Origin of the sequence: Campylobacter showae (assembly GCF_004803815.1) — a bacterium.
Classification (GTDB): domain Bacteria; phylum Campylobacterota; class Campylobacteria; order Campylobacterales; family Campylobacteraceae; genus Campylobacter_A; species Campylobacter_A showae.
The window spans coordinates 2,012,767-2,067,454 of the sequence record NZ_CP012544.1 but is presented as its reverse complement, the minus strand read 5'-3'; the positions used below and the strand labels follow the sequence as shown (position 1 = coordinate 2,067,454).

The 54,688-nt window shown below is 44.9% G+C and carries 67 protein-coding genes and 1 CRISPR repeat array (2 of these 68 running past the window's edge); of the genes, 47 read left to right on the top strand and 20 right to left on the bottom strand.

All coding sequences use genetic code 11. The features are described 5' to 3' along the window. The 5 genes from CSHOW_RS10155 to fliK all read right to left on the bottom strand — a co-directional run. Nucleotides 1-727, bottom strand: the 5' portion of a protein-coding gene (locus CSHOW_RS10155) for a carbon-nitrogen hydrolase family protein (protein ID WP_004321653.1). Its footprint begins 44 nt before the window's first position; the window shows 727 of its 771 coding nt (coding positions 1-727); the start codon lies at nt 725-727; the stop codon falls past the left edge of the window. Next, nucleotides 714-1,736: a ribonucleotide-diphosphate reductase subunit beta gene (locus tag CSHOW_RS10150; protein WP_002950951.1), complete on the bottom strand. Its 1,023-nt coding sequence runs from the start codon at nt 1,734-1,736 to the stop codon at nt 714-716. The genes CSHOW_RS10155 and CSHOW_RS10150 overlap by 14 nt, the downstream gene beginning before the upstream one ends. 148 nt (nt 1,737-1,884) lie before the next feature. Beyond that, nucleotides 1,885-3,516 carry a flagellar hook-basal body complex protein gene (locus CSHOW_RS10145; protein ID WP_004321649.1) on the bottom strand — a complete coding sequence of 544 codons (1,632 nt, stop codon included), beginning with the start codon at nt 3,514-3,516 and terminating at the stop codon, nt 1,885-1,887. A gap of 4 nt (nt 3,517-3,520) precedes the next feature. After that, nucleotides 3,521-4,225 carry a flagellar basal body rod modification protein gene (locus CSHOW_RS10140; protein ID WP_004321647.1) on the bottom strand — a complete coding sequence of 235 codons (705 nt, stop codon included), beginning with the start codon at nt 4,223-4,225 and terminating at the stop codon, nt 3,521-3,523. A 47-nt stretch (nt 4,226-4,272) separates the two neighbouring features. Beyond that, entirely contained in the window at nt 4,273-5,721 is a 1,449-nt protein-coding gene (fliK, locus tag CSHOW_RS10135; protein WP_004321645.1) for a flagellar hook-length control protein FliK, read from the bottom strand. 118 nt (nt 5,722-5,839) lie between these two features. Between fliK and typA the strand changes: the two genes are divergently transcribed. From typA to CSHOW_RS10110, 5 genes are all read left to right on the top strand, one after another. Further along, the gene (gene typA / locus CSHOW_RS10130) at nt 5,840-7,648 is read left to right on the top strand and encodes a translational GTPase TypA (protein WP_004321644.1); all 1,809 of its coding nucleotides are present in this window, start codon (nt 5,840-5,842) and stop codon (nt 7,646-7,648) included. 234 nt (nt 7,649-7,882) lie between these two features. After that, nucleotides 7,883-8,143, top strand: coding sequence for a heavy-metal-associated domain-containing protein (locus tag CSHOW_RS10125; RefSeq protein WP_004321642.1), 261 nt, complete (start codon nt 7,883-7,885; stop codon nt 8,141-8,143). Next, nucleotides 8,140-8,406, top strand: a complete 267-nt coding sequence (locus CSHOW_RS10120) for a heavy-metal-associated domain-containing protein (protein WP_004321640.1) — start codon at nt 8,140-8,142, stop codon at nt 8,404-8,406. The genes CSHOW_RS10125 and CSHOW_RS10120 overlap by 4 nt, the downstream gene beginning before the upstream one ends. A gap of 350 nt (nt 8,407-8,756) precedes the next feature. Then, nucleotides 8,757-11,267, top strand: coding sequence for a TonB-dependent receptor plug domain-containing protein (locus CSHOW_RS10115; protein ID WP_004321638.1), 2,511 nt, complete (start codon nt 8,757-8,759; stop codon nt 11,265-11,267). A gap of 931 nt (nt 11,268-12,198) precedes the next feature. Continuing rightward, the gene (locus CSHOW_RS10110) at nt 12,199-12,753 is read left to right on the top strand and encodes a LemA family protein (RefSeq protein ID WP_004321630.1); all 555 of its coding nucleotides are present in this window, start codon (nt 12,199-12,201) and stop codon (nt 12,751-12,753) included. On the opposite strand, the gene CSHOW_RS10105 is transcribed toward CSHOW_RS10110, so the two are convergent. Then, nucleotides 12,750-12,929 carry a hypothetical protein gene (locus tag CSHOW_RS10105; protein WP_004321629.1) on the bottom strand — a complete coding sequence of 60 codons (180 nt, stop codon included), beginning with the start codon at nt 12,927-12,929 and terminating at the stop codon, nt 12,750-12,752. The genes CSHOW_RS10110 and CSHOW_RS10105 overlap by 4 nt on opposite strands. A 70-nt stretch (nt 12,930-12,999) precedes the next feature. Between CSHOW_RS10105 and CSHOW_RS10100 the strand changes: the two genes are divergently transcribed. Further along, a complete protein-coding gene (locus CSHOW_RS10100) occupies nt 13,000-13,866 on the top strand; it encodes a DUF3137 domain-containing protein (RefSeq protein WP_004321628.1) in 867 nt (288 codons plus the stop codon). 104 nt (nt 13,867-13,970) lie between these two features. Continuing rightward, nucleotides 13,971-14,762: a hypothetical protein gene (locus CSHOW_RS10095; RefSeq protein ID WP_004321626.1), complete on the top strand. Its 792-nt coding sequence runs from the start codon at nt 13,971-13,973 to the stop codon at nt 14,760-14,762. A 214-nt stretch (nt 14,763-14,976) separates the two neighbouring features. Here CSHOW_RS10095 and CSHOW_RS10090 read toward each other — a convergent pair whose 3' ends face one another. The 8 genes from CSHOW_RS10090 to CSHOW_RS10055 all read right to left on the bottom strand — a co-directional run bounded on the left by CSHOW_RS10090 (nt 14,977) and on the right by CSHOW_RS10055 (nt 20,765). After that, a complete protein-coding gene (locus CSHOW_RS10090; RefSeq protein WP_004321624.1) occupies nt 14,977-15,645 on the bottom strand; it encodes a tetratricopeptide repeat protein in 669 nt (222 codons plus the stop codon). Between the two features lies 1 nt (nt 15,646). Next, complete coding sequence (locus CSHOW_RS10085; RefSeq protein ID WP_004321623.1) at nt 15,647-15,916, bottom strand: hypothetical protein; 270 nt, start codon at nt 15,914-15,916, stop codon at nt 15,647-15,649. A 184-nt stretch (nt 15,917-16,100) separates the two neighbouring features. Next, nucleotides 16,101-16,316: a hypothetical protein gene (locus CSHOW_RS10080; protein ID WP_039895498.1), complete on the bottom strand. Its 216-nt coding sequence runs from the start codon at nt 16,314-16,316 to the stop codon at nt 16,101-16,103. After that, a complete protein-coding gene (locus CSHOW_RS10075) occupies nt 16,289-17,230 on the bottom strand; it encodes a DUF4299 family protein (RefSeq protein WP_004321619.1) in 942 nt (313 codons plus the stop codon). The genes CSHOW_RS10080 and CSHOW_RS10075 overlap by 28 nt, the downstream gene beginning before the upstream one ends. Nucleotides 17,231-17,377: 147 nt before the next feature. After that, the gene (locus CSHOW_RS10070; protein WP_004321617.1) at nt 17,378-18,658 is read right to left on the bottom strand and encodes a hypothetical protein; all 1,281 of its coding nucleotides are present in this window, start codon (nt 18,656-18,658) and stop codon (nt 17,378-17,380) included. Nucleotides 18,659-18,666: 8 nt separating this feature from the next. Then, nucleotides 18,667-18,930 carry an HP0495 family protein gene (locus CSHOW_RS10065; RefSeq protein WP_039895496.1) on the bottom strand — a complete coding sequence of 88 codons (264 nt, stop codon included), beginning with the start codon at nt 18,928-18,930 and terminating at the stop codon, nt 18,667-18,669. Then, entirely contained in the window at nt 18,905-19,378 is a 474-nt protein-coding gene (gene moaC, locus CSHOW_RS10060; protein WP_039895493.1) for a cyclic pyranopterin monophosphate synthase MoaC, read from the bottom strand. Before moaC ends, CSHOW_RS10065 begins: the two co-directional genes overlap by 26 nt. Before the next feature lie 214 nt (nt 19,379-19,592). Then, complete coding sequence (locus CSHOW_RS10055; protein ID WP_039895492.1) at nt 19,593-20,765, bottom strand: MalY/PatB family protein; 1,173 nt, start codon at nt 20,763-20,765, stop codon at nt 19,593-19,595. A 145-nt stretch (nt 20,766-20,910) separates the two neighbouring features. Between CSHOW_RS10055 and CSHOW_RS10050 the strand changes: the two genes are divergently transcribed. From CSHOW_RS10050 to cas1, 8 genes are all read left to right on the top strand, one after another. After that, nucleotides 20,911-21,594 carry a CRISPR-associated endoribonuclease Cas6 gene (locus CSHOW_RS10050; RefSeq protein ID WP_002950101.1) on the top strand — a complete coding sequence of 228 codons (684 nt, stop codon included), beginning with the start codon at nt 20,911-20,913 and terminating at the stop codon, nt 21,592-21,594. Between the two features lie 407 nt (nt 21,595-22,001). Beyond that, the gene (locus tag CSHOW_RS10045) at nt 22,002-23,768 is read left to right on the top strand and encodes a TM1802 family CRISPR-associated protein (RefSeq protein WP_002950099.1); all 1,767 of its coding nucleotides are present in this window, start codon (nt 22,002-22,004) and stop codon (nt 23,766-23,768) included. Nucleotides 23,769-23,782: 14 nt separating this feature from the next. Beyond that, nucleotides 23,783-24,724 (top strand): type I-B CRISPR-associated protein Cas7/Csh2, encoded by a 942-nt coding sequence (gene cas7b / locus CSHOW_RS10040; protein ID WP_002950098.1) that lies wholly within the window; start codon nt 23,783-23,785, stop codon nt 24,722-24,724. A gap of 1 nt (nt 24,725) precedes the next feature. Next, on the top strand, nt 24,726-25,436 hold the full coding sequence (cas5, locus tag CSHOW_RS10035; protein WP_002950097.1) for a CRISPR-associated protein Cas5: 711 nt from the start codon (nt 24,726-24,728) through the stop codon (nt 25,434-25,436). Further along, complete coding sequence (locus CSHOW_RS10030; RefSeq protein WP_002950094.1) at nt 25,414-27,612, top strand: CRISPR-associated helicase/endonuclease Cas3; 2,199 nt, start codon at nt 25,414-25,416, stop codon at nt 27,610-27,612. Before cas5 ends, CSHOW_RS10030 begins: the two co-directional genes overlap by 23 nt. After that, a complete protein-coding gene (locus CSHOW_RS10025; protein WP_002950092.1) occupies nt 27,612-28,112 on the top strand; it encodes a Dna2/Cas4 domain-containing protein in 501 nt (166 codons plus the stop codon). The genes CSHOW_RS10030 and CSHOW_RS10025 overlap by 1 nt, the downstream gene beginning before the upstream one ends. Nucleotides 28,113-28,123: 11 nt before the next feature. Then, a complete protein-coding gene (cas2, locus tag CSHOW_RS10020) occupies nt 28,124-28,402 on the top strand; it encodes a CRISPR-associated endonuclease Cas2 (RefSeq protein ID WP_039895522.1) in 279 nt (92 codons plus the stop codon). Between the two features lie 69 nt (nt 28,403-28,471). After that, on the top strand, nt 28,472-29,470 hold the full coding sequence (gene cas1 / locus CSHOW_RS10015) for a CRISPR-associated endonuclease Cas1 (protein WP_002950089.1): 999 nt from the start codon (nt 28,472-28,474) through the stop codon (nt 29,468-29,470). A 367-nt stretch (nt 29,471-29,837) separates the two neighbouring features. Continuing rightward, nucleotides 29,838-30,721: a CRISPR direct-repeat array (repeat unit 30 nt; unit sequence GTTAAAATTTACTCCGTTGGAGTTTGAAAC). A gap of 99 nt (nt 30,722-30,820) precedes the next feature. Here the strand turns inward: cas1 and CSHOW_RS10010 are convergent. From CSHOW_RS10010 to dnaG, 3 genes are all read right to left on the bottom strand, one after another. Further along, entirely contained in the window at nt 30,821-31,393 is a 573-nt protein-coding gene (locus CSHOW_RS10010) for a hypothetical protein (protein WP_002947147.1), read from the bottom strand. Between the two features lie 297 nt (nt 31,394-31,690). Next, nucleotides 31,691-32,677 (bottom strand): argininosuccinate synthase domain-containing protein, encoded by a 987-nt coding sequence (locus CSHOW_RS10005; protein WP_002947143.1) that lies wholly within the window; start codon nt 32,675-32,677, stop codon nt 31,691-31,693. Further along, nucleotides 32,674-34,329 carry a DNA primase gene (gene dnaG, locus CSHOW_RS10000; RefSeq protein ID WP_002947140.1) on the bottom strand — a complete coding sequence of 552 codons (1,656 nt, stop codon included), beginning with the start codon at nt 34,327-34,329 and terminating at the stop codon, nt 32,674-32,676. Before dnaG ends, CSHOW_RS10005 begins: the two co-directional genes overlap by 4 nt. A gap of 63 nt (nt 34,330-34,392) precedes the next feature. Between dnaG and CSHOW_RS09995 the strand changes: the two genes are divergently transcribed. The 4 genes from CSHOW_RS09995 to aroC are packed head-to-tail and all read left to right on the top strand — an operon-like array spanning nt 34,393 to nt 37,697. Then, a complete protein-coding gene (locus tag CSHOW_RS09995) occupies nt 34,393-35,418 on the top strand; it encodes a tetratricopeptide repeat protein (protein ID WP_039895117.1) in 1,026 nt (341 codons plus the stop codon). Further along, entirely contained in the window at nt 35,396-35,833 is a 438-nt protein-coding gene (gene rnhA / locus CSHOW_RS09990; protein WP_002947135.1) for a ribonuclease HI, read from the top strand. The genes CSHOW_RS09995 and rnhA overlap by 23 nt, the downstream gene beginning before the upstream one ends. Continuing rightward, nucleotides 35,833-36,501, top strand: coding sequence for a ribonuclease III (gene rnc, locus CSHOW_RS09985; RefSeq protein ID WP_002947133.1), 669 nt, complete (start codon nt 35,833-35,835; stop codon nt 36,499-36,501). Before rnhA ends, rnc begins: the two co-directional genes overlap by 1 nt. Continuing rightward, nucleotides 36,498-37,697, top strand: a complete 1,200-nt coding sequence (aroC, locus tag CSHOW_RS09980; protein WP_002947131.1) for a chorismate synthase — start codon at nt 36,498-36,500, stop codon at nt 37,695-37,697. The genes rnc and aroC overlap by 4 nt, the downstream gene beginning before the upstream one ends. A gap of 812 nt (nt 37,698-38,509) precedes the next feature. Here the strand turns inward: aroC and CSHOW_RS09975 are convergent. The 3 genes from CSHOW_RS09975 to CSHOW_RS09965 form a co-directional block, all read right to left on the bottom strand. After that, complete coding sequence (locus CSHOW_RS09975; RefSeq protein ID WP_002947127.1) at nt 38,510-39,085, bottom strand: ribonuclease HII; 576 nt, start codon at nt 39,083-39,085, stop codon at nt 38,510-38,512. Between the two features lie 91 nt (nt 39,086-39,176). Further along, nucleotides 39,177-40,058 (bottom strand): hypothetical protein, encoded by an 882-nt coding sequence (locus CSHOW_RS09970; protein ID WP_002947125.1) that lies wholly within the window; start codon nt 40,056-40,058, stop codon nt 39,177-39,179. Between the two features lie 10 nt (nt 40,059-40,068). After that, nucleotides 40,069-41,163 (bottom strand): ATP-binding protein, encoded by a 1,095-nt coding sequence (locus tag CSHOW_RS09965; protein WP_002947123.1) that lies wholly within the window; start codon nt 41,161-41,163, stop codon nt 40,069-40,071. Between the two features lie 405 nt (nt 41,164-41,568). Between CSHOW_RS09965 and rpsJ the strand changes: the two genes are divergently transcribed. The 28 genes from rpsJ to CSHOW_RS09825 all read left to right on the top strand — a co-directional run. After that, the gene (gene rpsJ / locus CSHOW_RS09960; protein ID WP_002947121.1) at nt 41,569-41,880 is read left to right on the top strand and encodes a 30S ribosomal protein S10; all 312 of its coding nucleotides are present in this window, start codon (nt 41,569-41,571) and stop codon (nt 41,878-41,880) included. Nucleotides 41,881-41,894: 14 nt separating this feature from the next. Then, nucleotides 41,895-42,473, top strand: coding sequence for a 50S ribosomal protein L3 (gene rplC / locus CSHOW_RS09955; RefSeq protein ID WP_002947120.1), 579 nt, complete (start codon nt 41,895-41,897; stop codon nt 42,471-42,473). After that, a complete protein-coding gene (gene rplD, locus CSHOW_RS09950) occupies nt 42,470-43,084 on the top strand; it encodes a 50S ribosomal protein L4 (protein ID WP_002947119.1) in 615 nt (204 codons plus the stop codon). Before rplC ends, rplD begins: the two co-directional genes overlap by 4 nt. 1 nt (nt 43,085) lies before the next feature. Then, nucleotides 43,086-43,367 carry a 50S ribosomal protein L23 gene (locus tag CSHOW_RS09945; RefSeq protein WP_002947118.1) on the top strand — a complete coding sequence of 94 codons (282 nt, stop codon included), beginning with the start codon at nt 43,086-43,088 and terminating at the stop codon, nt 43,365-43,367. 1 nt (nt 43,368) lies between these two features. Further along, entirely contained in the window at nt 43,369-44,199 is an 831-nt protein-coding gene (rplB, locus tag CSHOW_RS09940) for a 50S ribosomal protein L2 (protein ID WP_002947117.1), read from the top strand. A 2-nt stretch (nt 44,200-44,201) separates the two neighbouring features. Further along, a complete protein-coding gene (gene rpsS / locus CSHOW_RS09935; RefSeq protein ID WP_002947116.1) occupies nt 44,202-44,483 on the top strand; it encodes a 30S ribosomal protein S19 in 282 nt (93 codons plus the stop codon). A 9-nt stretch (nt 44,484-44,492) separates the two neighbouring features. Beyond that, on the top strand, nt 44,493-44,825 hold the full coding sequence (rplV, locus tag CSHOW_RS09930) for a 50S ribosomal protein L22 (RefSeq protein WP_002947114.1): 333 nt from the start codon (nt 44,493-44,495) through the stop codon (nt 44,823-44,825). Between the two features lies 1 nt (nt 44,826). Beyond that, the gene (rpsC, locus tag CSHOW_RS09925; RefSeq protein WP_009494829.1) at nt 44,827-45,528 is read left to right on the top strand and encodes a 30S ribosomal protein S3; all 702 of its coding nucleotides are present in this window, start codon (nt 44,827-44,829) and stop codon (nt 45,526-45,528) included. Nucleotides 45,529-45,530: 2 nt separating this feature from the next. Next, nucleotides 45,531-45,956 carry a 50S ribosomal protein L16 gene (rplP, locus tag CSHOW_RS09920; protein ID WP_002947109.1) on the top strand — a complete coding sequence of 142 codons (426 nt, stop codon included), beginning with the start codon at nt 45,531-45,533 and terminating at the stop codon, nt 45,954-45,956. Next, entirely contained in the window at nt 45,943-46,128 is a 186-nt protein-coding gene (gene rpmC / locus CSHOW_RS09915; protein WP_002953667.1) for a 50S ribosomal protein L29, read from the top strand. The genes rplP and rpmC overlap by 14 nt, the downstream gene beginning before the upstream one ends. Before the next feature lie 10 nt (nt 46,129-46,138). Next, a complete protein-coding gene (gene rpsQ / locus CSHOW_RS09910; RefSeq protein ID WP_002947107.1) occupies nt 46,139-46,390 on the top strand; it encodes a 30S ribosomal protein S17 in 252 nt (83 codons plus the stop codon). Further along, a complete protein-coding gene (gene rplN, locus CSHOW_RS09905) occupies nt 46,390-46,758 on the top strand; it encodes a 50S ribosomal protein L14 (protein WP_002947105.1) in 369 nt (122 codons plus the stop codon). The genes rpsQ and rplN overlap by 1 nt, the downstream gene beginning before the upstream one ends. Further along, nucleotides 46,758-46,994, top strand: a complete 237-nt coding sequence (gene rplX / locus CSHOW_RS09900) for a 50S ribosomal protein L24 (RefSeq protein ID WP_002943173.1) — start codon at nt 46,758-46,760, stop codon at nt 46,992-46,994. The genes rplN and rplX overlap by 1 nt, the downstream gene beginning before the upstream one ends. Nucleotides 46,995-46,996: 2 nt before the next feature. Next, nucleotides 46,997-47,542, top strand: coding sequence for a 50S ribosomal protein L5 (rplE, locus tag CSHOW_RS09895; RefSeq protein ID WP_002947103.1), 546 nt, complete (start codon nt 46,997-46,999; stop codon nt 47,540-47,542). 1 nt (nt 47,543) lies between these two features. Then, a complete protein-coding gene (locus CSHOW_RS09890) occupies nt 47,544-47,729 on the top strand; it encodes a type Z 30S ribosomal protein S14 (RefSeq protein ID WP_002941532.1) in 186 nt (61 codons plus the stop codon). Between the two features lie 9 nt (nt 47,730-47,738). After that, nucleotides 47,739-48,134, top strand: coding sequence for a 30S ribosomal protein S8 (gene rpsH, locus CSHOW_RS09885; RefSeq protein ID WP_002947100.1), 396 nt, complete (start codon nt 47,739-47,741; stop codon nt 48,132-48,134). 382 nt (nt 48,135-48,516) lie between these two features. Continuing rightward, nucleotides 48,517-49,053: a 50S ribosomal protein L6 gene (rplF, locus tag CSHOW_RS09880; protein ID WP_002947097.1), complete on the top strand. Its 537-nt coding sequence runs from the start codon at nt 48,517-48,519 to the stop codon at nt 49,051-49,053. A gap of 10 nt (nt 49,054-49,063) precedes the next feature. Beyond that, nucleotides 49,064-49,420, top strand: coding sequence for a 50S ribosomal protein L18 (gene rplR, locus CSHOW_RS09875; RefSeq protein WP_002943585.1), 357 nt, complete (start codon nt 49,064-49,066; stop codon nt 49,418-49,420). A gap of 11 nt (nt 49,421-49,431) precedes the next feature. After that, the gene (gene rpsE, locus CSHOW_RS09870) at nt 49,432-49,875 is read left to right on the top strand and encodes a 30S ribosomal protein S5 (protein ID WP_002943402.1); all 444 of its coding nucleotides are present in this window, start codon (nt 49,432-49,434) and stop codon (nt 49,873-49,875) included. Between the two features lie 9 nt (nt 49,876-49,884). After that, complete coding sequence (rplO, locus tag CSHOW_RS09865; protein ID WP_002947096.1) at nt 49,885-50,286, top strand: 50S ribosomal protein L15; 402 nt, start codon at nt 49,885-49,887, stop codon at nt 50,284-50,286. Next, nucleotides 50,286-51,548: a preprotein translocase subunit SecY gene (secY, locus tag CSHOW_RS09860; RefSeq protein ID WP_039895111.1), complete on the top strand. Its 1,263-nt coding sequence runs from the start codon at nt 50,286-50,288 to the stop codon at nt 51,546-51,548. The genes rplO and secY overlap by 1 nt, the downstream gene beginning before the upstream one ends. Further along, a complete protein-coding gene (gene map, locus CSHOW_RS09855; RefSeq protein ID WP_002947092.1) occupies nt 51,548-52,306 on the top strand; it encodes a type I methionyl aminopeptidase in 759 nt (252 codons plus the stop codon). The genes secY and map overlap by 1 nt, the downstream gene beginning before the upstream one ends. A gap of 125 nt (nt 52,307-52,431) precedes the next feature. Then, entirely contained in the window at nt 52,432-52,650 is a 219-nt protein-coding gene (gene infA / locus CSHOW_RS09850) for a translation initiation factor IF-1 (RefSeq protein ID WP_002943098.1), read from the top strand. Nucleotides 52,651-52,806: 156 nt separating this feature from the next. Continuing rightward, nucleotides 52,807-52,920 (top strand): 50S ribosomal protein L36, encoded by a 114-nt coding sequence (gene rpmJ, locus CSHOW_RS09845; protein WP_002947091.1) that lies wholly within the window; start codon nt 52,807-52,809, stop codon nt 52,918-52,920. 3 nt (nt 52,921-52,923) lie between these two features. Then, nucleotides 52,924-53,292 (top strand): 30S ribosomal protein S13, encoded by a 369-nt coding sequence (rpsM, locus tag CSHOW_RS09840; protein ID WP_002943382.1) that lies wholly within the window; start codon nt 52,924-52,926, stop codon nt 53,290-53,292. A 9-nt stretch (nt 53,293-53,301) separates the two neighbouring features. Next, nucleotides 53,302-53,694, top strand: a complete 393-nt coding sequence (gene rpsK / locus CSHOW_RS09835) for a 30S ribosomal protein S11 (RefSeq protein ID WP_002947090.1) — start codon at nt 53,302-53,304, stop codon at nt 53,692-53,694. A gap of 22 nt (nt 53,695-53,716) precedes the next feature. Continuing rightward, the gene (rpsD, locus tag CSHOW_RS09830) at nt 53,717-54,343 is read left to right on the top strand and encodes a 30S ribosomal protein S4 (RefSeq protein WP_002943554.1); all 627 of its coding nucleotides are present in this window, start codon (nt 53,717-53,719) and stop codon (nt 54,341-54,343) included. A 14-nt stretch (nt 54,344-54,357) separates the two neighbouring features. Further along, on the top strand, nt 54,358-54,688 hold the 5' portion of the coding sequence (locus CSHOW_RS09825) for a DNA-directed RNA polymerase subunit alpha (protein ID WP_039895110.1). It continues 683 nt past the right edge of the window; only the first 331 of its 1,014 coding nucleotides appear in the window; its start codon is at nt 54,358-54,360; its stop codon lies off the right edge, out of view.

Genomic DNA, 54,688 nt, shown 5'->3' with positions numbered 1-54,688 from the left:
AGTCAAATTTAGCCTCTTTCGCAAATTCGCCGCTCGGCAAAAATACGCCCGAAAACTCTAAATCAAGCGAGCTTGCGGCCACGACGTAGCAGCTGTTAGCAAGCGCTAAGGCCTTGCAAAGCGTAAGATATGCGTCCTCGCGCGCCTTGCCCCACATTGCGGGCGCGAGGATGATATCGCAGCCCTTTAGCTGCTGCCAAAGATGGGCAAATCTAAGCTCAAAGCAAATGAGAACGCCGATTTTTAACCCTTTAAAATCAAAAGGCTTTATCGCCGACTCGTCGCCTGAGGCGAAAATTTCATGCTCTAAATTTGGGCAAAAAAGTTTTGATTTATTTTGCGTGTAAAAGACGTTTTGGCTGTTTAGCAGGATAAATTCGTTGTAAATTTCGTTTTTTTGCGCCTGCGTGATTGAAATTTGTGCTAGACCTTTAGCGCGGTTTAGGCTCGTTAGATGAGTGAGACCGAGGAATTTATCGGGACTTAGCGCTTCTTGTAGCGCTTCAAAAAGTATGGCGTCGAAACTGCCGATCGAACCGCCCAGCATAGCGCGGTTTGCGCCGCTAAAAAATCCATCGAAATCATACCCGCTCACACATAGCTCGCTGGCTAAGATGACCGAGTTTCTGGGTGCGGCGGCGATTTTTTCTAGTAGTTCGTCCTGTCTTTGCTGGCAGGTTGGTGCAGTTAGGACGATAGGGCATAAATTTGGACTAAAAGTCGTCAAAACTGATGCTTCCTTTGCTATAGTTGGTCACTTTTGCCTCAAAGAAATTTGACTTTTGGTCGTTAAATTTAGCAAAATCATCGACCCATTTGATCGGATGAGGGACGTTGTAGCGGCGTTTTAGGCCGATCGCGACTAGGCGCTGATCGATGAGGTAGCGGATGTATTGCTCGATGATGTCGTCGGTAAAGCCCATGATCTGGTTTTGCGTGATGTATTTGCCCCATTTGATCTCAAGCTCGCCCGCACGCTCGAACATATCGTAAATTTTTGCCTCGGTTTCAGGCGTGAAAAGATCCGGGCGCTCGGTGCGAACGCTGTTTATCATATTTTGGAAAAGTAGCAAATGCGTGATCTCGTCGCGCTGGATAAAGCGAATCATCTGCGCGCTGCCTAGCATCTTGCCAGCACGTGCCAGAGCATAAATCGCCGTAAAGCCGCTGTAAAAGTAAATGCCCTCTAAAATTTGATTTGCCACCATGGCTAGTAGTAGCTTTTCGTCTGTGACTTCGCCTGCAAGCTCCTCGTAGACGCTTGAGATGTAGTCGTTTTTCTCACGCAGCACTTCGTCGTGCTTCTCCATCTCGTAGATCAGGTCGGTGTTGTCGCAGATGGCCTCGACCATGACGGCGTAGGACTTGGAGTGGTTGGCCTCCTCGTAGGCTTGGCGCGCTAGGCAGGCGTTGATCTCGGGCGCGGTGATGTATGGGTTGATGTTGTCGGCTAGGTTGTTAGTTTGGAAGCTATCCATCGAGATGAGCTGGCTCCAAACCAGATCGTACATGCGTTTTTCGGCCTGCGTGAGGTTGTAGGCGTAGTCGCGTACGTCGTCGGTTGTGTCGACCTCTTTTGGAAACCACGTGTTAGCCTCCATCAGGTCCCAGAGCTTGAGCGCCCACTGGTATTTTGCTTTGGTGAAATTTAAGATGCCGTGCGGATTGCCGTTAAATACGCGGCGATCGGTCAAATTTTCATTTGAGCTTGGATTGTAGATTCTTTTTCGGTTCATAATTTTTTTCTTTATTCTGTAAATTTTTGGGGCTGATTTTAGCTAAAAAATTATTTATATATCTTGAAGTAGACTATTTTATCGCGTTAAATTTGGCTTTACGGTTACAGCTAAATTTAAAAACCCGCATCAAATTTGCGGGTTAAATTTAGCGCTTTAGCTCGATTGCGCGCTGGAGCATTTCGTTGCTAGTCGTTATGCTCTTGGCGTTAGCGTCGTAGGCTTTTTGCGTGACGATGACCTCGGTTAGAGCCTGGGCTAGATCGACGTTTGACTGCTCGAGCATGCTGCTAGCTAGTTTGGCGCCGTAGATGCTTTTGCCGCCTGCATCTTTATAGAAAAATGCCGCGCCAGAATTCGCGCTTTGCGAATAGATATTATCGCCCATTTTTGCAAGGCCTTGCTCGTTTTGGAAGTGATAGAGAGCGACTTTGCCGACGGAGCGGACTTGACCGTTTGTAAACTGCGCCAAAATATTTCCCGAATCGTTGGTGTAATAATCCTTTAAAATACCCTCTCGTACGCCGTCTTGCGCGATCGAGATACTTTTGGCTTGAGACGTGCTAGTGACGCCTGAGTAAATTTGACCCGCAGCCACAGGAGTGCCGAAGTCTAGCTCGACTTGCGAGCCGTTATTATCTAGAGCGCTTAAAGTAGAGTTAACAAGTCTACCTTCGTGATCGAAATTTAGCTCGCCGTTAGTATTTGAGACTACTGCGCCGCTTGCGTCTTTTACGGTCGCCGCCGCATCCCAAACCGTACCGTTAGCGCTCTGAGGTACGCGTTTTGTTAGCGTTAGCTCGAGTTTATTTTTCGTGCCGTCTGCATTTAAAAGCTCGGTTACGAATTTTTCTTGATTTGCCGCTTCTTTAGTAGTGTTTATTTTTGCAGTCAAATTTGGAGCGGTCGTTAGGTCAAAATCCCTTTCAAATTTTTGACTTATACTCCAGTTGCCGTTTTCGTCGATTGGAGCGCTAAATTCAGCCGTTTTACCGTTTGCGTCGGTTACCGTTACGGTAACCATATCGCCTTTTCTAGGGCGGGTTATCGTATCGTCAGCCGTGACTCGCCCGCGTAAATTTATGGTTCTAGAGGGGTTATCTATGCTGCTATTATATGTAGCGTTATCGACTGGCAAAGTGGTTGGCTCGGTTTTAAAAGATGAGTCGAGATTTCCTTTAAAAGTCACCTTTGAAGTCGGTTTGGTTGGTAGATACAAAAACTCAGGCAGGCGGATCTTGCCCTGAGAGCCGATGTCGCCGACATCAAGGTCTGTAGTATCGGCGCCCAGAGTGTAGGCCTGCGTGACTGCGGCTCGTCCGTTTACTCTACCGAAAGCCTCTATCGCGCCCTGGCTTGGAGTCACCTGCGTTAGCGTATTTTGCGTGCCTAGGACGTAGTTGCCTTGATTTGTTACGAGATATCTTTCTTTATCTACACCAAAGCTTCCGGCGCGCGTATAGTATGTGCCAGAGCCGTTCGTTACTCCGAAAAACCCCTTGCCGCCGATCGCCATATCTAGGACGTTATCGGTTTTCATAAATGGGCCCTGCTTGTAAAAGCTAAGCGCCGTCGTCATGCCTGTCGCACCCAGGCCTACTTGGTCCTGCGTCGGATTATTGCCCGCGGCAAAGGATGTTTGATAAAAAATGCTCTTAAATTCGGGTATCGAAGCGGTAAAGCCGACGTTGTTTATGTTGGCGATGTTGTTCGCCCAAACATCCATGCTAAACCCCTGTGTTCTGACTCCGCTAACGCCGTTATATAGGCTTCTTACCATGGATTTATCCTTTTGACGGCTCGGTAAATTCTTTGACTTTGTCGATGCTGACGTATTGTCCGCCGACCTTTACCTGTGCGACGCCGTCGATAAATTTGACGCCCTCTACGAGATAGTTGCCTACGCCGCCGCTTTTGGCTTTGCCTGCTTGATCGACGTAGTTTATCTCTACCGAGTAGGTGCCTGCTTTTGCGTCGTTGCCTGCGCTATCCTTGCCGTCCCACTCAAAGGTATTTGCTCCCGCTTTTGCTTCGCCAAACTCCAGTGTTCTTACAAGTTTGCCGGTATTGTCTCTTATGTTTATCGTGCCGCCTTTTGCCGCGCTTTCTAAAAATCCTGCAAATTTGACGCCTGCGCCTTCTTCTTTTACTATGCCGCTGTCGCCGATTTTAGCCATCTTGCCGAGCACTCCGACGGCGTACATATTTGTGCTATTTTTTAGCTGGTCGGCTAGCTTTTGCATCATTTTATTCGTATTTTCTTGCATCTCAAGCGAGGCTAGCTGGCTAGTTTGGGTTAGCATTTTTTCCGTGTCCATAGGACTTGTCGGGTCTTGATACTGAAGCTCGGTCAAAAGAAGTTTCATAAAAGCGTCCTTGTCTAGCTGGGCGTTTGGATTGGTGCCTGCGGCCTTTTGTAGGGCGTCCGCTGATTTTTTAGCGGCTTGGTTGTTTACCGTAAAGTTATTGGTTTCTAGTCCGTTTGACATCTTTTATCCTTTAAATTTTTATATCTCAAGCAAATTTGATTCCAAATTTACACGTAGCGCGGAACTACGAGCTCTAAACTAGGCGCGGACGCTTCGCTTTGCTCGGCGTCGTCGGAGCCAAATTTGGAGCCTTTGTAGCTCTTTTGTCCTTGCTCTTTTTTGGGCTGATTTTGATCGCTAAAGTTCATCTCAAGCTCGGTAAAGCCCATATTTACGAGGCTGTTTTTAAACTCGGCCTGATTTTGTAAAAAGAGGTTCATCGTCTGCGTGTTTGAGTTAAAATTTATGTGCAGATTGTTGCCGCGATTTACCATCGTGATCTCGACTTCGCCCAAATTTAGCGGATTTAGCGTGATGTTAAAGCGCATAAACGGCGATTTATATGCTGCGACTTGCTCTTTCAAATTTGAGCTAAAGTTGTCAAACGTCTCGCGCACGGCCTGGAAATTTCTGCTTTGCGCTTTAGCGTTTGATATAACGTCTTTTACCATCGCGTTTAGCTCGCTGTTTTCGCTGTTATCGCTTTGGGTCTCGGTCAAAACTTGTTCCTCGGCGCTCTCGCGCTCCGGAAATAGTAAATTTTGTAAATTTATCTTTTTAGAGTCTTGGTCGAGCACAGATTTTTCGCTTTTTGCGGCGGTTAAATTTAGATCGCCTTCGGCTTTGAGGTTTGGTTTCTCGTCTTTTAAATTTGTCTCTTTTTCGCCATCGTTTTTTACCGCTTCTTTTATGATTTTGGAGTTTTGAGCCAAATTTTGTGCGTCTTGCGCTTTTGCATTGGCGTCTTTGGGCTGGGCTTTGTTTTGCTCTTCTTGTACGGCGGCGAGTAGTTTATTTAGCGTATCTTTGGGCTCCGGCTCGCTTGCGCTTATCGTCTCTTCGACCTTGTTTTTTAGTTCGCTAAATGCAAAATTTTTCTTAGGAGTTACGGGTTCAAAGAAATCTTTTTTCGCCAAATTTGGAAATTTCTCGCCCAGTTCGTCAGCCTGGGCTTGCGTCACTTCGATATTTTCTAGACCCAAATTTAGCTTATTTGCGATCTCTATTAGCTCGTTTAGATTTTTGGCTCCCCTTAGCTCGTTTAGCGTCGTTTCGCTTGAGAGCGCTTTGGCTAAGCGGTTTTCGAAATTTGGAAATTTGCTGATTTTCTCGCCGCCGCTAAGCATCTCCAAAATTTGCAAAAGCTGCATAAAAGTCGCGTTTTCAAATAAATTTTCCGCCGCTTCCTCGCCTAAAATTTCTTTTACGTCTGTGCTTTGGATGGGCGCTTTGGTTTGCTGATTTTGAGCTGTTTGAGCGGATAAATTTACGGCTTTTGCTATCTCTTTTAGATCTTTTTCGCTTAAATTTTCGCCCTTTTTAGCGGCCGCGTCTAGCACCATAGAGAGAAATGCGCCGTCTTCTCTACCGCCTTTTTGCGAGCTTTTGCTCTGCTTTTTCACGCCGCCTTTGATGCTCGCGTCAAAGGACAAAATATCGTTTTGAGTAGTCTGCATAAAAACCCTTTGAAATTAACTTCTATAAACCATGCAAGAAACGTTCCAAAGTAGCTTTATTATTTTTATAAGGAAAATTTGGCTAAAATCAGCCCTATTTTAATAACGGAGAAAAACTTTGGAAAAGATACGAAACATCGCCGTCATCGCTCACGTCGATCACGGCAAAACTACGATGGTTGACGAGCTTTTGAAACAATCGGGTACCTTTAACGAGCACCAAGCCGTCGGCGAACGCGTGATGGACAGCAACGACATCGAGCGCGAGCGCGGCATCACGATCCTATCAAAAAACACAGCAATCCGCTACAAAGACACTAAGATCAACATCATCGACACCCCGGGCCACGCCGATTTTGGCGGTGAGGTGGAGCGCGTACTAAAGATGGTCGATGGCGTTTTGCTACTCGTAGACGCACAAGAAGGCGTAATGCCGCAGACTAAATTCGTCGTGAAAAAGGCGCTCTCGCTCGGTCTTCGTCCGATCGTCGTCGTAAATAAAATCGACAAACCCGCAGCCGATCCCGATCGCGTGATAAACGAGATTTTCGACCTTTTCGTAGCGCTTGAGGCAAACGACGAGCAGCTAGAGTTCCCGGTCGTTTATGCAGCAGCTAGAAACGGCTACGCGAAGCTAAATTTGGCCGACGAAAACGTAAATATGCAGCCGCTTTTCGAGACGATCCTGTCTCACGTTCCAGCTCCTAGCGGCGATATAAACAATCCTTTGCAGCTTCAGGTTTTCACGCTTGATTACGACAATTACGTCGGTAAAATCGGTATCGCACGTATATTCAATGGTAAAATTTCCAAAAACCAAAACGTGATGCTCGCTAAAGCCGACGGCACGAAAACTACGGGCAGAATTTCAAAACTCATCGGCTTTTTGGGTCTTGAGCGCCGCGACATTGACGAGGCGCAGGTGGGCGATATCGTAGCGATAGCGGGCTTTGAGGCGCTGGACGTCGGCGATAGCGTCGTAGATCCAAACTCCCCTATGCCGCTTGATCCGCTAAAAATCGAGGAGCCTACGCTTAGCGTCGTATTTAGCGTAAACGACAGTCCGCTAGCAGGCACCGAGGGTAAGCACGTAACCTCAAACAAGATCGACGAGCGCTTATCGGGCGAGATGAAAACCAATATCGCGATGCGCTACGAAAACATCGGCGAGGGTAAATTTAAGGTTAGCGGCCGCGGCGAGCTACAGATAACGATTTTGGCTGAAAATATGCGCCGCGAGGGCTTTGAGTTTTGTCTCGGACGTCCTGAGGTTATCGTTAAGGAGATCGAGGGCGTGCGCTGCGAGCCGTTTGAGCTACTAGTATGCGACGTGCCGGACGAGTTTAGCGGTACCGTGATCGAAAAACTAGGACGTAGAAAGGCCGAGATGGTCTCGATGAACCCGACCGGCGACGGACAGACCAGGATCGAGTTTGAGATCCCTGCGCGCGGACTCATCGGCTTTAGAAGCCAGTTTTTGACCGATACGAAGGGCGAGGGCATCATGAACCACAGCTTCCTTGAGTTCCGTCCGCTCATCGGTAGCGTCGAGCACCGCAGCAACGGCGCTTTAGTGTCGATGGAAAACGGCGTAACGCTAGCATATAGCCTCTGGAACCTACAAGATCGCGGCATACTTTTTGTCGATCCACAGACCAAGACCTACGTGGGTATGATCATCGGCGAGCACAGTCGTCCAAACGACCTAGACGTAAACCCGATCAAGGGCAAAAACCTAACCAACGTACGCGCTAGCGGCTCCGACGACGCTATCAAGCTCGTACCGCCTAGAAAGCTAAGCCTAGAACGCGCTTTGGAGTGGATCGAGGAGGATGAGCTAGTCGAAGTCACGCCGACAAACATACGCGTACGTAAACGCTATCTAGATCCTACTATGCGCCGTAGAATGGCAAAAACCAAAGAATAAATTTTATAAATTTAGCCTGCAAATTTACGCTTTTTGTGGGCTAAATTCCCCTCTTAATTTCCCCGCAATATTTTTACTCCCGCTTTAAATCTGCTCAAATTCGATGTCAAATTTTAGTTTTAAATATAAGAAAAAAGTAAATTATATTACATTTTAATATAAATAGAAAATAATAAATATATAAGAAATATAGTGATACAATTTCATATCAAATATTATTTTCAAGGAGCGATGATGAAGAAAATTTTACTTTTAGCGGCGATTTGCGGCAGCGTTTTTGCGCAGCAAACCTACGAACTAAACGTACCGAATATGAACTGCGGCGGTTGCGCCAAGAAAATCGAAGATGCCGCAAAAGGCGTCAAGGGCGTCACCGCAGTGAGCTTTGACCTAAAAAGCAAAGACGTAAATATCACAGCAGATAGCGGCGTAAACGTGATGGACATCGTGCACGCGATCCAAGCCAAAAAATACAAAGTCGGTATCAAAGAATGAAAAAGCTAGCTCTAGCGCTGGTGCTTTGCACGGCGGCATTTGCGGACAAGACTTTGGTTTACGAGATCCCCAATATGGCCTGCGTGAGCTGCTACGAGGTCATCACGCAGACGTTAAATAAGCTTAAGGGCGTAAAGAAATTTGATGTAAATTTGGAAGCTAAAACGGCCGACATCGTCGTCGAGGACGACTTTGCCGAAAATACGGTCGTAGAAGCGCTCAAAAAACAAGGCTATCAGGCGGTTTTAAAGTCTGAAAAATAACGCCCGCGCTGGATAAATTTAGCTCTTAGCGCGGTTTTTAGATTTTTAGCAAAAGCGGCTTTAGAGCTTAGCAAACCTGCTTGGCGTAGCTTTTTTAAGCGGCGAATAAATTTCGGCGGCGTTTTTATTTAAATTTGCGGTTTAAACGCGTGTTTAAAAAACAAAGCCAAATCGCTGCGGAGGTGAATCGCAAATAGCCACCTTTTTACAAACTTTGCGGCGTAAATTTAGCCGAATTTAGCAACCGTTCAAAGCTAAAACGTAAGGCGAGTAAAATTTATCGCCGCCTAAAATACGCGGTTTTGACGCAAACGCCCAAAACCGACAAATAAATTTAACTAAGGATAATTATGAAAAAAACGGCTAGCCTTTTGGTAGCGGCCGCGGCGTTAAATTTGCCGCTTTCGCATTGGGCAGCGAGTCGCGACGCTAATCAAGACTCTTTAAATTTAACCGCTTTAAAGGCGTTAAATTTAAGTACGCTAAACGCTGCGGAGGTCGTGCTAGATAAAGTCGAGGTCAGCGCCGACGCCAACGCTACGAAAGAGCCCGGAAAACTAACGCGCGCGGATATGGATCTGATAACGTCTAAAAATCACGGCATAACCGATCTTTTAAAAGGCAATCCAAACGCCGCCTTTAGCGCAAAAAACGCCAAAAGCGTGCGTGCGGGCGAGCTGGCTCCGCAAGATATCAGCATAAACGGCGCGAGCTACTATCAAAACAACTTTACCCTAGACGGCGCAAGCATAAATAACGACCTAGACCCTAAAAAACGCACGTGGAATAACCACAACAACATCTGGAGCGACAGCACGATAGGCTCGCAGGCTATGAGCGTAGATACGGATCTGTTAGGTAGCGTCGAGGTGCTAGATAGCGCGGTCTCGGCTAGGTACGGCGGCTTTCAAGGAGGTGCCGTAAACGCTAAAACCAGAGACCCTAAAAGCGGCTTTCACGGCGTGCTTAGCTACTCTTATACGGGCGGGGATTGGAGCAAAATTTATAAAGACGCCTCCGCCGAGCAAAGATACGACGACGGCGATCTAGCCGATATGAGCGACTTTAAAAAGCGCAGGTATAGAGTCGGCGCCGAGGGGTATTTGACGCAGAATTTCGGCCTTTTGCTAAACTACTCGAGGCACCGCTCCGTCATAGAAAACCACTACAACAAAAAGCAGATAAATCAAAATTTATACTCGTTTCCAAACGACAGGCAGACTAATGATAATCTTTTCGTAAAAGGCGTTTGGGGCGTGAGCGATAAATTTACGCTAAAGCCGAGCTTTTTGTACTCTAGGCTAGATAACTACACCTCCGCCAAGCGCTACCTAGACTCTCAGCTCACGCTAAAATACGGCGGTTACGTCGCGACTCTCGAGGCGCAGGCCGATCTTGAGGGGGTATTTTTAGAGCAGACGCTTAGCTACTCCGCCTCGCAAAACAGCCGCGACTATGAGCATGATACCGAGTATTATACCTACAAATCCTCAAACGTCAAAAACTGGAGTACGAGCGGGAGTGCGGGCATCGGCGGGTATAACGACTTTACCCAAAAGCAGAATACTCTCTCGTATAAATTTGATGCGAGCATGAAAGAATTTGACGCTTTTAGCGCGGTGCATCTGATAAAATCGGGCTTTGAGCTAACTAGGCAAATCGGCGGTTACGAGATACCCAAAACCTACGTTCACAACAGCATCCCAAAGTCGCTAACGGGCGCGTGCGAGCCGGGGGATAAAACTTGCGTCATAGACGATAGCTTCGCATCCCAGGGCGCGGTCGGTCAATATCTATCGAAAAAAATCTACTACTACGCCGTAAAAACCAAGGCTACGCAAACCAATCTCGCCCTTTATCTCGAAGACGAGATGAGGTTTGGCGCGTTTAAATTTCGCCCCGGACTTCGCATCGAGCGAAACGGCGATAATAACGACGTAAATTTGGCCCCGAGGTTGCTAGCCGAGTATGAATTCGCGGATAAAAATTTTGTAGGACTCGGGTTAAACCGCTACTACGGACGAAATTTTTTCGCGTACAAGATGTATAACGGCATCTATAAAATGAGTAAAACTTGCACTAGAGGTTCATACGGCGCACCCTACGTGTGCGGCGATTACGATAGCGACCGTTACCCGATCAGAGGGCTAAAGACGCCTTACGACGACGAATTTAGCGCGTATTATCGCGGCGACGTCGGCAACGCGAGGCTAAATCTCAAATACGTAAGACGCCAAGGCCGCGACGAAGTAGCGATGAAATACGTAAGAGAGCCGCTAGCAGGCTACGGAAACGGATATTCTATATTTACCAACGAGGGGCAAAGCAAGCGCGACATCGTAACCTTAAGCGCGGCAAACATCGCTCCGATCGAAATTTGGGGCGTAAAAAACGATTTTGAAGGCTCGCTAAGCTTTACTAAGCAAAGCAGGAGCTTTATGGATTACGAAGACGACGAGATGAATGACGACGTCTCGTATAACGGTAAAATCATCAAAAAAAGCGAACTACCTGTCGTTGATTACCATGTGCCTTTTACCGCCAAATTTCGCCACTCGGCTAAATTTAGCGGCTTTAGCGTTTCAAATTTCATAAACTATACGAGCAAAACGGACGCGCTACTAGGCGGCTGGAATAGGGCGCGCGGGATGTACGTCTACGAGCGCCAAAAGCTACCCGCATACGCGACGTGGGATATGCGTATAGGTTACGAAAGGCGGCTGGCCGGCGATTTTCGAGCGTTTATAAATCTTGACATAAATAATCTTTTAAACAAAAAATTTATCGCCTCAAACGAAGGTAGCTACTACGAGTACGGCCTTGGCCGCAACTTTTGGCTGGAAGCGGGTATGAAGTGGTGATTTGCTAGGATTTATCCCGCAATTTATCGCACAAGACGCGGTAAAAGCGGGTTTGCGGCAAACTTTGCGAGCTTTAAAAGGCTAAAGCGCTTTGGTTTAGTTTTTATGCGCGCCTTAAATTTGCGCCTTTTGGCTAGTTTTGGTTTTTGCCTTACGGCGCAAAGTCGCAAATTTGCCGTTTGTGCGCGGCGCAAATCCGCGCTTTTGCTCTCTAGGCTTACTAGTAAGCGTAAATTTGCCTACTTGCAGCCGGCAAAATAGCTAAATTTTGCATAGAGTGCGAGCGGTAATTTCCTTGCCTAAACGCAAAACGCGCGGGGTGGATTTGGCGGCTCGGCGATTTGCCGTTTAAAGTCAGTTTTGCTCTTGCGGCTTAAAACTCTGAAGCTGCGAGAAAATATGTTTCGCGCTTTTTTGGCGTGCTTAAAAACGCTATTTTTTATCGCTGCTTAAACGGCGCTAAATTTGCGATGATTTAGCCGTTAGGTCGCGTAAAATCGCCCTCAAAAGATACGAATTTATCGCGGCAAAAGGCCGTGCCGCCCGTACAGGCGAAATTTATAGGCTAGATTTTATTCGCCGATTGCCGCCGCACGGCAAGGGCTTGCGCCGAGCCGTTTTGCCTACGCATATCTTTTATTTTTGTTTAAAAATGGGCTTAACCGCCCGTAACGTAAAGCTAAAAGCGTATTTTGCGTTTTTAAGCCTAAATTTAAGCGTAAAATCGGCCGCGCGTCTTTATTTTGCGGTAACTAGCCCTTGTGTCCGAGATTTGCTCGCAAAGCGGCTTTTGCAAAGACAAGCGAAATTTAGCATTTTGGTAGCAAATCCCGAGCGACCTAGCATCTAGCGCGTTAAAAACGAGTATAATTTTCCGGCTTCAGCGGTTTTTTGATATAATCAAAATAAAAGTTAAATCAAAGGAGCAAAAATGTACATCGTCCTAGGTATCATCGCCGTTCTCGCACTCATCGTCATCTCGGTCTACAACTCGCTAGTGGGCAAGCGCAACCAAGTCTCAAACATCAGATCGGGCGTCGATACGCAGCTAAAAAGGCGCTTTGACCTCATCCCAAACCTCGTCGCCACCGTCAAGCAATACATCACGCACGAGCGCGAGCTGCTAGAAAACATCTCCGCGCTTAGAAGCGGTATCCAAAAGGCAGCAGGCGACGAGCAGAGATTTGCACTCAACGGCGAGCTGTCAAACCTCATCTCAAAGCTCAACGTCGTCGTCGAGAACTACCCCGAGCTCAAAGCCAACGAAAACGTCATGCACCTGCAAAAGACGCTAAACGAGATCGAGGAACAGATCTCCGCCGCGCGACGCGCCTACAACGCCGCAGTGACCGACTATAACAACGCCGTGGAGATGTTTCCTTCAAATCTCGTCGCTAGCTGGGCGAGGTTTAATAAGGCGGCGTTTTTCGAGGTGCCGAAAGGTCAAGACGATCCGCACGACGTGCACGAGCTTTTTAATCGCTAAATTTGAACTCGCTTCATCAAATTTGACGTTAAATTTGAACGCTTAACCGCACTCTTGAAAATGCAGGCGGGCTTTGTCGGTTCGTCAAATTTGAAGGTAAAAGCGGCAAATTTGATCCAAATTTGAGCGTCGCCGCCCACAGAAAAGAGCTTAAATTTAAGCGGTTTAAAACGCAAATTTAAAGACGAAAGCCCGTAAAATAGCCAAATTTATAAAAACGGCGTTAGATTAAAAACAGGAGCATAAATGGACGATCTGGTCTTGCTAGAGCTTGAGCGACAAAAGGTTTTGCGCTCGCTTTTTAGGCTAAAGCTCACCTGCGTCTTTGTCGCCGCCGCGGCGGCTTGGCTGCTATATCTAGCCGCGCAAAACGCCGCCCTTAGCGCGGTCGCGTTTGTGGTCTGCGGGACTGCGATGTACTATTTTTTCGAGAGTATTTTTACCGATAGCTTTACGTTTAAATTTAAGCGAAAGGTCGTGAGGAGCATCGTGGAGGACTGCGGTCTCACGTATTATCCGGGCGACTACGTAGAGAGCGATTATCTTTATATGATTTATGATTTCGACATCGACAAATACTCGGGCAACGACCTGATTTTCGGACAGATAGAGGGCATGCGGGTTAAATTTAGCGACGTAGAGGCGATAAGTATCAAAGAGGATCTACACGGAAACAAGACGCATAGAGTACTTTTTGCGGGGATTTTATTTGTCGCGGATTTTCCTAAACGGCTAAAGGGTGTTACGCAAATTTGTAGCGGGACGGATGATTTTAAGGACTACGGCGGCAAGCGCGCGAGGATGGACGACGCGGAGTTTGAGCGGCTATTTCGCGTCTATACGACCGATCAGATCGAGGCTAGATATGCGCTCACGCCTAGCCTGATGGAAAATCTAAAGCTACTAAAAACGAGATTTCATCGCCCGATAAACATCGTGCTAATAGGCGATAAAATCTGCATGGCGATCCGTACGGGGCGCGATAACTTCGAGCCTGATCTGCGCCGTCCGCTCGTTGGCAAAGGGGCGAATAGATTTTACAAAGACGAGATCGGCGGCTTTTTGCGTATCGTCGAGGAGCTGCGGCTAAACCGTAAAATTTGGCTGGACTAGGGAGCGCGGCGTCAAATTTGACGGGCGGCATAACCCGTACCTCAAAAATGCAAACGAGCGGGTTAATCTGAAACAGGGCGGCAAAAACGCAAAAAGGAGAGTTGGTGAAGGGCGTAGCGATAAACGAAACGACGATAATCGGCGATGACGGCAAATACTATAAATTTAGCTTCGAGGACGTGCGCTCGGGGCGACCTAGCGGCGGCGAGCGAGCGGCGTTTCGACCTGACGGGGCGTTTGCGAGAGATGTGTTTGTGATCGCAGACGAGGGCGAAAAGCGCGCGACGAAAGACGTCAGAAGCGAGGAGACGAAGGCTGCACTAAAAGAGAGCGCGGCGTTTGACCGAGCTAGGACGCTAGGCATAGCATCCGGTATCGTGCCGGCCGTGATCAAGATCTACGCGTATTTTATCGCGAGTTACGCGGGACTAGCACTACAGATCGCGGACAATCTCGCCGTCATATCAGCCGCACTGCTAACCTACGCGGCGCTAGGCGGAGTCGCCGGGCTCGCTCAAAGCGAGGATCTGCACGTAAACTACGGCAAGGCGATGATCGTGATGTTCGTCGCTCACGTCACGGCGACGCTGGCGTCCTATATGGCGGACGCGGCTCATCCGCTCGCTAAGCTTGTCGCCATCATCGCGCTACTGCTGCTTGGCTACGTCGCGTTCGTGTGGGGGAAGGTCTTTTTCGAGCTAGCAAGACTAACTAGAAACGGGCTTTTTCGCGTCTACGTTTGCACGTTTTTTGCGGGAGAGCTGTTGTGGGCGAGCGGCGTTTTGGCGGTATTTGGCTTCTTTTTACTCGTGGCTTCGTTTTTCATCTATATCGCGGCTTGGGTGAAAACAGACAAGGTCGGCGAAGCAAAGGACGCGGGGCTTTTTATTTATTAAATTTGACTTGGGCTTGGGTTTTAAATTTGCCCAAATTTGAGTTATTTCGCAAGGCGAAAGCTAAACGGGTAAACCGGCCGATATCTGGCGGTTTACCGAAAACTAAATTTTAAACCGAGCGGGTTTGGGAGGTGGCCCAAGCTGTCGCCGCCCGAGTCGCCGCTACCAGACGGATAAAGTCGGTATCGTCAAAACTCAGGTAGCCATGCACTGGCTACTGCAACCTCTCTAGCGCTCTTTTGGCGTATTCGTTACCTTGCGCCGCTCCGCGTTTGTAGAACTCTATGGCTTTATCCATATCCCTTGCGACGCCGTAGCTGTTCTCGTAGCATATAGCTAGATCGGTTAGAGCCTGAGGATCGTCATCGGCAACGCCTTTTTGGATGTAGACGAGCGCTTTTTTATAGTCTTTTTTAAAGTGTATTCCGTTTAGATACATATTTCCTATTTGGATGTAGACGAGCGCTTTTTTATAGTCTTTTTTAAAGTGTATTCCGTTTAGATACATATTTCCTAGCGTTGCGTCCGCGCCCGTGTCGCCTAGTTTGCTTGCCTTTTCAAGGGTCTGCGCGGCTAGTTTATAGTCCGTCATGCGGTAATAGATCCGCGCCATATTCGAGTGAGCGAGCGAATCATTTAGTCCCATGGCTTTTTTGTACCACTTTACGCCTTCGCCGATGTTAGACATCCTCACCTCGTATAGGTAGCCTACGAGCGTGACGGCTCTAGCATCGCCGCTATCGGCCTTTGGCTTGATAAATGCCAACGCTTCTTTGTATTTTCCGCTATCATCTAGCACTATAAATTTATCGTAATCCTCGTTAGAGAGCCCAAACGCCGCAGTGATCGCAAACGCGCATAGTGTTATTACCGTCTTTTTCATCTTAGTTCTCCAGTACTAGCAGGTCTTTAAATTTATGCTTGACGCTCCTTATCGCGTCGCCGTCCTCGGTGTAGTCCGTGATATAGCCGTCTTTGTCGGTAGTAAAGTAAACAAAGCCGTAGGTGCTGTAGTTCACACCCGTTACGCTGCAGCCCCAGAAGTTGCACGATCTTTCTACCGATAGCACTTCGCGCGGTTCGTGCTGCATATAAAATTTGTTCGAAAGCACACCTATCTCGATATGCGACCAGCCGCCGGAGTATTTTTCCATATCTAGGATATGGCGGCCTTTTAGCTGAGTTAGCTCTTTGTTTTCTAGAAATATATTAGAGGGGCCGACGCCGTACGTAGTGCATCCGCCTAGCAGGAAAGCGCATAAAAGCGGCAGGAAAATTTTCGCATTTTTGATCTCTTTTGATTTTTGCGCCCGATTTTATCCAAAGGTACGGCGCAAGTCAATATTTTGGGTTTGCGGTTAAATTTACAGCCTTGCGGAGTTTTAAATTTGACGCCAAATTTGATCTATCTTGCGTCAAATTTGGCTTCGTTTCGGAGCAAAAAGGCGGGCAAATTTCGGCCATAAATTTAACTATGCCGTTAAATTTACCGCACGGCGGCAACGATTTATTGCCAAGCAAGCCGCTTAGTCCGCTAGCCCATCTTGGCCGCATTTTGCGATTAGCTCGTCAAATTCTGCCTTGCTAAACGCGCTTACTACGATATTTTTAGCATCGATAAATTTGTATTTATCTCTCGGCAAATTTTGGATGAAACTTTCATATTTCAGCGTCGCTAGGATCTCGTATTTTTCGTCGTCGTTGCCATCTCCGCCAAATATCGCGACCGACCACCGCGCGACTTTCTCATCGCCCAGCATTTGCAAATTTTTATACTCCACGCTAGGTTCATACGGCAGCACGGTAACGACGTCTTGCGACAGGACGTACTGCCCGATGATCTCGCCGCTATCGTTCCTGCGGTAAAACATCTGATTTGCAAAATATGCATCCAAATTTTGGATATCGGTTACGAATTTGCCAAATTCGCCCGCGGGATCCTCCGCGCCTAGTATGCGAGCTATGATCTTTTTATCAAAGGACACTTCGTTTCTTATGCCGTAAATAGTGCTGATTTGCGCCTCTTTTTGCAAATTTTGCTCTATCGCCTCTAGCCCCGCGCGTATATCGGGCTCATAGTTAAAGCTTTCGATATTTTGCGCGCTAAATTTCTCCCCGTCCTCGCTCACGATTTCGCCGTCCATTTTTATGGCTAGGTTTTTTAGGTACTCTAGAGCGATTTTCCAGTCCGTGCGGGTGCTGGGCGTGCCGATGCGGACGTTGTAGGCGCCGTCCTCGTATCCGATCTCAAAGCCGCGTCCGCTAAGCCCGTTCGTGCCGGCAACTAGGCAGTCAAACTCGTCAAGCTTTGCGCCGTAAAAGCCCTCGGCGTCAAACTCCTCGTCGTCCTCGTCGGCGTTAAACTGCGATAAATTCGGCACCAACCGCAGCGCCTCCTCCACGCTCATCACGGGCGCAAGACCGACTAGAAACTTCTTTTTATTTTTAACGAAAAACGTGATGCTCATTTTTGATCCTTTGGAGTTAAATTTGACTTTCGCGGCGTTTTGGCGGAGTCAAATTTGAGCGCAAATTTATCGCGTTAAATTTGCCGCCGTTTGTAGCAGGTAAGTAAAATCCGGGCGCAAATTTAACTAAATGCGCCCGAGCTTAGCTCACTCGTCTTTTTTCTCATCCTCTTTTTTGCCGATCTTTTCTTTGGCGGTTTTTATGAGATTTTCGGCGGCTTTGTAGAGCTTTTCGCCTAGTTCTTTTGTTTTTGCTTTGAGATTTTCGCCGATCTCGCCAGCACTTATCTCGGTTAGCTTCTCCTCGGTTCGTTTTTCAAAGTCGCTGATCTCTTTTTTGAGCGCTTCTATGCGTTCTTTGGCGTTAAAATTTTCTTTAAGTTTATCGCCGGCTTGACCGACTTCGCGCTTTAGCTCCTCAAATTTGGCTCCCGCAAGGCTAGCGAATTTATCGATATTTTCGTTAAATTTTAACTCCTCTAGCTGAAGCTCGATCTGGCGCGAAACGTCGTTTTGCAGGCGCTTAAATTTGGCGAAGTAGCTATCTATGGACTCGTCTAGGATTTCGTTTATCACGGCAGCAGATGGCTCCTCTGAGCGCGCCATATCGCGCAGCATCGCTACGAACCTCTCCTCGAGCCTTATGAATTCTTTGGCTTCGCCTAGCAGCGTCTGGCCGTCCGGGACAAATTTGATCTCCTCGATAAACTTCTCCGTCCTTTTGCTAAGCGCCTCTTTCACGCCCCCGATCGTGCCGCTGATTAGCTCCTTGGCAAAGGCCTGATCGACGTCGGCTATCTCGCTCGCCGCCTCGCAGACTGTCCTTGCGATTTCCAGGATGCGCTCTTTGCTCTCTTCGCCCTCGTTTATCGCGCTAAGTACGACGTTTTTGGCGATTTGCTCCACCGTATCTTTCACGTCGTCGCCCTTTTCGATCGCGGTTAGAAACGCCGCCTCGGTGGTTTCTTTTAGGATGCCCAGCATTTGTAGCTCGCAGAGCATTTTTTCGTCTATCGCGGTTAAAATTTCCTCTTTATCCGCCAGGTCGCTATTTTTTATGAAATTTTCCATATTTTCAAGCAGCGCGCGAACGTCGTTTTTGATCTCGTCTTTTTGCGCGTAAATTTGCCGCTCGATCTGCTCTTTTTCGTAGATTAGGCGGTGGATATACTGCTCTTTTGCCTCGCTGAGCGCGTCACCGGCGCTTTGGATGAGGTTGGCGACGTTTTGACGGTTTAGCAGATCCTCGCCTTTTAGCGCTTCGCAAATTTGCTCAAATTCTTTAGCTAGAGCCGCGTTTGCGTCGCCGTTTTTTGCGCCTTTGACACTTTTTCTAAACTCGCTTAGCGCAAATTCTCTGATCAAAACGGAAATTTGCGGGTCGTTTTTGTTCTCTTTTATGGTTTGGATGAAGACTAAATTTTGCATGAAAGTCCTTATAGTACGTATTTGCAAACGCGTCTTAGCGCGGAAAATATCTCTAATCGCTCCTCGTTAGAATTAACCAAAACGCTTAGATTGTAGCTTTTGTATTTGCTCTCTTTGCTCGATTTTGACGGCGTTATCTTGTGTTGCCTCTCGCCTACGACGCCCTGCGCGATAGCTTCGGCGTTTTCACTATCAAGCACGATGATTTTGTATTCCCAAAAATTTGGGTATGAGATTTCAGGTTCTTTATTTAGATCGCACATAGTCGCCACTTTTGCCTCCGCTCTTGCTTTCTAGCGTGATATCTGTTATCTGCATGGTTTTATCTATCGCTTTTATCATATCGTAAATCGTTAGTAGCCCGACGCTAACGCCTGTTAGCGCCTCCATCTCTACGCCCGTTTTGCCGTCTATCTTGACGCTAACGGTTAGCTTGTAGGCACAGATTTCGGTTAGCTCCTCGATGTCGCAGTTTATGCTGCTAATTAGCAGCGGGTGGCACATCGGGATGAGTTCGCTCGTCTTTTTCGCACCCATTATCGCGCCTATGACGGCGGTTTGCAAAACCGGGCCCTTTTTGCCGGTGTTGTTTTTGATCGCGTCAAAGGCTTCGCGCGACATTTTTATGATGCCGCTTGCTACGGCTATGCGCGTAGTTGCGCCCTTGTCGCTTACGTCGACCATTTTTGGGCGGTTGTTTTCGTCTATGTGAGTTAGCATTTTCGTCCTTTCGCCTGAAACGCTAAATTTGCTTAAATTTGAGTTAGGCAGGGTAAATTTATGAGAAGGATTATAACTAAAAAAGCTTAATGAATAAGACAAAAACGCCTCGGCAGGGGGAGCCGAGGCGCCGTTACAAAAAGGAGGTTTTCTTGTCGGACGCGCAAATCATACCAAAAAGGTCTAAATTTTATCCCAATTTTTCGTAAATATATTATTCCCTGCTTTTTACGTAGGCTAGAGCGCCTGATTTTAGGCGTTTTAGCCCCTCCAGCACGCGCGATCTTTGCGTGGCGATGTTAAGGCGCAGGAAGCACTTCTCGGCACCTCTATACGCGTTGCCGTCGTTTAGCCAAAGCCCCGCTTTTTGGCGTAAAAACTTATGAAAATCGCTCGCGTCGTCGCAAATTTCGCGGCAGTCAAGCCAGAGCAGATACGTGGCGTCCTGCTCTACAAGCCTAATCTGCGGCAGTTCGTTTTGCAAAAACTCGCTTACGATTTTGCGGTTTTGCTCTATGTATTCGCGCATCTGCTCGAGCCACGCTTCTCCCCGCTCAAACGCCGCGATCGCCGCGATACAAGAAAACGCATTGCCCTCGCCGACCTCGTCGTCGTTGATGGCTTTTGCCATTTTGGCGCGCAGTTTTGGGTTTGGCACCACGGCGGCGGAGCTTTGCAGGCCTGCGATGTTAAAGGCTTTAGTCGGCGAAACGCAGGTGATCGAGATGTTTTTGCAAGTTTCGCTCGCGCGGATAAAGGGCACGTAGCTTTTGCCGGGGCTCGTGATGTCGCAGTGTATCTCGTCAGATATCACCAAAACGCCGTGTTTAGCGCATAGTTCGCCGATTTTGGCTAGCTTCTGGGCGCTCCAAATTTTGCCGACGGGATTGTGCGGGTTGCAAAGGATAAACATCGTCGTTAGCGGATCAGCGAGCTTTTCTTCGAGGTCCTTAAAATCAATATCATAGCCGCGCCCGTCGTAGGCTAGCTCGTTTGTGAGCGCGACCCTGCCGTTGTTTTCGATACTGCGGTAAAAGACGTGATAGACGGGGCTTTGGATCACGATTTTATCGCCCACGCTCGTAAATTTGCGCACCGCAGAGCTAATGATCGGTATCACGCCCGTGCAAAAAATCAGCCAATTTGGGTCAAATTTGACGTCGTGTCGTCTGCTCCACCATGAGCAAATGGCCTCGCTCCACTCCCGCGGCACGTATGAGTAGCCAAAAACTCCGTTGTCTAGACGCTTTTGCAGCGCTTCTAAAATTTCTGGCGCGACCTTAAAATCCATATCCGCCACCCACATCGGTAGCTCGTCGCCGATTGTTTTCCATTTTGACGAATACGTCCCGCCTCGCTCTACAGGCGCGTCAAAATCGTATTTCATTTGCTCTCCTTGCGTGATTTTTGCGGATATTTTAGCGAATTTGACGGGTAAAATTTGAAATTTCGCCGCATTTTTGCGCAAAACCGATTTTTAATGCGAGATTTTTTATAATTACGTCTAAAATTTACTAAATTTAAGGATAAAAATGCTCATAATAATCTCACGTTTGCCGAGCGCAAATTTAAAAATATCAAGGGCATTGCCTCAGCTCATCCAGGGCTACATCTACCGCTATCTGCCAAGCGCCGAGCACGATGGGTACAGGCACGAGCCGAGCGGCAAAATTTTTAAACGAACGAATTTTGATTTTCGTTTAAATGGCGCAAATTTGCGGATTAGATTTACCTCATATGAGTCGGAATTTGAAAAAATAATCGCGCTTGCCGTGCTAAAAGACGGGTTAAGCTTGGGTGAGCTTTGCCTGTGCGATACGACGGTGGCTGTTAGCGAACACAGAACCTCGCAAAGCGAAGCGGTGTTACAAGGCTGCGTAGCATGCGCTATAGGCGGGCTTTTGGGGCATAAAATTTATCTGCAGCCGCAAGACTCCAGGCATCTTGAGATGATGAAAACAAACGCGCTGCAAAGATTTGAAACTCTTACCGGGCGCAGATACGACGGAGAATTCGAGCTAAATTTGCTCTGGCAAAATTTGCAAAATCCATTTAATTTTTATTACGGCAACAATCGCTCGCCGGTTCAAGCTTGGCAAGCGAAATGGAAAATTTGCGCGCAACCGGAGCTGATAAATTTGATCCTTGACGCCGGTGTCGGAAGCGGATGTATGAACTGCGGAGCGGGGTTTGTGGAGGTGGTGGAGGAAATTTAAGGGCAAGATATGCAATATTTTAAATAACAGTTTAAAACTCCAACGGAGGAAGTCTTGCCCTTAAGAATATTATAGTGTAATTTTGCTGTATATGCAAGATATCTTTAATAATTTAAATAACATAACTATTGACAAAATATTCTTTTTTCTATATACTTTCAAGAACTTATTTATAAGAAGAAGAAATATGAAAAATGTTCACAAGTTTTCAACCGAGATCGAAATAGTAAATAAAAGCTTCTTTGACGAAATCGGACGTAGATATAAAGAAACTAAAATTAGTATTACTTTAAATATTTTTAAAGCGTCAACCCTATTTCTTATCATATTTTTTGTTTATAAATACTTGATTTAATCTTTAAAAAGTATTATAATTTTGCTAATAAATATTTAGCAAAGGGAATATTTTGGGTGATATAGTTAAGATTTTCGCCGACATAGGCGAAATATATCAAAAAGATGAAAAGCGTCTCAAAAACGATGCCTACAAATACGATACAATCAAAGTATATCTCTGCGACATAGAAACCAAGCGAATAGAGCCGAATTTAAACATAAGCAAAGACGATCTGATAATATGTAGATTTGGCGTAGGCGCAAATTCCGGTAATCTTTTTCCAAATTCTCAATTTTTATCCAAAGAAGCAAATAAAGACGAAGCTAAATTTATAAAAGGCGTTTTGAGATCGGTTTCAAATTTGCTCTCGTGTTTTGAGCCGAGCGATATAGAAAAAGACGCTATTTTATCTATGTTACCTAGTATAAATGAAGGATATTTTGCCGATATTATAGATGAGATCAAAGGTCTTGATGAGCTAAAAAAGGAAAAAGGCAAAAAAGTCGCTACTTTTTTCTCGCTCTCATACAAGGGCAAGCCCGTTTCTGCCTATTTTAAACAAATTTTTGAAAATCGTATCAGCGTAAAAGAGCAAAAATCGTCCTATGGATACGATATTTTGACAAATGAAAAAGGTATAGGCGGCGATGCAAATTTAGCATTTTGCTCGGTAAATGAGATGCCTGCTAATATGCAATTTATCAAGTCAAAACTTTTGCCGCTAAGCGCCGTTAGCGCAAAAAAGGTAGAAAACGGCTTTAAAGCGATAAAAGATAAGCTATCGCACAATTTTTACGGTATGAAAATGGCGATTTTACCGACGATTTTGGGTAGCTCGGTAAATCTAGAAGAGATTATAAAAATACTAGAAGAAACTTCAAAAAGTGATATGAAAAATATTGAGATGGCCGAAGAAGTTATAAAATTTAGCATAAATGATTATCTTGAGATCGCTGCTAAAAAACAGGAAAATTTACCGGTTTTAAATACGATTTTATTTTATACGCAAAGCAACGCAGCTATCGATTTAAAGCTTGCGATAGATGACGTTTTGCCCTCTTTTATCTCTAAAATTTCAAATTTAATGGGCAATTTTGATATTAAAGCTTTCTATGAAAAAAACAGCGGAACCGATGAGACGATATATCTTCAAAATTTGTTTGAAGATAGGCTAAGCGTGATGAGCTTTTTACTGTCGCGAAATAAATTTGATTTAGAGATTATGATAGAAAGATATAGCGATTTGATTTGCTATGGTAGCGCCAATAAGGACTATGCGGAGAAATTAGAGTGGGGTAAATATTTTAACGATTTTTACAGGCAAAGAACGATTGATGTTATTAAAAAATATCAGAATTTTTTTAATGAGATCGACGTGTTAAATAAAAAACTAGTGTTTCAAAAGGAGTGCGATTTGGAAAATTTAATCGATAAAAAAGAACTGATTAGAGAGCTAACCAAAAATAGCGAATTTTTAAATCAAGATGACGCGCTTGCAAGCGCTTATTTACTAGGCATGCTAAGCGCAGCTCTGATAAACTGGCAGCTCGGCGTTAATGGCGGCGTATCGTTTAGCAACTGGCTTGATAACTGCGGCTCGATAAGCAGGGAAAATTTGGAGCGAATTTGGACTAAGTGCGATGAGATGATTAGAAAGCTTAAGGCAGCTTCCGGCAAACCAAATCCAAATGTTGAAAATATAAAAGAGTGTTTGATTGAAATTTTACCGCAAGTCTTTTTTAAAGAAAGCAAGATAGTAAAAAGCTCTCATACTACGCTTGCTTTTGCTATGGGCGGGAGTGATTATCGCAAATTTTTAAAAGATAAAACGAAATAAGTAAGGAGAATAATATGCAGAAAAAAGAGATACTTTTTTTGTGGGACGGAGAGAATTGGAATCCAAACGGCGACATGCTAAAGGATAACGCTCCAAGATGCGATGATGAAACCGGCATAGCCGAGGTGACGGATGTGCGCATAAAAAGAACTATCAGAGACGAGATTATGAAAAAAGACGAGGCGTCGATTTTTATAAAGGAGTATAGGATAGAAGACGTCGTACTAGATGCTAAAACGGCGATCAGACAAAGCATAAACATAAAACAAAGCAAAAGCGAACTGCAAAAAGAAATTTTGTCTAAATTTATCGATATTCGCGCATTTGGCGGCGTGTTGCCTATTTCGGATAGAGACGAAAAAAAACAAGACAAAGAGATAAAAACCGCTGGCGTTCAGTTTACAGGGCCGGTACAGTTTAGACTAAGTAAATCTTTAAATAAAGTAGAGATAGAGTATGTAAAAGGCAAGGGCGCTTTTGCTAGCGATTATGATCCAAATATTGAAAAAAAACAAAGTGCGCAGGCGACTTTTAGAGAGGAAAAATTTTTAAGATACGCTATTTTCGCTACTTACGGCATTATCGATAATTATAATGCGGCAAAAACGGGCTTTAATGAAGCCGATGAAGCTAAAATTTTAAAAGCTTTGTGGCACGGTACTAAAAACTTAACGACTCGCTCCAAAATCGGCCAGACTCCAAGGTTTATGCTAATCATCACGTATAAAGACGATACGTTTGCGGGCGATCTAAACAATAGTATAAGCCTAAAAAGCGAAAAAGAAGATAGAGCGATAAGAAGTATCAACGAATACACTATCGACTTTACAAATTTAAAAAATAAACTCACAAGATATGCCGCAAATATAGAAAAAATAGAGTATATGAGCGATTATGATTTTGAAGCGATAAACAAAGAAAATTTTGATAGTAGTTGGAAAAAGATAGAGGCGTAAAATGAGCATTATTGCTTTTAGATTATTCGGCGATTACGCTCATTTTTCGCATCCGGCAACGATTTATTCTAGCTTAACCTATCCGGTGCCGCCAAAGACCGCTATAATGGGCTTTTTAGGCGCCGTTATAGGCGAGGAGGAGTATTTTAAGCTATCTAGCATCAAATACAGCGTAAAAATAGATAGGCAAATTTTAAAAAAGAGTTTTGTTTTTAACGGCATAAAATTTGCCCTCTCAAGCAATATGCACATAGAGGAAGGCTATCAAAACGCCAAGGAGAAAAAGCAGTTTTACAGAGAGCTCATCTGCTCGCCGTCTTATGTCGTATTTTTAAATTTAGAGAATTTAGAGCAAAGCTACCGGGATAAGATAATTTCAAATTTAAAAGAGCACAAAACTGCCTTTACGCCGTATCTTGGGATAAACTTTTGCATAGCCGATTTTAGCTGGATCTATATAGAAATATGTGAAAAAATAGCTCAAGACGAAAGTTTTATAGATACATTTACGCTTATGGAAGATTTTGTTTTTGATGGTATTAATGAAAATGCGAAATTAACTACGGTTAGAATGCCTTGCGACTGCGAAAATGGGCGAATTTTTAAAGATTTTAAAGACTTTGTAATGGAAATAAACGGCAAAGAAGCTATAAAATCTAAAAACCATGGAAATATATATCAGATAAACGATGAAAGAGTCTATTTTATTTGACGAGTTTTGGTCTCATCCAAATAAACTTTTAGAAAATCATATAAAAAATATGATCTCTGCCGGCGATGAAGAGCTGGATAAGCAGGTCAAGCTCTATCACGATATCGCAAAACTAAAAAATAATTTTCAAATTTACATCAGAGACACCTCAAACGACAAGCTGGATAAAAACCACTCATTTCTGTCGGCATATTTTTTCTTGCTAAACTCCAAATTTGATGAAATACCGACTCTGTTTGGCTTTCTTGCCATCGTTTCGCACCACGGCGATGCCGTAAATTTAATGACATTAGCTCGAGATGCTAATAAATTTTTTAAAAATTTAAAAGAGCTAGAATATTGGGAAGAAGTAGTTAACGCCGCTAAAAATACCCAGGTTTATTCGGGATTATCTACAAAAAAGGATGAGTTTTTAGATAGAGCGGAAAAGCTTCGTCAATACTTAATTTTATTGCAGTATAAACACAAATTTACTTATGAGGATTTCATAAATTTCAAAAGCCTATACTCAAATTTGGTTTATAGCGATAAATTTGAGGCTATCTTTAGCATGCCAAAACAGGAAACCAAAGATATACCGGTAGATGTTTTAGAGAGCGATATCAAAACATTACCGCCGAATAAAAAGCGAGATGAGTTTAGAAATTTTGTTTTAAACAATTTTGACGAAAATTACAAACTTTTTACTTTGACCGCGCCGACTGGATACGGCAAGACCTTGACTGCTCTAAATTTTGCCCTAAAATTTAATAAATCTCGCATAATTTATGCGCTTCCTTTTACTTCGATAATCGATCAAACCTACGATATAATTGCGAAAATTTATAAAAATAGCGATATTTCGGTTGGCAAGGCTCACCACAAAACGACGATAGACGAAAAAAATCTGACCGAAGATGATAGGTACTCTAAGATCAAATTTTTGATGGAATCTTTTAGCGGCGAGATAAACGTAACTACGCTTTATCAGCTTATATTTGCGCTATTTGGCAATAAAAACAAAGACAACGTCAAATTTAATCAGCTCAAAAATAGCGTCGTTATCATCGACGAGGCGCAAGCAATCCCATATAATTTTAGAAAAGATTTTATCCTGCTTTGCGAGATCATCTCGCAGCGGCTCGGCACTATTTTTATATTTATGTCGGCGACGATGCCGGTTATTAAAAGCGAAAATTTTAAAGAAATTTCAAATTTAGAGTATTTTTCAAGGCAGGATAGATACGTTATAAAATGGCTTGATATAAGCGGCGAAGAGGGGCTTTTAGAGAAAATTTGCGAAACCGCAAGAGATAAAAATACCCTCGTCGTCGTCAATACGATCAAAAAAGCACAGGAGCTGTTCGTAAAACTAAGAGATAAATTTAGCTGCTTTTGCCTAAACGGATATATGTATGATGATCACAAACGCGCTACTATCGAAGCGGTAAGGTGTGCAATAAATACAAATAAAGACGATCCGCTTGCAAGTAAAATTTTACTAATTTCCACGCAGTCTATCGAGGCGGGAGTGGATCTTGATTTTGACGTTGGATTTCGCGAAGTTGCGCCCATTAGCTCGATCATACAGACCGCAGGGCGCGTAAATAGGCATTTTGGAGAAATTTGTGGCGAGCTATACGTCTTTGCCGAAATAAGTAAATTTACAAATTTGATTTATGGCGATTTGCAGAAAGTAAGCAAAGCGATTTTAGAAATTTTCAAACAAAGAGAGGTGCGAGAGAGTGAAATTTTAGAAATTTCAAATTTGTATTTTCAGAAAATCAGCGATCAACTGGAAAATTTATATATACAAAGCGAGATAAAAAAGCTAGAATTCGAAAATATAAACCAAAAAATCGAAGAAATTATGAACGATAACTGCAAACAAACGCTAATAATCGAGCCCGAAGAAAATTTTATCAAGGATTTTGAAGCTAAGATTATCGAAATTAAAAATAGCCAAAATAACGAATTTACGATACGAGATATTTTAAAAAATCACATCAGAAAGTTATCGAAATTTAGCATAAACGTAACGTTTAAAGATAAAGAGAAATTGACGCCCAATTTAAGGCAAATACGCGGACTAAAGGATATGTTTTATCTGCCGTTTGGCTCGTCTTATTTTTATAGCACGGATTACGGGCTTAAAAAAGATACGAATTTGGACATCACGGATGAGGTATTTGACTAATGTTTTGCAAAGACCAAATTACCGGCACGCTTGTTAATTATTACGTCACCTGTAAGCGCGAGGCGTGGCTTTACGCTCACCATATCCACGCAGATCAGGAGGATGAAAACGTGCTGATGGGCAAGGCGCTAGCGGAGATCAAAGAGAGCAATTTGCAGGACTTTGCATTTTCAAATTTAAAATTCGACAAACTTTCCAAGCAGCGCGGACATTATCTCATCACCGAATACAAAAAGAGCCTAAAAAACGAGCTTGCGGGCAAGATGCAGCTACTTTTTTACGTCTATCTTTTAAAAACGGGCTTAAATTTAAAAGAGGTAAAAGGCAAATTAATCAGCGGCAAAAAGGTGATTTTGGTGGATGATAGCAGCGAAAATTTCGCTCTAATCGAGCAAATTTTAAGCGAGATAACGGCACTCACAAACCTGGAGCGGCCGCCGAAATTTACGCAGGGTAAATTTTGCACAAACTGCGCTTATAGCGGATATTGCGCAAGTTGAAATTTAGAAAAATGTACGTGATTTTATTTTACGACATCGCCGGCGCCGAGCAAAAAGAGAAAAACAACGCAAACCGCATCAGAAAGGGGGTCGAGAAGTTTTTGCCGCGAGTGCAGTTTTCCGTTTTTGAAGGCGAAATCCGCGAGAGCGATTTTAAAAAACTAAGCACAATGCTGCAAAAAGAGTGCGCCCCGCAGCTTGATTCTATCGTGATTTACACGTTTAATTCGCTGAAGTATTCCAAGCGTATAGTCATCGGACAGGATAAAAGCGGCGCGCTGTTTAGTTAAATTTGCTCGCGTAAATTTGCCGAATTTGACGGCGACACTTAAAATCCCGGCTAAATTTAAGGAACAAAGATGCAAAAAAGCGATAGGACGCATTTTATTTTGAGCGCAGGCAGGCTTCGCAGGCAAGATAACAATATCTATTTTGATAAATTTGACGATGCAGGCGCGGTCGTCGCTAGTAAAATTTTGCCGATAAATGCGATCGATGAAATTTACGTGCTTGCAAAAGTGCAGATCGACACCTACACCATGGCGTTTTTGGCGGACAACAACGTCCTTTTGCACATTTTTAGCCCATATCAGAGCTTTCGCGGGAACTTTTATCCAAACACCTCAAACTCGGTCAATAAAAGCGGCTTTGTGCTACTAAATCAGGTCCGCGCCTTTGACGATCCGCTTAAGCGCGCCTACATCGCTCGCGAGATCACTCGTGCGCACATCCTAAACGACGCGGCAAATTGCAAAAGACACGGCGTAAAATTTGACGTCTCGCCCCACATAGAGGCGCTAAACGCTGCCGCGGACGTGCCTGCGATAATGGCGGTAGAAGGGGCGTTTCAAAAGTTATACTACGAAAAGTGGAACGAGATAATCGCGGATCAAAAAAGCTTTAAATTTACCGTCCGCTCTAAGCGCCCGCCCGCCGATAAAATCAACAGCTTCATAAGCTACGTAAATACGCGCATCTATAACGTCTGCCTCAGCGAAATTTACAAAACCGAGCTTGATCCGCGCATCGGCTTTTTGCACGAGCCAAACTACCGCGCGTTGAGCCTGCACCTCGATCTTGCGGAGATTTTTAAGCCGATTTTGGGCGATACGCTGATTTTTAGTATGCTAAATAAAAAAGAGATCACGGCAAAGGACTTTCAAACCGACGCCGGGCGGATAAAATTTAGCAACGACGCCGTGCAAAAGATCGAGCTAAAGATGATCGCAAGGCTTGGCGAAACGATCTCGCTGGGCGGGCGCGATCTCACGTGGCGGCAGGTGATCCGCCGCGAAGCTAATCAGATCAAAAAATGTATCTGCGAAGATGCGCCTTACGAGGGATTTAGGTGGGGGTAAATTTGATATTTGTCGGTAGGGACAGCAAAAGGTCGCGGTTGCATTTTGATGATTTGATTTTAGTGTCGCTACTTCATTAAAATGCGGCACAAAAATCGCTACTCATTTGCGGTCAAATTTGACTTATGCATCTTTGGGTATGGTGTCGGGTTGGGGGGGCGCTAGCTTACTTTTGTTGCGGCGGGATATTTGATTTCTAAGTGCCTTTTTAAATCCAAATCATGTCGATAAAGCTTTTTCTAAGATTTTAGAAATGATGAAATTTAGGGCATTTTGTATCGATATTATTTTGCTTTTTATGCAAATTTAAGGCGTAAAAATATAGACTTTGAGTTTTTATAGTCCTAAAAATGTATATTTTGGTGCTGTTAAAATTTACTCCGTTGGAGTTTGAAACAAGAATTTAGAGCCTGAAGATGTCCCCAATGATACGCGTTAAAATTTACTCCGTTGGAGTTTGAAACGGCTTGACGGCTGGAGCTGCAATAGTAAGCGACGCGGGTTAAAATTTACTCCGTTGGAGTTTGAAACAGTTATGAAGACGAAGAGGGCGACAATAATATAGGTGTTAAAATTTACTCCGTTGGAGTTTGAAACGTCGATGCTGGCCTATGCGAAATGAAAGAGCGCTAGTTAAAATTTACTCCGTTGGAGTTTGAAACCTAGCAGGATGCGCGGGCAAAGATCCGCAGGTTATAGTTAAAATTTACTCCGTTGGAGTTTGAAACAATGCCTTAGCCGCTACGCTCGCCGCGTCCTCGTAAAGTTAAAATTTACTCCGTTGGAGTTTGAAACGGTTTTTGCCTACGGCCTGCGCGGCTAGAGCTATGCGTTAAAATTTACTCCGTTGGAGTTTGAAACTAAAACAAGAAGACGCCGCCCCTCCCGAGCTCCCGTTAAAATTTACTCCGTTGGAGTTTGAAACTAAAACAAGAAGACGCCGCCCCTCCCGAGCTCCCGTTAAAATTTACTCCGTTGGAGTTTGAAACTTTCTTTTACGTCCTCTATCCAGGACTTGTACGGGTTAAAATTTACTCCGTTGGAGTTTGAAACTCGTTTTTGAGCATACTAATAACTATCACGTGCCGCTGTTAAAATTTACTCCGTTGGAGTTTGAAACCACTATATCTTAAAACTTCCCAAAACTTCCAAAAGTTAAAATTTACTCCGTTGGAGTTTGAAACCAAACGGTGCTAAAGCTTGAGCGAAACCCATGATATAGTTAAAATTTACTCCGTTGGAGTTTTGATGCAATCAATTTTTGCGGCTTAGTATGCTGTGCGATTGATTATAGACGGGCGACAAAATATAAAGTTGCAATAAATAATTTATGATTTTCTGTTAACTTAGCTAACAGCCTACCGGTTGATTGCCTGCAAGCAGTTTTTCTAGCTTGCGATTTTTAAAGAATTTGACGACGTCAAACGCAATCTTGGCAGCCAAAAGCGCCAAAAAAAAGTGTCTAAAAGCATAAAATTTGCCTAAATATTTATGCTTTTTCATGAGCTTTAGAGCGAGCGATTTTATCGCTTCTATCGGCTTTTTGATTGCTTCGCCGATCATTTTGTCCTTTATCTCGTGGACGACGAGAGCGGTGATGGTTTTTAGGTATTTTTTAGTTTTGGGCGCTGGTAAATTTTGCGTCGCAGTTTCTCCGTAAACGCCGTCAATCCAAGCTTCAAAATTTTGTCTAGCGTTTTTGCTTTTTAAGAGTTTTTCGCCAGCTTTGCTTATCTCGTAAATCCCGCGCGAAGTCTTTAAAACGATCCTTTTTTCTTGCGGCAAAGCTTGAATTTTTGGGCTATTTGCTATGACGTTTAAAAGCGTGTCCGTTTTGCTTTGACTCGCACCAGTTTCGCGCGATAAAAACTCCGCTATCTCTTTACGACTCGCCTTTTTTCTCTCGTTTAAAAACTGTGCCAATAAAAATAATCCTTGATAATCCATCGCAAAAACTCATACTATTATATTAAAATGAGAATTATACTTAAAATATCTCAAAATAAAATAAAAGCCAGTATCATTTTGGTTTTGATGCGTCGCAAGGTAAATTAAATTTGCCGAGTTAAAACAAATGGCTTGTGTCGTAAATTTGAAATTTATCCGCGCAAAGGCCGTAAAATTTGCAGCAAATTCTACGGCAAATTTCAAAGAAAGATAGTATTTTTAGCTTTAAATTTTGCCGTTTTTACAAATCAGGCAAATTTAAAGCTCTTAAATTTAACTAACAAAAAACTCCTGCGCAGACTCTTTGCTCTCAAAAGGCTTCACGCAAATCTCGCGCTCCCCGACTCTAGCGAGCACCGCCGTATCTTTGTCTGCTCTGGTGTAGGCAAGCGCCAGCCGCACGGCAAACTCAAGATCAGCCTCGTTAAATTTAGCATCCACGAGACTAGTCGCGCCCACGACGCCCTCGTCAAATTTGATCTGCGTAAATTTGGGATTATTTAGAGCTAGTAGTTTGGCGTTGTCGTTTTCGTCGCGGCCGATGACCATTTTGGTGCCGTTTGCTAGGCGCAGATGCCGCCCGATGCGGAGTAGCTGCATATCCGCGCTAGTCATGTCCGGGTCAAATTTGATGAAATCTTTGATTTTATTTGAAAAGCTCTCTATCGTGAGCAAGCACCCGCCGCCGGGCGTCTCAAATTCGCTAAAGCCGAATTCCTTGGCGAGGGCTAGCTGTCTTTTGCGGTCGCGTCCGCTGATGCCTAGCAGCTTACTGCGATCGACCCAGCCCTCGTGCTCGGGTTTTGTAGGCTTCATCAGCTGTGCGGACATCGGGCGCAGGATGAGATCCTCCTCGTCGCCCGCGGCGTTTTTGACCTGCGCCATAGCGTCGCGCCTCTGACTCATCGGACGCTGGCCGATCACCTCGCCCGTAGCGATAAAGCTAGCGCCCTCCGCGCTCATCATCGCAAGCGCCGTTTTAAACATATATCCGTGGCAGTCGATGCAGGGGTTAAAGTGCTTGCCGTAGCCGTGCTTTGGCGTAAAAAGCACCTCGCGCAGGTATTCGTTTCTGATATCTACGATCTTAAACTCGGCTCCGGCTTCGTTCGCGCGGCGGCGTAAAATTTCCGCCTTTTTCTCGTCGCCGCTAAATCCGATGTCGATATGGATCGCCGTAACTTCGATGCCTTGGGTTGTCAGCAGCTTGATAGAGATCATACTATCAAGCCCGCCGCTAAATAAAACTAATGCTTTCATTTTTTAAGTTCCTTTAAAATTTCGTTGATTTTTTTTAGTATCGGTTGCTTTTCTTCTAGCGAGATTTGCGACGCCGAATACTTTTTGTATAAATTTTTGTAAAACCTTGTTTTAAAAAATTTTAGGTTTTGTAAAATTTCCTCCTCGTTTTTAAACGCCTCGTATTTTTCAAATATTATCTCGCGCACGGACGGATCGTTCGCGTCCGCTCCCGCTGTTATCGCCTCGTAGACTGCCCTGTGGCGCGCGAAATAATCTGGCTTTAAATTCTCTAAAATAAATTTTTTTAGACTCTCGTTTTCTATCATCGTTTTTAAAATTTGGATTTCTAGCGGATCTTTGCGCCCCGAGTTTGCCCGTAAATTTTGCATTTCGTAGGCTTGCATGCGCTCCTGAGCGGCTTGCGTATTTGTACCTCTAGTTAGCCAAAACGACCCCTCGGCTATCTTTAAAATTTTAGCCACGAGCGGCGCGTAGGAGTTTGCGACGACGGGTTTTAGACTCGAGGTAAAGGCCTGGATCGCTTCTAGCGCCTTTTGCTTTTGTACGGGGCGCGAGAGGTCAAAGCCGCTAGCTAAATGTCTGATGTAAAATTCGCCGATCTCCGTGCCGCTTTCAAAAATTTGACGCAGATACTCTATTTTGCCCGCTACCACCATATCTGCGGGGTCTGCGCCGCCCTCAATAATGACTACGCTGCCGTCGATTTCGTTTTGCGCGAGCAGCAGGGCGGACTTCGTCGCGGCATTTATGCCCGCGTCGTCGCCGTCAAAGCACAAGATGACGCTAATCTCGCCGCGTTTTAAAAGCGGCAAATGCTTGGTCGTGAGAGCGGTTCCAAGCACCGCTACGACGTTGTTAAAGCCCGCCTTGTGCAGCATGATGACGTCCAAGTAGCCTTCGGTGATTATGATTTGATTTTTGGTGAAAATTTCGCGCTTTGCCAAGTGGTAGCCGTAAAAAAGCGTGGACTTGTCAAAAACCGCGGACTGGGGCGAATTTACGTATTTTGCGGGGTTGCCGCTGATCGTACGTCCGCCAAAGCCCACGAGCCGTCCCGCGTGCGTGTAGATAGGAAAGGTGATGCGGTTTATGAAGCTAGCGTAGATGCCGTTTTCGTTTTGCTTTACGATGCCGACTTCTAGGGCTTCTTTGGGCTCGATTTGTTCGTTTTGCAGTAGCCTTATCGTCTGCGCGCTCTCAGGCGCGAAACCTAGTTCAAATTTATCGATCAGCTCGTCCGTGATACCGCGCGAATACAAATACTCTACGGCCGCGGGCGTTTTATAAAGCAGCGAGCGGTAAAAGGCGTTTGCGTTTTCTAGGATGTGCTTGTTTTCCTTCGCCGGTTCGCCGCCGCGCACGTAGTTTAGCGTGAAATTTTGCAGTCCGGCGATCTTTTCGACGGCTTCGGGGTAGCTTAGCTTTTCGTAGTCCATCACGAATTTGATCGCGTCGCCGCCGGCTTTGCACGAAAAGCAGTGAAATATCCCGCGCGACGGGCTCACGCTCATGCTCGGGTTTTTATCGTCGTGAAACGGGCATACGCACACGAAGTTCGCGCCGCTTTTTTTAAGCGGCAGATAGTGCCCGACGATATCTGCGATATCGGTTTGCGCTTTTAGTCTTTCTATTGATTTTGGATCGATCATAAGCGAGATTATACAATCGTTTTGCTATAATCGGCGTTAAATTTGACTTTAGAAAGCGGCATTTTGGATATATTTTTTATCGAATTTAGAGACCCGATTTTCGGCCTCGTGGTGCTAGTCGCCGCGGTGCTCGTGATCGCCGTTTTTAGCTATGCGTGGGGCGTTTTTAAGAGCAAGGACGAAAAGGCGGAGATCGCGGGATTTTTGAAAAAATTCGGCAAATCTCAAGGCCTGAGCGACGAAAACAAGCAGCTTTTGATAAACTCGGGCGCGGATACGGCTACGATGTGCTTTTTGGCGGGGACGTTTTCAAAAAGCGGATATTTTGAAAAGGCCATCAACGTCTATGCCGTAGCTTTAGAGCGGGCTAAAAACCGAGCGGCAAAGGAGCAAATTTTTACCGATCTGGGTCAGACTTATTTTAAGGCGGGCTTTCTAGAGCGCGCAAAAAGCGTCTTTTTAGAGGCGCTAAAAATCTCTCCGCGAAATCAAATCGCGCTAAAATCTCTAACGATAATTTTCGAAAAACTAAAAGATTATGGGGGCGCGCTACAGGCTTTGGACGCGTTGCAGGAGCTCGGCGAGGGCGTGAGGGCGCAGACGGCCTACATAAAGGCGCTGCAAATTTTATCGGATAAAAACAGAGACGAATCCGCTAAAATTAACGAAATTTTAGCCCTAAAGGACGAATTTGCGCTCGTGCGGCGTATGGCGATGGAGAGATTAAATTTAAGCGGCTCAGGACTTAAGGATTTTAGCGATTTTCCGCCGCTTGAGAACGTTTTGGATTTGGTTTATTATCAAAACACGCCCGTAAATTTAACCGATCCCGAGTATAAGAGCCTATTTTTCGTCAAAGGCATGAGCGACGAGGACGGTGCGCCGCTCGGTTTTGAGCTAGAGGTTTTAAAGAAGCTAAAAGCGGCCGACTACGACAAAGCCGCGCTTAGCTTTAACTACGTCTGCAAGAGCTGCAAAAACGCCTTTCCGATGCATTTTTACCGCTGTCCGATGTGTAGCGAACTAGGCAGCGTGCAAATTTTGCCTCACATCACGGAAAAATCCGATGAAAACAGTATGCCTTTTTAGCGACGGCTCGTGTCTGGACAACCCAGGACCCGGCGGCTGGGCGTACATCCTGGAGTACGGCGAACACAAAAAAACGGCAAGCGGCGGGCAGGCGCACACGACAAACAACCAAATGGAACTACGCGCTGCGATCGAGGGACTAAAGGCGCTCAAACAGCCCTGCCGCGTTAAACTCTACACCGATAGCTCATACGTCGCAAACGCCGTAAATGCGTGGCTAGAGGGCTGGGTGAAGAAAAGCTTTAAAAACGTAAAAAATGTCCCGCTGTGGCAGGAGTATCTAAGCGCAAGCGAGCCGCACGAGGTCGAGGCGATCTGGGTCAAAGGCCACGCCGGGCACCCGCAAAACGAGCTTTGCGACGAGATGGCGCGCGAGCAAGCCGTAAAGATAAAAAATAGCTTAAAAGGCGAATAATGCGAAATTTGGAAGAGAAATTAGGATATAAATTTAAAGACGAAAAGCTGCTAAAAACCGCGCTCACGCACAAAAGCGTAAAGGGCGGTGCAAACAACGAAAGGCTCGAGTTTTTGGGCGATGCGGTGATGGATCTGGTGATCGGGGATTATCTTTTTCACAAATTTTCGCGCCTAAGCGAAGGCGATCTAAGCAAACTGCGCGCCGCGCTCGTAAACGAAAAAAGCTTTGCCGAGCTAGCTAAATATCTAAATTTGGGCCAACTCATCAATATCTCGCCGGCTGAGGAGCACAACGGCGGACGGGCAAAAGCCTCGATCCTATCGGACGCATTTGAGGCGCTAATGGGCGCGATCTATCTAGAAAGTGGCTTTGACGCCGTTCGCGCGGCTAGCCTAAAGGCCTTTGAGAGATGCTACCCCGATATAAATTTCGACCGCATGGTAAAAGACTACAAAACCGCGCTGCAAGAGCTCACTCAAGCGCGCTTTGCCCAGATACCAAAATACGTGCTGGTGGGCTCAAAAGGCCCCGATCATAAGAAGGAATTTGAGATCGCGCTGATGCTAAACGAGCGCGAGATCTCGCGAGCAGCGGGCAAGAGCAAAAAAGAAGCCGAGCAAAAAGCCGCTAAAACCGCGCTTGAGATTTTAGGAGAGGGCAAGTGAACACCTTTGGACGCAAACTAACGCTAACGACGTTTGGCGAGAGTCACGGAGCGGCTATTGGCGGCGTGATAGACGGCTTTCCTGCAGGCGTGCGCATTGATCTAAATTTTATCCAAAGCGAGCTTGACAAACGAAAGCCGGGCGACTCAAAATTTGCCACAGCCAGGAGCGAGGGTGACCGCGTGGAGATTTTAAGCGGCGTGTTTGATGGCCTAAGCACCGGCACTCCGATCGGCTTTATCATTCGAAACGAAAATCAAAAATCGGGCGATTATGAAAATTTACGCGAGCTCTTTCGTCCCGGGCACGCCGACTACGCCTACTACCGCAAATACGGCATCCGCGACCACAGAGGCGGTGGACGCAGCTCGGCTAGAGAGACGGCCGTGCGCGTGGCCGGCGGCGCGATAGCTCAAATTTTGCTGGGAGAGTTTGGCGTCAGCGTACAAAGCGGCGTGGCTAGCGTGGGCGAAATTTCGTGCGGCGAGCGGTTAGACTTTGATCTCGCGGCGCGCTCGGAGATATTTTCGCTAGGCAACGAAGAAGCGATGAAAGAGGAAATCCTAAAAGCCAAACAGGGGCACGACAGCGTCGGAGCTAGCGTCGTAACGGTGATCCGCGGCGCACCGGCGGGGCTTGGCGAGGGGTTATACTATAAATTTGACGCGGCTATCGCGGCTGCGATGATGGGCATAAACGGCGTCAAAGCCGTAGAGATCGGCGAGGGCGCAAATGCCAGCAAGATGCGCGGCAGCCAAAATAACGACTCGATGGGCGCGGCGTATGCGGGCGTAAATTTGAGTGTGGGTAACCCTAATCTTGACGATGCGGACGAGCTATCAAATTTAAACGGCGGCAAATTTGACGAATTTAAAAGCGCTTGCCGTGACTCAAATTCGGATGAAAAATTCAGCTTTGCCTCAAATCACGCGGGCGGAACGCTGGGCGGCATGACGAGCGGACAAGAAATCGTGATAAAGACACATTTTAAGCCGACCCCATCGATATTTTTATCTCAGCCGACGCAAAACGTGCGCGGAGAGGACGTCATCTGCGAGCTGCGCGGACGGCACGATCCGTGTATCGGAGTGCGCGGCAGCGTCGTAGCCACCGCGATGGCAAGGCTCGTAACAGCCGATATGCTGCTTTTAAATTTGAGCGCAAATCTAGCAAATTTAAAGAAAATTTACGGCTAACTCCAAGATAAACCGCGCCCCAAACTAAGCTGAGTAAAACGGACGTTACGCGCGTTTGGGCGAGTCGGCCACAAATACGTAAAATCCCGCCGCGAAATTTATAAAAAATCGGACATTTTTGCGCGCGGAAAAGACGTTTGGCAAATTTATATTTATGATATAAACGGCGAAAAAACGGCGTAACGGACACCTTTGATGTAAAAAATATCTCGTATGAAGGCTTAGAAAATTTACTCGCAGACGCCGCAAAATATCTAAAATTTATGCAAGAAATCATAGAAAAATGGAGCGCACCGATGAGACGGGAGCGCGTAAATTTAGACTTTTAATCCAAACGCCAAGCGCAAATACGTCCTCAAAAAATCGCGACCAACGAACTACGAAGCTCTGAAATCCAAGCCTTGGCACGATATTTACGCGAACGAGTCGGCTTTTTGCGTTTATGAGGAGTTTCGCAGCTTTTTAAAATATCCAGCGCAAAATAAGCCAAATTTGCTTCATTTTTGCGTTTAAATTTGCGGGATTTTTAACCAAAATTTAGAGTTTTACCGCTACGCCAAGCGGTGGTCGCCCTGAGGTCAACGGCATTGCGACAAGCGCGCGTAAATATCAAATTTACTCTTGTTTTCTTGTAGAATCAAATTCGGCAACTAGGCCGTATCGCATAATTCTGTCACTCATAAGGTCGCCGATAAAACAGTTAAATTTAAAGACATTCTAGTTTTAGTTTTTTGATATTCATATGAAAAATTCGTAAAATTTACCGTCGCGCAAATGTTCAATCTATTTTACGAAAACAAGGCTACGCAAAGTCAAATTTGTTCGTCAAACAGTCCGCGCTCAAAGCTTTTTACGCGAAAGCTGCGCCTTTGCAGCGGCGAGTCGCCAAGCCTTGCGATCGCGTCTAGATGCGCTTTTGTGCCGTATCCTTTGTGTGTGGCATATCCGTAGCCGGAGTGCACGCCGTCCCACGCCTGCATCAGCGCGTCGCGGCTTACCTTGGCTAGGATGCTTGCGGCGCTCACCTGCGCGACCTTGCCGTCGGCTCCGACCATCGTTTTTATGCCGGTGCCGTAGTTTGCGTTGCCGTCGTAGAGCAGCTCGCAGTCCGTAAAATGCGCCTTAAACAGCCGCAGCGCGCGTCTGAGGCACTCGCTAAGCCCCAGCTCGTCGATTTGCTCGTTTGAAAAATACGCGATGAGAAATTCCGAGTTTTTTATTATCTCTTTTAACAGCTCCTCGCGACGCTTTTCAGTCAGTTTTTTTGAGTCGTTTAGGCCCGCTATATCGCGCTTTAGTACGCATGCGGCTACCGCCATGGGGCCCGCTAGCGCACCGCGTCCAGCCTCGTCGATACCGCATATTTGGGCGTCAAATTTGTTTTTCATCGGCATGCTTTCACGTATTTTTTGGAGTTTAAGTCATCAAATTTCGGTTTGATTCGTATCAAATTTTGCCTTCCACTTTTCAAAAAATTGCCTAAAACAGCCCGAAATTTTGTTTTAGATACTCTTTTACGAGTTCAAGCGGTAGCGAGATCTCGCTGTTTTTACCGCCGGCCGCACCGTCAAAAAATGTAATGCCGCTTGGCGAGAGTGTAAAATTTTCGCTCGGCGTTATCTTTTCTTTTGCGAATATCGCCGCTAAATTTGTATCGTTTAGATCCTTAAAAACGTCGCTTAAATTTATCTTTTTTAGGTTTTTGAGCCAGACGGTTTTGCAGACTTTTCCGCTTGCGCCTAGTTCGCAGACGCTTCTTATTTTTCCGTTTTGGTACTCGAGGTTATTTAGCGCGTTTGCGGCGCTGTTTGAGGAGTCTTTGAGCCATGCCGATTTAAAATTTACAAGTTTTGCTGCGAGAGATTTTTTGTTATTTTGCGCAAATTTAGGCGAGTAAAAGTCGCTCGCTACGGCTTCAAATCGCGCTCCGTCTTGCCCGATCTCTTGCAGTCCGAGCGCGGCAAAATCATAGCTTGCAACATGTTTTAGCATGGCTTTTCGCGCCTTGCCTCTGATTGCTAGCTTGCCCGTTAGTTCGCCGTTATCCGCTTTCACGCTCAGATTTAGCCACTCGGTGATCGCGCTTACGGCCGTTATAGCGGCGCCTGATCTTTCGATGCTGCCCTTACTAAAGTCGTATCTGGCACCCTCAAAAAATGCGTGACCTTGAAATTTGGGCGGTAAAACGACGCCTTTATCGCTAAAATTTTCAAACTCGGCCTCAAGCTCACTGATATAGAGCTCAAATTTGCTCCCGTCCGCCTCGCCTGCAAATTTATAAATTTTACCCTCGTTTTCGTGTCTGATCTCGTAGCCTAGCGCCAAAACGCAAGCCAAAAATAGCGTCGCAACCGCTCTCATAATCGCTCCTTTATATGCCTAGCGCCCAGCGAGAAAACGGCGCGACCTCGCATTTTATGCCCTCTATGCTCGTCTTGCCCGAGTTTGCCACACTGATTGCTTGTAGCCTATTTATACCTAAAATTTTTAAATTTGCGTGCAGTTTTTTAAATTTTAAAAAGACCAAATCCGCATCGCTAAACGGCGAGCAAATGATAGCAAGTTTCCTTTTTGGCAGGAAAAAATCAAGCTCTTTTGTATAAAAAATCTGCTCGTTAAATTTGGCTAGCTCGCAAAAAATCGTGTTATTAAAATTCTTAGCGAAGTCCTTTTTTAGGCTTAGTGCACTTTTAAACGCAAAGTCGTTAAAATAAAGCCTTTTTGCGGCGTTTGGCTCGTTAAATTTCTCTACCAGGCTAACCGCGCTCATATTTTCCAGCTCGCTAAGCGCGCCGTAAACGCTATCTTTTGAGATTTTGCGGGTGGATTTTAGCGTGCTAAAAATCTCAAAAACGCTCACGTTTTGCGCCTGAGCTTTCACGCACTCTTTTAGTACGGCCAGCTGTGTGGCGGAGAGTGAGGATTTTAGCGCGGTTTGTAGATTTACCGCGACGTTTTCGGGATCGCAAAAGGCCGACGCGGGGCTCCTACCGTGAAGTAAAAAGTGGCTAAAAAGCGTCTCGGGATCGATCTTTTTCGAAAAAAAAGCGATAAACTCCTCGTAGTCTAAAAAATCCAAATTTAGCTCGCTAAATCCACTTAAATTTGCATCTTTAAACCGCGAGGCGACGATAAAATTTTGTAAATTTAGCTCTAAAATCGGCTCAAATTTATCCCAAAATCTCTGCTCGAAATCATCGATCGCTAGAGTTTTTATCTGCGGATTTTGGCGTAAAAACTCGGGCAAATTTGACAAAATATCATCCGCATCTATACGAAGGTCGCCTAAATTTACGTACAAAAACTCTTTGCTCTCAAATGCTGATAAAAAGCCCGCGATCAGCGAGGTTTTGCCGCTTCCTATGCCGCCTTTTATCAATGTTTTGGGTGCCGTGATTTCAAATTTTCTATTTATAAATTTGACGTTTTTCGGCGGGCTTTGGTAGAGCGCGTTTAGAGTTTGCATTTTTAGCCTTTAAAATTTGGAAAATTATAGCGAAGTTTCCTTATAAAGAGGAAGCTAATTAAAATTTTATCTCAAAAGATGATCTAAAATTTACCGCTTTTAAAAGAAAATGTATTAAATTTGAGCGAGAAAAACGCAGACGCTATGAAAGCAAAATTTTATTCGAACCAAATTTGCGTCCGGACAAATGCGGCCAAATTTACATCAAACCAAATTTAAATATTTCGCATCAAATTTTCAGCCAAATTTACAAAAACTTCCTTATAAAAAGGAAATAATTTTATTAAATTTCATCAAATTTGCTCAAAATATTGACATTAAAAAGCCATTTGGATAAAATCCGAGTCTCTTACACAAATAAGAAGTGTCGTATGTTTGCGACAAGTTCTATTCAAAGGAAAGAAAATGGAAAGAATCAGGCTTAAGCTTAAAGCTTATGACCATAGAGTTCTCGACCGCACAGTTGCAGCCATAGTAGAAGCTGTCAAACGAACGGGCGCCGACGTCAGAGGTCCGGTGCCGATGCCTACGAAGATCAAACGCTACACGGTCTTAAAATCACCACACATCAACAAAGACTCACGCGAGCAGTTTGAAATGAGAATTCATGCTAGAATGCTAGATATCGTAGCGGCTACGCCCGATACCGTCGACTCGCTAACAAAGCTTGACTTAGCCCCTGAGGTTAACGTCGAAGTCCGCGCGATGGGCAAATAAAGGCGAGGTGAAAGATGGAATATATCGTAGAAAAAATAGGCATGAGCAGAACGGTAAACAACCCAAGCATCCCCGTTACGCTTCTAAAAGTCGTAAACGCTAAAGTTTGCGAAGTGAGCGAATGCGGCTGCGCCATAGTAGCTTATGCTAAAGGTAAAGCAAAAAATAAAGCTATAGAGGGTCAGCAAAAAAAATATAGCCTAACGGCAGAATTTAATAAATTCGCAACCCTACAAGTCGCCAATAAAGAGGCGGGCGATCTTGACATTAGTCCGCTTAGCTCGGCTAAAATTTTAAAAGTTAGCTTCAGCTCAAAAGGTAAAGGCTATCAAGGCGTCGTAAAAAGACACGGGTTTGCGGGCGGTCCAAAAAGCCACGGTTCTCGCTTCCACAAAAGACACGGCTCTATCGGTAACCGCGAGTGGCCGGGACGCGTTCAGCCTGGTATGAAGATGGCCGGACACACCGGAAACGAAAAAGTTACCGTTAAAAACGAGATCGTAAGCTTTGACGCCGAAAACGGAATTTTGGTTTTAAAAGGCAGCGTCGCTGGCTATAACGGTGCAATGGGCAGAATAAGGATAGTAAAATGAGTAAAGTTTGCGTATTAAACGAAAAATTTGAAAAAGCTAGCGAGCTTGATCTACCGGCTGATTACGCCCAGATTAACCCGCACAACCTATATCTTTACGTTAAGTCTTATTTGTCCGGTATGCGTTCAAATTCGGCTCACACCAAAACCAGAGCTTTCGTAAGCGGCGGCGGTAAAAAACCGTGGAGACAAAAAGGTCGCGGCGGCGCTAGAGCGGGCTCAACCAGAACTAACGTCTGGGTAGGCGGCGCAGTGGCGTTTGGTCCGAGCAACGAGCGAAACTATTTCCAAAAGGTCAATAAAAAGCAAAAAAGATTGGCGCTTGAGTTCGCGCTAAACGAAAAAGCTAACGCGGGTAAAATTTTCGCGGTAGATAGCATAGAGATCGCAAGCGGTAAGACTAAAGACGCGGCTAAAGTAATCAGCGCGTTAAATTTGAGAGACGCTTTGGTCGTAAAAGATCTGCTTGACGACAACACGTTACTCGCGTTTAGAAATTTATCAAACTGCTATCTAATCGATGCGAGCGAGATAAACGCTTACTTAGTGGCGACTTACGGTGCCGTCGTTATCGAGAAGGCCGCACTTGAAACTATAATAAAAGAGGGCTGAAATGGCAGATATAACTGATATCAAAACGATTTTATATACGGAAAAAACTCTCGGTCTTCAAGAGCAAGGCGTGGTCGTCATACAAACTTCGCCTAAGATGACTAAAAACAGGCTGAAAGAAATTTTGAAAGAGTATTTTGGAGTAACGCCGCTTCGCGTAAATTCGCTTAGAATCGACGGAAAAGTTAAGCGTTTCAAAGGAAGAGAAGGACAACGAAGCGAGATAAAGAAATTTTACGTTCAGTTGCCTGAAGGCTCAAGCCTAGAAAACACGGAGGCGTAAGATGGCGATAAAAACCTATAAACCTTATACACCTAGCCGCAGATTTATGACGGGCTTATCAAGCGAGGATATCACTGCTAAACCTAGCGTGAGAAGCCTGCTTGTAAAGATCCCTGTAAGCGGCGGTAGAAATAGCAACGGAAGAATAACTTCTAGACATAAAGAAGGCGGAGCGAAGAAGCTTTATAGAATCATCGACTTTAAACGCCGCAAATTTGGTATCGAAGGTAAAGTCGAAGCTATCGAGTACGATCCGAACAGAAACTGCCGCATCGCGCTTATCGCTTATAAAGACGGCGAAAAACGCTATATCATCAGACCAAACGGACTAAACGTTGGCGATATCGTAGCAGCAGCCGAGGCAGGTCTAGACATAAAACCCGGCAACGCGATGAAACTAAGAAACATCCCGGTTGGTACTATCGTGCACAACGTGGAGCTAAAACCTGGCAAGGGCGCTCAGATGGCTCGTTCAGCCGGCGGTTACGCTCAGCTAATGGGTAAAGAGGAAAAATATGTAATGCTTCGCTTGCCAAGCGGCGAGATGAGACAAGTACTCGCAGAGTGCATGGCTAGTATCGGCGTAGTAGGTAACGAAGACTGGGCGAACGTAACTATCGGTAAAGCCGGACGTAATCGCCACAGAGGTATCCGTCCTCAAACTCGCGGTTCTGCGATGAACCCAGTAGATCACCCACACGGCGGTGGTGAGGGCAAGAAAAACTCTGGCCGTCATCCTGTTACTCCATGGGGTAAACCGACTAAAGGTGCTAAGACTCGCCGCAAAAAGGCTAGCGATAAGCTTATAATTTCAAGAAGGAAAGGTAAATAGAGATGGCAAGATCACTCAAAAAAGGACCTTTTGTCGATGAGCATGTAATGAAAAAAGTCGTTGCCGCTAAAAAAGCTAACGACAACAAGCCGATAAAAACGTGGTCTAGACGCAGCACGATAGTGCCTGAAATGATAGGTCTAACGTTTAACGTTCATAACGGCAAGAGCTTCATTCCAGTATACGTTACTGAAAACCACATCGGATATAAACTAGGCGAATTTGCTCCTACGCGCACATTTAAGGGTCACAAAGGCTCAGTGCAAAAGAAAATCGGTAAGTAAGGGGATAAGATGAGCAAATCAATTATTAAATTCGTAAGACTATCTCCGACTAAAGCCAGACTAATCGCAAGAGAAGTACAAGGCATGAATGCCGAATTTGCACTAGCTAGCCTTAGCTTTATGCCAAACCGCGGCGCCAAATTTATCGCTACGGCTATCAGCTCAGCGGTAGCTAATGGCGGATTCGAGCCTGAAGAGGTTATCGTGACAAGCTGCCGCGTAGACGCAGGCCCAGTATTAAAAAGATTTAGACCGCGAGCGAGAGGAAGCGCAAGCAGAATCCGCAAACCGACTTCTCATATCTTAGTAGAAGTATCTAAACCTGAAAAGAAGGAAGCGTAATATGGGTCAGAAAGTAAATCCGATAGGTCTAAGACTAGGAATAAACCGCAACTGGGAGTCAAGATGGTTTCCTGCTAAAGGAACTTTGGCTGAAAATATCGGCGAAGACTACAAAATTCGCGCTTTCTTGAAAAAGAAACTTTACTACGCGGGCGTTTCTCAAATTTTGATCGAGAGAACGGCTAAGAAAATTCGCGTAACCGTCGTAGCAGCTCGCCCCGGTATTATCATCGGCAAAAAGGGCTCTGACGTAGAGAAGCTTAAAGAGGATATCCAAAAGCTAATCAACAAAGAAGTAAACGTAAATATCAAAGAAGAAAGAAAAGCTCAAGCTTCGGCTCAGCTAGCTGCGGAAAACGTAGCGATGCAGCTTGAAAAACGCGTTGCATTTAGGCGTGCGATGAAGAAAGTTATCCAAGGCGCTCAAAAATCAGGCGCTAAAGGTATCAAAATTTCAGTCGCAGGACGTCTTGGCGGTGCGGAAATCGCTAGAACAGAGTGGTACTTAGAGGGTCGCGTTCCGCTTCACACCCTAAGAGCTAAGATCGATTACGGCGTTGCCGAAGCGCATACGACTTATGGAAACATAGGTATAAAAGTGTGGATATTTAAAGGCGAGGTTCTTCAAAAAGGCGTTCAACCTGAAAAGAACGAAGAAGAAAAAGCCGATAAAAAACCGCGCAGAGCAAGAAGAGGTAAATAATCATGTTGATGCCAAAACGAACTAAATTTCGCAAACAGATGAAAGGCAGAAACCGCGGTAAAGCTACTCGCGGCGCCGATCTTGCTATGGGCGAGATAGGAATCAAAGCTGTAGAAGCGGGCCGCGTAAATTCGCGCCAGATCGAAGCGGCTCGTGTGGCTCTAACCCGCCACGTAAAACGCCAAGCTAAAACTTGGATCAGAGTTTTCCCAGATAAGCCGCTAACCAAAAAACCTCTACAAACTCGTATGGGTAAAGGTAAAGCCGGAGTCGAAGAGTGGGTTATGAACATAAAACCAGGTCGTATAATAGTCGAAATGGCTGGTGTAGATGAGGAATTAGCGCGTGAAGCTCTAACCCTAGCGATCCACAAACTTCCGTTTAAGACTAAAATCGTAACGCGAGAGAGTGAAAATGAAATATACTGATATTAAAGACAAAAGCGTTGCAGAACTTAACGCGTTATTGAAAGAGAAAAAGGTGCTTTTATTTACTTTAAGACAAAAGCTAAAAACTATGCAGCTAAGCAACCCTAACGAGATTAGCGCCGTCCGCAAGGAAATAGCGCAAATCAACACTGCAATTAGCGCTTCAAAGTAAGGGGTGAGAAATGGCATTAAAAAGAGAAATTCAAGGTGTCGTTTTACAAAAGGCCGGCGATAAGACGGCTACGATTTTGGTTGAGAGGCGCGTTATGCACCCAAGATACCGCAAATTCGTAAAACGCTTTAAAAAATATATGATTCACGACGAAAAGAACGAGACAAAAGCGGGCGATACGGTCGTAGCTATCGAATGCAGACCGCTAAGCGCGAGAAAATCTTTCCGCTTAAAGACTATTTTAGCGACGGGGGTTGAGTAATGATACAATCTTTTACGAGGCTTACGGTCGCCGACAATAGCGGCGCGAAAGAGCTAATGTGTATTAAAGTTTTGGGCGGCAGCAAGAGAAGATACGCGACGCTTGGCGACGTTATCATATGCTCGGTCAAAAAGGCGCTTCCAAACGGTAAGATCAAAAAAGGCCAAGTGGTAAAAGCGGTCGTCGTTAGAACTAAAAAAGAGGTTCAAAGAGATAACGGTTCGCTAATCCGCTTCGACGAAAACGCAGCTGTCATCCTAGATAACAAACGCGAGCCTATCGGTACTCGTATCTTTGGACCGGTCGGCCGTGAGGTTAGATACGCTAACTTTATGAAAATCGTTTCGCTTGCTCCGGAGGTGTTATAATGGCTAACGTTAAATTTAAAGTAAAAAAAGGCGATACCGTTAAGATCATCGCAGGCGACGACAAAGGTAAAACAGGTAAAATTTTATCCGTCCTAGCCAAAAAAGGACAAGTCATAGTCGAGGGCTGCAAGGTAGCTAAAAAAGCTATAAAACCTAGCGAAAAGACCCCAAACGGCGGCTTTATCAATAAAGAGATGCCTATTGATATCTCAAACGTTGCAAAAGTTGAGGGCTGAAAATGAATAGATTAAAAGCTAAATATAACGAGGTCGTAAAGCCTGCTTTGGCTAAAGAATTCGACATCAAAAATCCTATGCTAATCCCTGCGATCGAAAAGATCGTCATAAGCGTAGGCGCTGGCGAATCTGCTAAAGATCAAAAGCAACTTCAAAACATCGCCGATACTATTTCGCTAATCGCCGGACAAAAAGCTGTTGTTACCGACGCTAAAAAATCGGTTGCTGGCTTTAAAGTGCGCGAGGGTTTCCCTGTCGGCGTAAAAGTAACGCTTAGAAAAGAGAATATGTTTGCGTTTTTAGACAAACTAATCTCTATCGCGCTACCTAGAGTTAAGGACTTTAGAGGCCTTCCAAAAGACGGTTTTGATGGACGCGGAAACTACAACTTCGGTCTTAACGAGCAGCTAATGTTCCCAGAGGTTGAGTATGATAAGATTTTACGCACTCACGGTATGAATATAGTTATAGTCACGACAACAAACAGCGACAAAGAGGCATTCAAATTGCTTGAGCTATTTGGTTTGCCGTTTGCGAAAGGAAAGTAATATGGCGAAAAAATCAATGATAGCAAAGGCTGCCAGAAAGCCTAAATTTGCGGTTCGCGGCTATACGAGATGCCAAATTTGCGGACGTCCGCATTCGGTTTATAAAGATTTTGGAATTTGCCGCGTATGCCTAAGAAAAATGGCTAACGAGGGACTAATCCCGGGTCTAAAAAAAGCAAGCTGGTAAGGAAGAGAAATGTTAAACGACTTAATTTCAGACGGACTAACTCGCATTAGAAACGCCGCAATGAGAAGACTCGAGACTACGAAGCTTCTTCATTCAAACGTCGTCGAGGCTACTTTATCTATCCTTGCGGCTAAAGGCTATATCGAGAGCTACAACGTCGTAGAAGAAGATAAAAAGAAATTTATAAACGTAGTTCTAAAATACGACGAGCACGGCAGAAGCGTGATTAACGAGCTTAAGCGCGTATCAAGCCCAGGCCGCCGCGTTTATAAGGGAAAAGACGAGATCAAGAGATTTAAAAACGGCTACGGAACGATCATCGTTAGCACCAGCAAGGGCGTTTTAAACAACGAAGACGCTCACAAAGCTGGCGTAGGCGGGGAAATCCTCTGCTCTGTGTGGTAATTGTCTAAAACGCTACGTGGTAGCGTTTTAGATTACTTTGAAATGAAATTTGACTAGGCATCTTTTTGTAGTTTATAAAATTTACGAAAAATTTTCGCCGTCAAATTTATAAAATTTAAAACGGAAGCTCAAATTTAAAAAGCTTCCCGAATTTAGCTCGACATGCAAATTTATCCAAATTTGCGAAAGCTAAATTTAAAAACGACTATGTCAAATTTGACGGCAAATTTTAGGAAGTAGATCCAATAAAGCAAGTCAAATTTGACGAGAAAATTAAAGTGTTTGAAGCGGTTTTTATCGCTTCGATTCATTTCTATTTTTATGGTATTGCGGTATCCATTCGTAAAAGTAGACATACCCTAGACAAGTAAAAAGGAAAAAAATGTCACGTATAGGAAAACAGCCGATAGCTATTCCAAGCGGAGTAGAGGTCAGCGTAGAAGGCAACGTCCTTAAATTTAAAAAAGGCGCTCATTCAAAAGAGCTTGACACAAAAGGGCACGTAGACGTTAAAGTCGAAGATGCTCACATAGTATTTTCTCCAAAGAGCGACGAGAGACAAGATAGAGCCTACTGGGGCACCTATAGAGCGCTTGCAAACAATATCGTCATCGGCATTACAAAAGGTTTTGTTCGCCAGCTTGAGATCAACGGCGTCGGTTACAAAGCCGCAGCTAAAGGCCAGGTACTTGAGCTTACTTTAGGATTTTCTCACCCGATAAATCACGAAGTGCCAAAAGGCGTTGAAATCAGCGTAGAGAAAAACATCATAACTATCAAAGGCGACGATAAGCAAGTGGTAGGCCAGATCGCAGCTCAAGTCAGAGCGTACAGACCGCCTGAACCGTATAAGGGCAAAGGCGTTAAATACGTAGAAGAGCGCATCATCCGCAAAGCCGGTAAGACATCTAAGAAGTAAGGGATAGATAATGACAGCAAATGTATTAAAAAGAAAACTCGCTCTTAGAATCAAGAGAAAAAGAAGAATCAGAGCCAAAATTTCCGGCACTGCGGTATTGCCTAGAATTTCTATCTTCAAATCAAACAGAACTCTTTACGTCCAAGCTATCGACGACGTAGCAGCCGTAACTATAGCGGCAGCCGACGGCAGAAAACTAGGCGTAAAAGCAAACAAAGAAGGCGCCGTAACTTTGGCTAAAGAATTTGCAAAAACTCTAAAAGCTAAAAAAATTGAAACGGCATTATTCGACAGAAACGGCTATTTGTATCACGGTGTTATAGCGGCTTTTGCGGACGCATTACGTGAAAACGGTATCAAACTATAAGGAAAATCGCTATGGAAAAATATAACAGAGAAGAATTCGAAGAAGTAATGGTTGATATCGGCCGCGTTACAAAGGTCGTAAAGGGCGGTCGTAGATTTAGATTTACGGCTCTTGTCGTAGTAGGAAACAGAAACGGCCTAGTGGGCTTTGGCTTCGGTAAAGCAAAAGAGGTGCCGGACGCTATGAGAAAAGCCGTAGACGACGCGTTTAAAAACATCATCGAGGTAAAAAGAAAAGGCTCGACTATACCTCACGACGTAGAGGTTAAATTTAACGCTAGCCGCGTTTTACTTCGCCCTGCTAGCGAAGGTACGGGCGTGATCGCGGGCGGTAGCGCTCGTCCTATTCTAGAGCTTGCGGGCATCAAGGACATCCTAACAAAATCGCTTGGCTCAAACAACTCGGCAAACGTCGTTCGCGCTACTTTAAAAGCGCTAAGCATGCTTAAAGGCTAAGGAGAAGATATGGGACTAGAAAATTTAAAACCTGCCGAGGGCTCGACTAGACAAATCAAAAGACTAGGTCGCGGTCAAGGTAGCGGTCAAGGTAAAACCGCGGGCAAAGGACACAAAGGTCAAAGAGCTAGAAAAGGCTACAACGAGAAAAGAGGCTTCGAGGGTGGTCAGCAACCGCTTCAAAGACGCCTTCCAAAAGTAGGCTTCGCTTCTAAATTTGAGAAACCTTACGTAATCAACGTAGAAAAAATCGTTGCGGTAAAAGAGCTAAGCGAGATCACTATCGCTACTATCGCTACCGTACATAAAATTTCAAGCAGCGTCAAGAAAATCAAATTGATCGGAGTGAGCGCGAAAGATTTGGCTTCGAAAATCAAAGACGAGAACGTAACCGTTAGCGGACGTGCGTAATGAATAAGACATTGACCAACAAGATTTTAATCACGTTGGCATTTTTATTTGCTTACAGGATACTGGCATACGTGCCGGTTCCTGGCGTAAACGTCAATGTTATTAAAGAGTTTTTCGATTCGAATTCCTCAAATGCGCTTGGACTATTTAATATGTTCAGCGGTAAGGCCGCAGAGCGCCTCAGCATCATCTCTCTAGGCATTATGCCATACATCACAGCATCGATTATTATGGAGCTTTTAGCGGCTACTTTCCCAAATTTGGGCAAGATGAAAAAAGACCGCGACGGCATGCAAAAATATATGCAGATCATCCGCTATGCCACTATCGGCATCACGCTTGTTCAAGCAGTGGGCGTTAGTATGGGGCTTCAGAGCCTTCACGGTAGAGGCGGAGAGGACGCGATAATGATAGATATGAATTTATTTATCGCGATTGCGGCAGCTTCGATGTTAACGGGAACTATGCTTTTGATGTGGATAGGCGAGCAGATCACGCAGCGCGGTATCGGCAACGGCATCAGCCTTATTATCTTCGCTGGTATCGTTAGCGGCATACCTTCAGCCATCGGCGGAACGGTAAATTTGGTAAATACGGGCGAGATGAACTTCCTCGTGGTTATCGGAATTTTGCTTGTTATCTTGGTCACGGTAGGCGTAGTTATCTACGTCGAGATGGGCGAGAGACGCGTACCGGTGAGCTATTCGCGTAAGGTAGTGATGGAAAATCAAAACAAACGCATCATGAACTATATACCTATTAAGGTAAATTTAAGCGGCGTTATTCCTCCGATTTTCGCCAGTGCGATTTTGATGTTCCCAAGCACCATTTTGCAGGCCAGCACAAATCCTTACATCCAAGCTATTCACGATTTTTTAAATCCAAATAGCTATTTTTTTAACTTTTTAACATTCTTGCTGGTTGTATTTTTTGCATATTTTTACGCTTCGATCGCGTTTAACGCAAAAGATATCAGCGAAAATTTAAAAAGACAGGGCGGATTTATCCCGGGTATTAGACCGGGCGAGGGCACTGCAGGCTATCTAAACGAAGTCGCATCAAGGCTAACTTTTAGCGGCGCGATTTATCTCGGACTTATCTCGACGCTGCCTTGGGTGCTTGTTAAATTTATGGGCGTTCCGTTTTATTTCGGCGGTACGTCGGTACTAATCGTAGTTTCTGTCGCGCTTGATACGATGCGAAGGATAGAAGCTCAAATTTATATGAATAAATATCAAACTCTAAGTGCGGTAGGCTTGTAATGGCTATAACTATTATGCAGCCAAACGACATAGAGAAGATGCGAGCGGCGAATAAAATCGTCGCTCAAACCCTCGACTACGTAGAAAGCGTGATCAAGCCCGGCATTTCGCTGCTCGAAATAGATAAAATTTGCGAGGATATGATAAGGGCTGCAGGCGCAAAGCCGGCATTTAAGGGGCTTTACGGCTTTCCAAACGCCGCTTGTATCAGCGTAAACGAAGTAGTCATCCACGGCATCCCGAACGAATACAAACTGCAAGAAGGCGACATCGTAAGTGTCGATATCGGCTCAAATTTGAACGGATATTTCGGCGACTCGGCTAGGACCTGGGGCGTAGGTCAAATTTCGCGCGAAGACGAAAAACTAATCGCTTGCGCTAAAGATGCGTTATATTTTGCGATAGATACCGTAAAAGCGGGAATGCACTTTAAAGAGCTTAGTTTTGAAATCGAGAAATTTATAAGAGCTCGCGGATTCGTTCCGCTAACGGGATTTTGCGGTCACGGCATCGGTAGACGACCGCACGAAGATCCGCAAATTTTAAATTATTTAGAGGGCGGTAGTCCAAAATCGGGACCGAAAATCAAAAACGGAATGGTATTTTGCGTGGAGCCGATGATCTGTCAAAAAGATGGCACCCCTGTGATCGGTCACGACAAATGGAAAGTAACTAGCAAAGACGGGCTAAGAACCAGCCACTATGAGCACTGCATGGCAGTCGTAAACGGACGTGCGGAGATCTTGAGCCTAGCGTAAAATTTTAAAATTTACAAATCGTTCGCGCGACTTGTAAATTTTAAAATTTTAATTTGTGGTGAGTTAAAATTTTAATTTCAAATTTCCGCCGAGCGGCGAAAGTAAATTTAACAAAAAGGAGATAAGTGGCAAAAGACGATGTCATAGAGATCGACGGCAACGTCATCGAGGCGCTGCCAAACGCGACGTTTAAGGTCGAGCTCGACAACAAACACGTGATTTTGTGTCATATTGCGGGCAAGATGAGGATGCATTACATAAAAATAATGCCTGGAGACCGCGTAAAGGTGGAACTAACGCCTTACAGTCTGGATAAGGGTAGGATAATTTACCGACATAAGTAAATTAAAAGCTAAATTTGGCTATACTCAGCCCTTTGCGACAAATTGCTGTATGAAGAATTGTTTTCAAAGCCCACCACTTGTTTTGAAAATAGTTGGTTTAAAATTTCGTTAAACCTGATGCAGCCTAAAAGTGGAATAAATTTTTAGGAGACTAGAATGAAAGTTCGTCCTTCTGTAAAGAAGATGTGTGACAAGTGCAAAATTGTCAAGCGCCAAGGCGTAGTTCGCATAATCTGCGAAAATCCAAAACATAAACAAAGACAAGGATAAAGCATGGCACGTATCGCAGGTGTGGATTTACCAAAGAAAAAGAGAATTGAATACGGTTTGACCTATATTTACGGTATCGGTCTTCACAAATCTCGTCAAATTTTGGATGCTACCAAAATTTCTTACGATAAAAGAGTAAACGATCTAACCGAAGACGAAGCTGCGGCTATCCGCAAAGAGATCCAAGAGAACCATGTGGTGGAAGGCGATCTTAGAAAAAGCGTCGCTATGGATATCAAGGCTCTTATGGACCTAGGAAGCTACCGCGGTCTAAGACACAGAAAAGGTCTTCCGGTGCGCGGTCAAAAAACTAAAACAAACGCTAGAACTAGAAAAGGCAAGCGCAAAACAGTCGGCGCTGCGACGAAATAAGGATAAGCGATGGCAAAAAGAAAAGTAGTTAAAAAGAAAATTGTAAGAAAAAGTATTGCTAAAGGTATCGTTTATATAAGCGCGACTTTTAACAACACTATGGTAACGGTTACCGATGAGATGGGAAATGCTATCGCTTGGAGCAGTGCTGGCGGACTAGGCTTTAAAGGAAGTAAAAAATCAACTCCTTATGCAGCTCAACAAGCGGTAGAAGACGCTCTAACTAAAGCAAAAGAGCACGGTATAAAAGAAGTAGGTATCAAAGTACAAGGTCCTGGCAGCGGTAGAGAGACCGCAGTCAAGAGCGTAGGCGCGGTAGAGGGTATAAAAGTAACATTTTTAAAAGATATAACTCCGCTTCCGCATAATGGTTGCAGACCGCCGAAACGCCGCCGCGTATAATTAGAAATTTAGGAGAATTATTATGGCTAGATATAGAGGACCCGTTGAAAAATTAGAAAGAAGACTCGGCGTTAGTTTGGCGCTAAAGGGCGAGCGTCGCTTAGCAGGTAAGAGCGCGCTTGACAAAAGGCCTTACGCTCCGGGACAACACGGACAAAGAAGAAGCAAGATAAGCGAATACGGCTTGCAGCTTCGAGAAAAACAAAAAGCTAAATTTATGTACGGTATTAGCGAGAAGCAATTCCGCCGCTTATTCCAAGAGGCCGCTCGCCGCGAGGGAAATACCGGTGCGCTTTTGGTACAGCTTTTAGAACAAAGATTAGATAACGTAGTTTACAGAATGGGCTTTGCGACGACTCGCCGCTTCGCTCGTCAGTTAGTTACTCACGGACATATTTTAGTAAACGGTAAGAGAGTAGATATTCCTTCTTACAGAGTTCAAGCAGGCGCTAAAGTAGAGGTTATCGAAAAATCTAAAAACAATCCGCAAATCGTTCGCGCGATCGATCTTACGGCGCAAACCGGCATCGTAGCTTGGGTCGACGTCGAAAAAGATAAAAAATTCGGAATTTTCACAAGAACTCCGGAAAGGGAAGAAGTCGTCATTCCTGTCGAGGAAAGATTCATAGTAGAGCTTTATTCGAAATAATAAGGGGTATAACGATGAGAAAAATTACCACATCAGCTTATATGCCTACCGAAATTTCAGTAGAGAGTATAAGCGAGAATGTCGCCAGAATAACCGCTTATCCGTTTGAGACGGGCTATGCGGTCACTTTGGCTCATCCGCTAAGACGACTTTTATATAGCAGCACGGTTGGATTTGCGGCTACGGGCGTCAAGATAGAGGGCGTATCTCACGAATTTGATTCGATGAGAGGCATGCTCGAGGACGTAGCGCAGTTTATTATAAATTTAAAAAACATCCGCTTTAAGCTAAAAAACGAGTCTGAGCGCGAGGTGGTCGAGTATTCGTTTAAAGGTCCAAAAGAGA

Coding starts and splice junctions, on each gene's coding strand:
- CSHOW_RS10150 (WP_002950951.1), bottom strand. CDS start 1,736: ATGAACCGAAAAAGAATCTACAATCCAAGCTCAAATGAAAATTTGACC.
- CSHOW_RS10145 (WP_004321649.1), bottom strand. CDS start 3,516: ATGGTAAGAAGCCTATATAACGGCGTTAGCGGAGTCAGAACACAGGGG.
- CSHOW_RS10140 (WP_004321647.1), bottom strand. CDS start 4,225: ATGTCAAACGGACTAGAAACCAATAACTTTACGGTAAACAACCAAGCC.
- fliK (WP_004321645.1), bottom strand. CDS start 5,721: ATGCAGACTACTCAAAACGATATTTTGTCCTTTGACGCGAGCATCAAA.
- CSHOW_RS10125 (WP_004321642.1), top strand. CDS start 7,883: ATGAAGAAAATTTTACTTTTAGCGGCGATTTGCGGCAGCGTTTTTGCG.
- CSHOW_RS10120 (WP_004321640.1), top strand. CDS start 8,140: ATGAAAAAGCTAGCTCTAGCGCTGGTGCTTTGCACGGCGGCATTTGCG.
- CSHOW_RS10115 (WP_004321638.1), top strand. CDS start 8,757: ATGAAAAAAACGGCTAGCCTTTTGGTAGCGGCCGCGGCGTTAAATTTG.
- CSHOW_RS10110 (WP_004321630.1), top strand. CDS start 12,199: ATGTACATCGTCCTAGGTATCATCGCCGTTCTCGCACTCATCGTCATC.
- CSHOW_RS10100 (WP_004321628.1), top strand. CDS start 13,000: ATGGACGATCTGGTCTTGCTAGAGCTTGAGCGACAAAAGGTTTTGCGC.
- CSHOW_RS10090 (WP_004321624.1), bottom strand. CDS start 15,645: ATGAAAAAGACGGTAATAACACTATGCGCGTTTGCGATCACTGCGGCG.
- CSHOW_RS10085 (WP_004321623.1), bottom strand. CDS start 15,916: ATGGAAAAATACTCCGGCGGCTGGTCGCATATCGAGATAGGTGTGCTT.
- CSHOW_RS10080 (WP_039895498.1), bottom strand. CDS start 16,316: ATGCGGCCAAGATGGGCTAGCGGACTAAGCGGCTTGCTTGGCAATAAA.
- CSHOW_RS10075 (WP_004321619.1), bottom strand. CDS start 17,230: ATGAGCATCACGTTTTTCGTTAAAAATAAAAAGAAGTTTCTAGTCGGT.
- CSHOW_RS10070 (WP_004321617.1), bottom strand. CDS start 18,658: ATGCAAAATTTAGTCTTCATCCAAACCATAAAAGAGAACAAAAACGAC.
- moaC (WP_039895493.1), bottom strand. CDS start 19,378: ATGCTAACTCACATAGACGAAAACAACCGCCCAAAAATGGTCGACGTA.
- CSHOW_RS10055 (WP_039895492.1), bottom strand. CDS start 20,765: ATGAAATACGATTTTGACGCGCCTGTAGAGCGAGGCGGGACGTATTCG.
- CSHOW_RS10050 (WP_002950101.1), top strand. CDS start 20,911: ATGCTCATAATAATCTCACGTTTGCCGAGCGCAAATTTAAAAATATCA.
- cas7b (WP_002950098.1), top strand. CDS start 23,783: ATGCAGAAAAAAGAGATACTTTTTTTGTGGGACGGAGAGAATTGGAAT.
- cas5 (WP_002950097.1), top strand. CDS start 24,726: ATGAGCATTATTGCTTTTAGATTATTCGGCGATTACGCTCATTTTTCG.
- CSHOW_RS10030 (WP_002950094.1), top strand. CDS start 25,414: ATGAAAGAGTCTATTTTATTTGACGAGTTTTGGTCTCATCCAAATAAA.
- CSHOW_RS10025 (WP_002950092.1), top strand. CDS start 27,612: ATGTTTTGCAAAGACCAAATTACCGGCACGCTTGTTAATTATTACGTC.
- cas2 (WP_039895522.1), top strand. CDS start 28,124: ATGTACGTGATTTTATTTTACGACATCGCCGGCGCCGAGCAAAAAGAG.
- cas1 (WP_002950089.1), top strand. CDS start 28,472: ATGCAAAAAAGCGATAGGACGCATTTTATTTTGAGCGCAGGCAGGCTT.
- CSHOW_RS10005 (WP_002947143.1), bottom strand. CDS start 32,677: ATGAAAGCATTAGTTTTATTTAGCGGCGGGCTTGATAGTATGATCTCT.
- dnaG (WP_002947140.1), bottom strand. CDS start 34,329: ATGATCGATCCAAAATCAATAGAAAGACTAAAAGCGCAAACCGATATC.
- rnhA (WP_002947135.1), top strand. CDS start 35,396: ATGAAAACAGTATGCCTTTTTAGCGACGGCTCGTGTCTGGACAACCCA.
- rnc (WP_002947133.1), top strand. CDS start 35,833: ATGCGAAATTTGGAAGAGAAATTAGGATATAAATTTAAAGACGAAAAG.
- CSHOW_RS09975 (WP_002947127.1), bottom strand. CDS start 39,085: ATGAAAAACAAATTTGACGCCCAAATATGCGGTATCGACGAGGCTGGA.
- CSHOW_RS09970 (WP_002947125.1), bottom strand. CDS start 40,058: ATGAGAGCGGTTGCGACGCTATTTTTGGCTTGCGTTTTGGCGCTAGGC.
- CSHOW_RS09965 (WP_002947123.1), bottom strand. CDS start 41,163: ATGCAAACTCTAAACGCGCTCTACCAAAGCCCGCCGAAAAACGTCAAA.
- rpsJ (WP_002947121.1), top strand. CDS start 41,569: ATGGAAAGAATCAGGCTTAAGCTTAAAGCTTATGACCATAGAGTTCTC.
- rplC (WP_002947120.1), top strand. CDS start 41,895: ATGGAATATATCGTAGAAAAAATAGGCATGAGCAGAACGGTAAACAAC.
- rplD (WP_002947119.1), top strand. CDS start 42,470: ATGAGTAAAGTTTGCGTATTAAACGAAAAATTTGAAAAAGCTAGCGAG.
- CSHOW_RS09945 (WP_002947118.1), top strand. CDS start 43,086: ATGGCAGATATAACTGATATCAAAACGATTTTATATACGGAAAAAACT.
- rplB (WP_002947117.1), top strand. CDS start 43,369: ATGGCGATAAAAACCTATAAACCTTATACACCTAGCCGCAGATTTATG.
- rpsS (WP_002947116.1), top strand. CDS start 44,202: ATGGCAAGATCACTCAAAAAAGGACCTTTTGTCGATGAGCATGTAATG.
- rplV (WP_002947114.1), top strand. CDS start 44,493: ATGAGCAAATCAATTATTAAATTCGTAAGACTATCTCCGACTAAAGCC.
- rpsC (WP_009494829.1), top strand. CDS start 44,827: ATGGGTCAGAAAGTAAATCCGATAGGTCTAAGACTAGGAATAAACCGC.
- rplP (WP_002947109.1), top strand. CDS start 45,531: ATGTTGATGCCAAAACGAACTAAATTTCGCAAACAGATGAAAGGCAGA.
- rpmC (WP_002953667.1), top strand. CDS start 45,943: ATGAAATATACTGATATTAAAGACAAAAGCGTTGCAGAACTTAACGCG.
- rpsQ (WP_002947107.1), top strand. CDS start 46,139: ATGGCATTAAAAAGAGAAATTCAAGGTGTCGTTTTACAAAAGGCCGGC.
- rplN (WP_002947105.1), top strand. CDS start 46,390: ATGATACAATCTTTTACGAGGCTTACGGTCGCCGACAATAGCGGCGCG.
- rplX (WP_002943173.1), top strand. CDS start 46,758: ATGGCTAACGTTAAATTTAAAGTAAAAAAAGGCGATACCGTTAAGATC.
- rplE (WP_002947103.1), top strand. CDS start 46,997: ATGAATAGATTAAAAGCTAAATATAACGAGGTCGTAAAGCCTGCTTTG.
- CSHOW_RS09890 (WP_002941532.1), top strand. CDS start 47,544: ATGGCGAAAAAATCAATGATAGCAAAGGCTGCCAGAAAGCCTAAATTT.
- rpsH (WP_002947100.1), top strand. CDS start 47,739: ATGTTAAACGACTTAATTTCAGACGGACTAACTCGCATTAGAAACGCC.
- rplF (WP_002947097.1), top strand. CDS start 48,517: ATGTCACGTATAGGAAAACAGCCGATAGCTATTCCAAGCGGAGTAGAG.
- rplR (WP_002943585.1), top strand. CDS start 49,064: ATGACAGCAAATGTATTAAAAAGAAAACTCGCTCTTAGAATCAAGAGA.
- rpsE (WP_002943402.1), top strand. CDS start 49,432: ATGGAAAAATATAACAGAGAAGAATTCGAAGAAGTAATGGTTGATATC.
- rplO (WP_002947096.1), top strand. CDS start 49,885: ATGGGACTAGAAAATTTAAAACCTGCCGAGGGCTCGACTAGACAAATC.
- secY (WP_039895111.1), top strand. CDS start 50,286: ATGAATAAGACATTGACCAACAAGATTTTAATCACGTTGGCATTTTTA.
- map (WP_002947092.1), top strand. CDS start 51,548: ATGGCTATAACTATTATGCAGCCAAACGACATAGAGAAGATGCGAGCG.
- rpmJ (WP_002947091.1), top strand. CDS start 52,807: ATGAAAGTTCGTCCTTCTGTAAAGAAGATGTGTGACAAGTGCAAAATT.
- rpsM (WP_002943382.1), top strand. CDS start 52,924: ATGGCACGTATCGCAGGTGTGGATTTACCAAAGAAAAAGAGAATTGAA.
- rpsK (WP_002947090.1), top strand. CDS start 53,302: ATGGCAAAAAGAAAAGTAGTTAAAAAGAAAATTGTAAGAAAAAGTATT.
- rpsD (WP_002943554.1), top strand. CDS start 53,717: ATGGCTAGATATAGAGGACCCGTTGAAAAATTAGAAAGAAGACTCGGC.